The organism is Streptomyces sp. NPDC030798 (assembly GCF_055572275.1).
The window spans coordinates 1-57671 of sequence record NZ_JBVIDR010000024.1 but is presented as its reverse complement, the minus strand read 5'-3'; the positions used below and the strand labels follow the sequence as shown (position 1 = coordinate 57671).

The 57671-nt window shown below is 72.3% G+C and carries 40 protein-coding genes, 1 other RNA gene and 2 pseudogenes (1 of these 43 running past the window's edge); 19 read left to right on the top strand and 24 right to left on the bottom strand.

From position 1 onward, the window contains the following. On the top strand, positions 1-327 hold the 3' portion of the coding sequence (locus ACZ404_RS35750; protein WP_468447360.1) for a response regulator. 420 nt of this gene lie to the left of the window's left edge; the window shows 327 of its 747 coding nt (coding positions 421-747); its start codon lies beyond the left edge, outside the window; its stop codon occupies positions 325-327. Between the two features lie 3 nt (positions 328-330). On the opposite strand, the gene ACZ404_RS35745 is transcribed toward ACZ404_RS35750, so the two are convergent. Beyond that, positions 331-1506, bottom strand: coding sequence for a winged helix-turn-helix domain-containing protein (locus ACZ404_RS35745; protein ID WP_468447358.1), 1176 nt, complete (start codon positions 1504-1506; stop codon positions 331-333). Between the two features lie 50 nt (positions 1507-1556). Beyond that, positions 1557-2129, bottom strand: coding sequence for a GNAT family N-acetyltransferase (locus ACZ404_RS35740; RefSeq protein ID WP_468447356.1), 573 nt, complete (start codon positions 2127-2129; stop codon positions 1557-1559). 250 nt (positions 2130-2379) lie between these two features. On the opposite strand from ACZ404_RS35740, the gene secA reads away from it, so the two are divergent. Next, positions 2380-5190: a preprotein translocase subunit SecA gene (gene secA, locus ACZ404_RS35735; protein ID WP_468447354.1), complete on the top strand. Its 2811-nt coding sequence runs from the start codon at positions 2380-2382 to the stop codon at positions 5188-5190. Between the two features lie 143 nt (positions 5191-5333). On the opposite strand, the gene ACZ404_RS35730 is transcribed toward secA, so the two are convergent. After that, a complete protein-coding gene (locus ACZ404_RS35730) occupies positions 5334-5813 on the bottom strand; it encodes an Rv3235 family protein (RefSeq protein ID WP_468447352.1) in 480 nt (159 codons plus the stop codon). Between the two features lie 287 nt (positions 5814-6100). On the opposite strand from ACZ404_RS35730, the gene ACZ404_RS35725 reads away from it, so the two are divergent. Continuing rightward, positions 6101-6613 carry a DUF6912 family protein gene (locus ACZ404_RS35725; protein WP_468447350.1) on the top strand — a complete coding sequence of 171 codons (513 nt, stop codon included), beginning with the start codon at positions 6101-6103 and terminating at the stop codon, positions 6611-6613. 131 nt (positions 6614-6744) lie between these two features. Further along, on the top strand, positions 6745-7413 hold the full coding sequence (locus ACZ404_RS35720; RefSeq protein WP_468447348.1) for an HAD family hydrolase: 669 nt from the start codon (positions 6745-6747) through the stop codon (positions 7411-7413). 94 nt (positions 7414-7507) lie between these two features. Here ACZ404_RS35720 and ACZ404_RS35715 read toward each other — a convergent pair whose 3' ends face one another. Further along, positions 7508-8065 carry a DJ-1/PfpI family protein gene (locus ACZ404_RS35715; RefSeq protein WP_468447346.1) on the bottom strand — a complete coding sequence of 186 codons (558 nt, stop codon included), beginning with the start codon at positions 8063-8065 and terminating at the stop codon, positions 7508-7510. A gap of 716 nt (positions 8066-8781) precedes the next feature. Between ACZ404_RS35715 and ACZ404_RS35710 the strand changes: the two genes are divergently transcribed. The 3 genes from ACZ404_RS35710 to ACZ404_RS35700 all read left to right on the top strand — a co-directional run bounded on the left by ACZ404_RS35710 (position 8782) and on the right by ACZ404_RS35700 (position 15898). Further along, complete coding sequence (locus tag ACZ404_RS35710) at positions 8782-13719, top strand: NAD-glutamate dehydrogenase (RefSeq protein ID WP_468447344.1); 4938 nt, start codon at positions 8782-8784, stop codon at positions 13717-13719. Positions 13720-13917: 198 nt separating this feature from the next. Continuing rightward, positions 13918-14400: a GtrA family protein gene (locus ACZ404_RS35705; protein WP_468447342.1), complete on the top strand. Its 483-nt coding sequence runs from the start codon at positions 13918-13920 to the stop codon at positions 14398-14400. A gap of 100 nt (positions 14401-14500) precedes the next feature. Next, positions 14501-15898 carry a hypothetical protein gene (locus ACZ404_RS35700; RefSeq protein ID WP_468447384.1) on the top strand — a complete coding sequence of 466 codons (1398 nt, stop codon included), beginning with the start codon at positions 14501-14503 and terminating at the stop codon, positions 15896-15898. Between the two features lie 159 nt (positions 15899-16057). Here the strand turns inward: ACZ404_RS35700 and ACZ404_RS35695 are convergent, their stop codons facing one another. The 4 genes from ACZ404_RS35695 to ACZ404_RS35680 form a co-directional block, all read right to left on the bottom strand. Next, a complete protein-coding gene (locus tag ACZ404_RS35695; protein WP_468447340.1) occupies positions 16058-17728 on the bottom strand; it encodes a glycosyltransferase family 2 protein in 1671 nt (556 codons plus the stop codon). Continuing rightward, positions 17725-19920 (bottom strand): CDP-glycerol glycerophosphotransferase family protein, encoded by a 2196-nt coding sequence (locus ACZ404_RS35690; protein WP_468447338.1) that lies wholly within the window; start codon positions 19918-19920, stop codon positions 17725-17727. Before ACZ404_RS35690 ends, ACZ404_RS35695 begins: the two co-directional genes overlap by 4 nt. A gap of 101 nt (positions 19921-20021) precedes the next feature. Further along, entirely contained in the window at positions 20022-20894 is an 873-nt protein-coding gene (locus tag ACZ404_RS35685; protein WP_468447336.1) for an ABC transporter ATP-binding protein, read from the bottom strand. Continuing rightward, positions 20887-21801 (bottom strand): ABC transporter permease, encoded by a 915-nt coding sequence (locus ACZ404_RS35680; protein ID WP_468447334.1) that lies wholly within the window; start codon positions 21799-21801, stop codon positions 20887-20889. Before ACZ404_RS35680 ends, ACZ404_RS35685 begins: the two co-directional genes overlap by 8 nt. Positions 21802-22023: 222 nt before the next feature. Here ACZ404_RS35680 and ACZ404_RS35675 point away from each other — a divergent pair, with 222 nt between their 5' ends. Beyond that, the gene (locus ACZ404_RS35675; RefSeq protein ID WP_468447332.1) at positions 22024-22650 is read left to right on the top strand and encodes a TetR/AcrR family transcriptional regulator; all 627 of its coding nucleotides are present in this window, start codon (positions 22024-22026) and stop codon (positions 22648-22650) included. 30 nt (positions 22651-22680) lie between these two features. Here ACZ404_RS35675 and galE read toward each other — a convergent pair whose 3' ends face one another. The 3 genes from galE to ACZ404_RS35660 form a co-directional block, all read right to left on the bottom strand. Next, positions 22681-23661, bottom strand: coding sequence for a UDP-glucose 4-epimerase GalE (galE, locus tag ACZ404_RS35670; RefSeq protein ID WP_468447330.1), 981 nt, complete (start codon positions 23659-23661; stop codon positions 22681-22683). Between the two features lie 86 nt (positions 23662-23747). Beyond that, entirely contained in the window at positions 23748-25358 is a 1611-nt protein-coding gene (locus ACZ404_RS35665) for a glycosyltransferase family 2 protein (protein WP_468447382.1), read from the bottom strand. A 43-nt stretch (positions 25359-25401) separates the two neighbouring features. Further along, complete coding sequence (locus tag ACZ404_RS35660; protein ID WP_468447328.1) at positions 25402-26673, bottom strand: glycosyltransferase 87 family protein; 1272 nt, start codon at positions 26671-26673, stop codon at positions 25402-25404. 94 nt (positions 26674-26767) lie between these two features. Between ACZ404_RS35660 and ACZ404_RS35655 the strand changes: the two genes are divergently transcribed. Then, on the top strand, positions 26768-28399 hold the full coding sequence (locus tag ACZ404_RS35655) for a glycosyltransferase family 39 protein (protein WP_468447326.1): 1632 nt from the start codon (positions 26768-26770) through the stop codon (positions 28397-28399). A 259-nt stretch (positions 28400-28658) separates the two neighbouring features. Here the strand turns inward: ACZ404_RS35655 and ACZ404_RS35650 are convergent, their stop codons facing one another. Then, positions 28659-29153, bottom strand: coding sequence for a MarR family winged helix-turn-helix transcriptional regulator (locus ACZ404_RS35650; RefSeq protein WP_468447324.1), 495 nt, complete (start codon positions 29151-29153; stop codon positions 28659-28661). 125 nt (positions 29154-29278) lie between these two features. On the opposite strand from ACZ404_RS35650, the gene ACZ404_RS35645 reads away from it, so the two are divergent. Next, positions 29279-29692, top strand: a complete 414-nt coding sequence (locus ACZ404_RS35645; protein WP_468447322.1) for an organic hydroperoxide resistance protein — start codon at positions 29279-29281, stop codon at positions 29690-29692. A 29-nt stretch (positions 29693-29721) separates the two neighbouring features. Here ACZ404_RS35645 and ACZ404_RS35640 read toward each other — a convergent pair whose 3' ends face one another. The 8 genes from ACZ404_RS35640 to ACZ404_RS35605 all read right to left on the bottom strand — a co-directional run bounded on the left by ACZ404_RS35640 (position 29722) and on the right by ACZ404_RS35605 (position 46392). Next, positions 29722-31953 carry a bifunctional glycosyltransferase/CDP-glycerol:glycerophosphate glycerophosphotransferase gene (locus ACZ404_RS35640; RefSeq protein WP_468447320.1) on the bottom strand — a complete coding sequence of 744 codons (2232 nt, stop codon included), beginning with the start codon at positions 31951-31953 and terminating at the stop codon, positions 29722-29724. A gap of 8 nt (positions 31954-31961) precedes the next feature. Beyond that, complete coding sequence (locus ACZ404_RS35635; RefSeq protein ID WP_468447318.1) at positions 31962-34160, bottom strand: bifunctional glycosyltransferase/CDP-glycerol:glycerophosphate glycerophosphotransferase; 2199 nt, start codon at positions 34158-34160, stop codon at positions 31962-31964. 125 nt (positions 34161-34285) lie between these two features. Next, complete coding sequence (locus ACZ404_RS35630; RefSeq protein ID WP_468447316.1) at positions 34286-36532, bottom strand: bifunctional glycosyltransferase/CDP-glycerol:glycerophosphate glycerophosphotransferase; 2247 nt, start codon at positions 36530-36532, stop codon at positions 34286-34288. 154 nt (positions 36533-36686) lie between these two features. Further along, a complete protein-coding gene (locus tag ACZ404_RS35625; RefSeq protein ID WP_468447314.1) occupies positions 36687-37598 on the bottom strand; it encodes a carbohydrate ABC transporter permease in 912 nt (303 codons plus the stop codon). Next, positions 37595-38938, bottom strand: coding sequence for a carbohydrate ABC transporter permease (locus ACZ404_RS35620; protein WP_468447312.1), 1344 nt, complete (start codon positions 38936-38938; stop codon positions 37595-37597). The genes ACZ404_RS35625 and ACZ404_RS35620 overlap by 4 nt, the downstream gene beginning before the upstream one ends. A 7-nt stretch (positions 38939-38945) precedes the next feature. Beyond that, on the bottom strand, positions 38946-40331 hold the full coding sequence (locus ACZ404_RS35615; RefSeq protein WP_468447310.1) for an ABC transporter substrate-binding protein: 1386 nt from the start codon (positions 40329-40331) through the stop codon (positions 38946-38948). Positions 40332-40501: 170 nt separating this feature from the next. Next, entirely contained in the window at positions 40502-42646 is a 2145-nt protein-coding gene (locus ACZ404_RS35610) for a SpoIIE family protein phosphatase (RefSeq protein WP_468447308.1), read from the bottom strand. 101 nt (positions 42647-42747) lie between these two features. Continuing rightward, positions 42748-46392 (bottom strand): FHA domain-containing protein, encoded by a 3645-nt coding sequence (locus ACZ404_RS35605; protein ID WP_468447380.1) that lies wholly within the window; start codon positions 46390-46392, stop codon positions 42748-42750. 388 nt (positions 46393-46780) lie between these two features. Here ACZ404_RS35605 and ACZ404_RS35600 point away from each other — a divergent pair, with 388 nt between their 5' ends. The 4 genes from ACZ404_RS35600 to ACZ404_RS35585 all read left to right on the top strand — a co-directional run bounded on the left by ACZ404_RS35600 (position 46781) and on the right by ACZ404_RS35585 (position 52173). Continuing rightward, positions 46781-48463: a serine/threonine-protein kinase gene (locus ACZ404_RS35600; protein ID WP_468447306.1), complete on the top strand. Its 1683-nt coding sequence runs from the start codon at positions 46781-46783 to the stop codon at positions 48461-48463. Positions 48464-48574: 111 nt separating this feature from the next. Beyond that, the gene (locus ACZ404_RS35595) at positions 48575-49801 is read left to right on the top strand and encodes a serine/threonine-protein kinase (protein ID WP_468447304.1); all 1227 of its coding nucleotides are present in this window, start codon (positions 48575-48577) and stop codon (positions 49799-49801) included. 76 nt (positions 49802-49877) lie between these two features. Next, positions 49878-50984 carry a peptide chain release factor 2 gene (gene prfB / locus ACZ404_RS35590; RefSeq protein WP_468447302.1) on the top strand — a complete coding sequence of 369 codons (1107 nt, stop codon included), beginning with the start codon at positions 49878-49880 and terminating at the stop codon, positions 50982-50984. 304 nt (positions 50985-51288) lie between these two features. Next, positions 51289-52173 carry a hypothetical protein gene (locus ACZ404_RS35585; protein ID WP_468447300.1) on the top strand — a complete coding sequence of 295 codons (885 nt, stop codon included), beginning with the start codon at positions 51289-51291 and terminating at the stop codon, positions 52171-52173. Between the two features lie 124 nt (positions 52174-52297). Here the strand turns inward: ACZ404_RS35585 and ACZ404_RS35580 are convergent, their stop codons facing one another. Then, positions 52298-52489 carry a hypothetical protein gene (locus tag ACZ404_RS35580; RefSeq protein WP_468447298.1) on the bottom strand — a complete coding sequence of 64 codons (192 nt, stop codon included), beginning with the start codon at positions 52487-52489 and terminating at the stop codon, positions 52298-52300. Between the two features lie 233 nt (positions 52490-52722). Here ACZ404_RS35580 and ftsE point away from each other — a divergent pair, with 233 nt between their 5' ends. The 5 genes from ftsE (at position 52723) to ssrA (ending at position 56633) form a co-directional block, all read left to right on the top strand. Continuing rightward, positions 52723-53412 carry a cell division ATP-binding protein FtsE gene (gene ftsE / locus ACZ404_RS35575; RefSeq protein ID WP_046729172.1) on the top strand — a complete coding sequence of 230 codons (690 nt, stop codon included), beginning with the start codon at positions 52723-52725 and terminating at the stop codon, positions 53410-53412. A 35-nt stretch (positions 53413-53447) separates the two neighbouring features. Next, the gene (gene ftsX, locus ACZ404_RS35570; RefSeq protein ID WP_468447295.1) at positions 53448-54365 is read left to right on the top strand and encodes a permease-like cell division protein FtsX; all 918 of its coding nucleotides are present in this window, start codon (positions 53448-53450) and stop codon (positions 54363-54365) included. A 67-nt stretch (positions 54366-54432) separates the two neighbouring features. After that, the gene (locus ACZ404_RS35565) at positions 54433-55611 is read left to right on the top strand and encodes a S41 family peptidase (protein WP_468447293.1); all 1179 of its coding nucleotides are present in this window, start codon (positions 54433-54435) and stop codon (positions 55609-55611) included. Between the two features lie 57 nt (positions 55612-55668). Then, on the top strand, positions 55669-56148 hold the full coding sequence (gene smpB / locus ACZ404_RS35560; RefSeq protein WP_468447291.1) for an SsrA-binding protein SmpB: 480 nt from the start codon (positions 55669-55671) through the stop codon (positions 56146-56148). Positions 56149-56246: 98 nt separating this feature from the next. Then, positions 56247-56633: a transfer-messenger RNA gene (gene ssrA, locus ACZ404_RS35555) on the top strand. A gap of 77 nt (positions 56634-56710) precedes the next feature. Here the strand turns inward: ssrA and ACZ404_RS35550 are convergent. The 3 genes and pseudogenes from ACZ404_RS35550 to ACZ404_RS35540 all read right to left on the bottom strand — a co-directional run. Then, a complete protein-coding gene (locus ACZ404_RS35550; RefSeq protein ID WP_468447289.1) occupies positions 56711-57262 on the bottom strand; it encodes a GOLPH3/VPS74 family protein in 552 nt (183 codons plus the stop codon). Between the two features lie 11 nt (positions 57263-57273). Next, positions 57274-57477, bottom strand: a pseudogene (gene fdxA / locus ACZ404_RS35545) (ferredoxin); the annotation flags it as partial. Next, positions 57474-57671, bottom strand: a pseudogene (locus tag ACZ404_RS35540) (hypothetical protein); the annotation flags it as partial. The pseudogenes fdxA and ACZ404_RS35540, both read right to left, overlap by 4 nt.

Below are 57671 nucleotides of genomic sequence, written 5' to 3'. Positions count from 1 at the left end.
GTGGCGACCGCGATCCGCGCGGTGGCCGACGGGCAGTCGCAGATCAGTCCGTCCATGGCGTCCAAGCTCCTCACCGAGTTCAAGTCGATGATCCAGCGCACCGACGAGCGCCGGCTGGTGCCCGCGCCCCGGCTCACCGACCGCGAGCTGGAGGTCCTCAAGCTCGTCGCCACCGGGATGAACAACCGGGACATCGCCAAGGAGCTGTTCATCTCCGAGAACACCGTGAAGAACCACGTGCGCAACATCCTGGAGAAGCTGCAGCTGCACTCCAGGATGGAGGCGGTGGTCTACGCGATGCGGGAGAAGATCCTCGAGATCCGCTAGCCGTCAGGCGAGGGCCCGGGCGAGTTCCCTGGCGAGGGGCTCGCGCAGCTCGGGGGCGTCCACCCGTTCGACGCGGACGTCCGTGCACGACACCCAGCTCGCCGCCTCGATCAGGGCCTGGGCGACCGCCGGGACCGCCTTCGGGCCGTCCAGGGTGATCTGCTTGGCCACCAGCGTGCGGCCCTCCCGGGCCGGGTCGACGCGCCCGACCAGCCGGCCACCGGCGAGGACGGGCATCGCGAAGTAGCCGTGGACCCGCTTGGGCTTGGGGACGTAGGCCTCCAGGCGGTGGGTGAAGCCGAAGATCCGCTCCGTGCGCGCCCGCTCCCAGATCAGGGAGTCGAAGGGGGACAGCAGCGTGGTGCGGTGCCTGCCGCGCGGCGGGGCCGCGAGGGCCGCCGGGTCCGCCCAGGCCGGCTTGGACCAGCCCGCCACCTCCACCGGCACCAGACCCGAGTCGGCTATCACCGCGTCGACCTGCTCGCCCTTGAGGCGGTGGTAGTCGGCGATGTCCGCGCGCGTGCCGACGCCCAGCGACTCGCCCGCCAGCCGGACCAGCCGGCGCAGGCACTCGGTGTCGTCCAGCTCGTCGTGCAGCAGCGCTTCCGGGATCGCGCGCTCGGCGAGGTCGTACACCCGCTTCCAGCCGCGACGCTCGACGCACACCACCTCGCCGTACATCAGCGCGCGCTCCACCGCGACCTTGGTGCCGGACCAGTCCCACCAGTCGTTCGTCTTCTTGGCGCCGCCCAGCTCCGTGGCCGTCAGGGGGCCTTCCGTGCGCAGCTGCTTGATGACCTGGTCGTAGGCGCCGTCCGGGAGCTGGTGGTTCCAGTGCGGGCGGCTGCGGTAGGCGCGGCGGCGGAAGGCGAAATGGGGCCACTCCTCGACGGGGAGGATGCAGGCCGCGTGCGACCAGTACTCGAAGGCGTGCGTGCCCGTCCAGTAAGCGGACTCGACCGCCTTGCGGCCGACGGCGCCCAGGCGCGCGTACGGCACGAGTTCGTGGGAGCGGGCGAGGACCGAGATCGTGTCGAGCTGGACCGCCCCGAGGTGGCGCAGCACCCCTCGGACCCCGGCCCGGCGGTCGGGCGCGCCGATGAAGCCCTGGGCCCGCAGGGCGATACGGCGGGCGTCGTCCGCGGAGAGAGTGAGCGTGGGGTGCGGCAGGGTCGTCATGCCCCGGACGATAGAGGGTGGCACTGACAGTCCGGTACGACCTGCGGTTCTCACCCCCGCGCGGGCAGGTACGGAGCCGTGGATGGCAGGCCCAGGTCCGAGGGGAGCAGGGACCCCACCCAGCAGTCGCGGCGCACCCCCTTGTTGTTGACGCCCGAGCGCAGGGTGCCCTCGACGGTGAAGCCGGCGCGTTCGGCCACCGCGCGCGAGGGGAGGTTGCCGACCTCGGCGCGCCACTCCAGGCGGTCGACGGCCAGGGCGGTGAAGGCCCAGCGGGCGGCGGCGAGGGTGGCCTCGGTGATGTAGCCGCGGCCGCGGTGCTCCCGGACCGCCCAGAAGCCGACCTCGCCGACACCCAGCGCGCGCATCGTCACCCCCAGCATCCCCACGAGCGTCCCGTCGGGCAGGAGGACGCCGAAGGTGAACATCGAGTCACTGGCCCAGCCGTCGGGCACGATCTGGCCGGTGAACCCCTCCGCGTGCTCGCGCAGATAAGGGGACGGGAAGTGGGAGATCCAGCGCTGCATGCCGGGGTCCTGGGCGGCGGCGAGCACCGCCTCGGTGTCGTCCGGGCCGACGGCACGCAGCACGAGGCGGTCGGTGGTGAGGGTGACGGGTTCCATCGGCCGATTCTGTGCGCGGGGCCCGCATCGGGCCAGCATTTTTCGCTGTCGGTGAGCGGGTGATCACATTTCGCGCAATTCCTTGCCGCGGGCGGCACCATCCGCGCGGCCCGTCCGTTGTCGTGAGTGAAACAGCCGTCGGGCCGCCAGGCTCCCGGCGCAGCCGGGTCCTCGCATACGATGGCCGTTGCTCAGTACGTCAGAAGGAAACCGACCGTCCCAGGCCCGACCGGCAAGGAGACCAGCCCCCGTGTCCGTCCTCTCGAAGATCATGCGTGCAGGCGAAGGCAAGATCCTGCGCAAGCTGCACCGCATCGCGGACCAGGTCAACTCCATCGAAGAGGACTTCGTCGACCTCTCCGACGCCGAGCTGCGTGCCCTCACCGATGAGTACAAGCAGCGGTACGCCGATGGAGAGAGCCTGGACGACCTGCTCCCCGAGGCCTTCGCCACCGTCCGCGAGGCCGCCAAGCGCGTCCTCGGCCAGCGTCACTACGACGTGCAGCTGATGGGTGGCGCCGCCCTCCACCTCGGCTACGTGGCCGAGATGAAGACCGGTGAGGGCAAGACCCTCGTCGGCACGCTGCCCGCCTACCTGAACGCCCTGTCCGGCAACGGCGTCCACCTCATCACGGTCAACGACTACCTGGCCGAGCGCGACTCCGAGATGATGGGCCGCGTCCACAAGTTCCTGGGCCTGAGCGTCGGCTGCATCCTCGCCAACATGACCCCGGCCCAGCGCCGCGAGCAGTACAACTGCGACATCACCTACGGCACCAACAACGAGTTCGGCTTCGACTACCTGCGCGACAACATGGCGTGGTCGAAGGACGAGCTGGTCCAGCGCGGCCACAACTTCGCCATCGTCGACGAGGTCGACTCCATCCTCGTCGACGAGGCCCGCACGCCGCTGATCATCTCCGGCCCGGCCGACCAGGCCACGAAGTGGTACGGCGACTTCGCCAAGCTGGTCCTGCGCCTGAAGAAGGGCGAGGCGGGCAACCCGCTCAAGGGCATCGAGGAGACCGGCGACTACGACGTCGACGAGAAGAAGCGCACGGTCGCCATCCACGAGTCCGGAGTCTCCAAGGTCGAGGACTGGCTGGGCATCGACAACCTGTACGAGTCGGTGAACACCCCGCTCGTGGGATACCTCAACAACGCCATCAAGGCCAAGGAGCTCTTCAAGAAGGACAAGGACTACGTCGTCATCGACGGCGAAGTCATGATCGTCGACGAGCACACCGGCCGTATCCTCGCCGGCCGCCGCTACAACGAGGGCATGCACCAGGCGATCGAGGCGAAGGAAGGGGTGGACATCAAGGACGAGAACCAGACGCTCGCCACGATCACCCTGCAGAACTTCTTCCGCCTCTACAAGAAGCTCTCCGGCATGACCGGTACGGCGATGACCGAGGCCGCCGAGTTCCACCAGATCTACAAGCTCGGCGTGGTCCCGATCCCGACCAACAAGCCGATGATCCGCAAGGACCAGTCGGACCTGATCTACCGCACCGAGGTGGCCAAGTTCGAGGCGGTCGTCGACGACATCGCCGAGAAGCACGAGCTGGGCCAGCCGATCCTCGTCGGCACGACGTCCGTCGAGAAGTCGGAGTACCTGTCCCAGCAGCTCAGCAAGCGCGGTATCCAGCACGAGGTGCTGAACGCCAAGCACCACGAGCGAGAGGCGTCGATCGTCGCCCAGGCCGGCCGCAAGGGCGCCGTCACGGTGGCCACCAACATGGCCGGCCGTGGTACGGACATCAAGCTCGGCGGCAACCCCGAGGACCTCGCGGAGGCGGAGCTGCGCCAGCGCGGCCTCGACCCCGAGGAGCACATCGAGGAGTGGGCCGCGGCTCTGCCCGCCGCCCTGGAGAAGGCCGAGCAGGCGGTCAAGGCCGAGAAGGAAGAGGTCGAGGAGCTCGGCGGCCTGTACGTGCTGGGTACCGAGCGGCACGAGTCGCGCCGTATCGACAACCAGCTGCGCGGTCGTTCCGGCCGTCAGGGCGACCCCGGCGAGTCCCGGTTCTACCTCTCTCTCGGCGACGACCTGATGCGGCTGTTCAAGGCCCAGATGGTCGAGCGCGTGATGTCGATGGCGAACGTCCCGGACGACGTGCCGATCGAGAACAAGATGGTCACGCGCGCGATCGCGTCCGCGCAGTCGCAGGTCGAGCAGCAGAACTTCGAGACGCGTAAGAACGTCCTGAAGTACGACGAGGTGCTCAACCGGCAGCGCGAGGTCATCTACGGCGAGCGGCGCCGCGTCCTGGAGGGCGAGGACCTGCACGAGCAGGTGCAGCACTTCATGGACGACACGATCGACGCCTACATCGCCGCCGAGACCGCAGAGGGCTTCCCCGAGGACTGGGACCTGGACCGGCTGTGGGGCGCCTTCCGGCAGCTGTACCCGGTGAAGGTCACCATCGAGGAGCTGGAGGAGGCCGCCGGTGACCGGGCCGGTCTGACCGCCGAGTTCATCTCCGAGTCCATCAAGGACGACATCCACGAGCAGTACCAGGCGCGTGAGGCGCAGCTCGGCTCCGAGATCATGCGTGAGCTGGAGCGGCGGGTCGTGCTGTCGGTGCTGGACCGCAAGTGGCGTGAGCACCTCTATGAGATGGACTACCTCCAGGAGGGCATCGGCCTGCGCGCGATGGCGCAGAAGGACCCGCTGGTCGAGTACCAGCGCGAGGGCTTCGACATGTTCACCGCGATGATGGAGGGCATCAAGGAGGAGTCCGTCGGCTACCTGTTCAACCTGGAGGTCCAGGTCGAACAGCAGGTCGAGGAGGTGCCGGTCGAGGAGGCCGAGCCGGTCGCGGAGGGTGTCCAGGACACGGTGCCCGCGCAGGCGGGTGCGCGGCCGGAGATCCGGGCCAAGGGGCTGGATGTTCCGCAGCGGCGGGATCTGCACTTCTCGGCGCCGACCGTGGACGGTGAGGGCGGCATCCTGGAGCGGGACCTCGAGGACGACGAGCCCGTGCGGTCCGAGTCCGACGGGCTGACGCGGGCCGAGCGGCGGCGGCAGGCCAAGGGCGGGCGTCGGCGCAAGAAGTAGCCTGCGGCGCCTTGGCGTTGTCCTGGGGCCGGGTCTCCCTTCGGGGGCCCGGCCCTTCGGCTTGCCGGCTTGCGCGTGCCGCTGCGCCCACCCGTGCCGCCCCCAGCGGCACGACTGCCCGCAGCCGGGGCATTCGGGAAAGGCTAGTCCTTCGGGGTTTGGGGCCTGGGGCCCAGTTCTACCGCTGTGCAGCGCCAGCGGTGGTCGGGGCCCTGTTCCAGGCGGAAGGCCATGGCGCGGAGTTGGGTGCCGGCGGCGATGCGGGCGAAGACTTCGAGGGCGCCCGCGCGGGGGACGTAGTAGCCGATGTCGCGGACGACGGGCCGGGTGCCGCGGGTGCGCAGGGGGCCGAGTTCGGCGAGGCGGGCGAGCTCGTCGTAGGCGCGGCCCGCGGTGTACCGGAGCATCCAGTGGACGGGCCGCTGGCCGCTGAGGACCGCCAGCAGGCGGTCGGCGAAGAGATCGGTGGGGCGTGGCCGCGCGGCGGCCGTCTCCGGCGCTGTGACGGCCGTGCGGCGGACCGGGGTGCGGGGCGGGGCACTCCCCGGGCGCCGGGAGTCGTGGCGGGTCGGGGGACGGTGGCGCGGGCGGGGCTGGGAGGTGCGGCTCATGACCTTGTTCATGGGATCCCCGTTCGGCGGGCCGGAATGTACCGGGCGGTAACTCGCTGGTGGGGATCTTGTACGGGGGCGGGGGCCGGCAGAGCAAGGAAGGCGGCGCCGGTGGCGAGGGGCTGAAAAGTTCACCTATCCGAGGGACGGGCGGCCGCGGCAGCCCCGGGAGGACGGGGTGGGACCGGGTGAATCCGGGGCCGGGGGTGGACGCTGTCGCAGGTGCGGGCAGGGACCCGAAAGGGGACGGCCGCACGTATCCTGAAGGCCCGTCGGTGACCAGGAAAGAGCGGCCAGCCATGCGCGTCTACGTCCCCCTGACCCTCCCCGGTCTCGCCGAGGCGTACAAGACGGGCGAGCTGGGGAGCGGCCCCTTCGTCGCGTACGCCGTCACGCCCGCGCTGCGCGAGTGGTACCTCTCCGACGACATCGAGGAGCTGGAGTACGCCGCGCTCAGCCGTGCCGCGCTGGCCTCGCTGCGGCTGCTGGCGGCCGATCCCGAGGCGGTACGGCGCCGGGTCGTGGTCGCCGTCGACGTGGCCGACAAGGCCGCCACGGCGGACCCCGACCGGGGGCTGGACCCAGCCGCACTGGGCGAGGTGACGGTGGCCGGTGCGGTGCCGCTCGCCAAGGCGGCGGCGGTGCACGTGGACGCCGACGACGCCGAGGAGGACGTGGCCGCGGCGGCGCAGGCGCTGGAGGCGGCGGACGGCGGGGACGACGACGCGCAGTTCGTCGTGGACGGGGCCGAGGACCATGAGCTGCTGTGGTACGCCACGCAGGAGATCGCCAACCTCGTCGACGGAGTCTGACCCGTCGGTGCCGCTGCGGGTCCGTGCTCCGGCTGCCCCGCCCCGAACGTCCTGCTCCGGCTGCCCTGCCCCGACCGTCCTGCTCCGGCTGTCCGACGTGATTGTCAGTGGGGGCGGGTACGGTCTTGGACATGGGGATGCATGCAGGGGCGCACATCGTCTGGGACTGGAACGGGACCCTGTTCCACGACAATGACGCGATCGTCGGGGCCACGAACGCGGCCTTCGCCGAGCTGGGGCTGGCGCCGATCACGCTGGAGCAGTACCGGGCGCTGTACTGCGTGCCGGTGCCCAGGTTCTACGAGCGGCTGCTCGGGCGGCTGCCCACGGATGCCGAGTGGGAGCTGATGGACGAGGTCTTCCACCGGTACTACACGGAGCACCGGGTGCGGTGCGGGCTGACCGAGGGAGCGGCGGAACTGCTCGCGGGGTGGCGGTCGGCGGGGAACAGCCAGTCGCTGCTGAGCATGTACGGGCACGAGGATTTGGTGCCGTTGGTGCGGGGGCTCGGGATCGAGGCGCACTTCATACGGGTCGACGGGCGTACGGGGCCGTCGGGGGGCAGCAAGGCGGAGCACATGGTGCGGCATCTCGAGGCGCTGGGCGGTGTGGTGGAGGCCCGGCGGACCGTCGTGATCGGCGATGCGGCGGATGATGCGGTGGCCGCGGGACACGTGGGGGCGCGAGCCGTGCTGTACAGCGGAGGGTCGCACAGTCGGGCGAGTCTGGAGGGGGCGGGGGTGCCGGTGGTGGACACGCTGGCCGAGGCGGTGGCCGAGGCGCAGCGCATGGCGGCGTAGCCGCGGGCGGGGTGCCGGGGGAGGCACGGCCGCCCGCAGCTACGAGGGCGTACGCCGGCTCACATGCGAGCCCGCGGCCCCGTGGCCATGCCCTCTACGCCCTCTCTCGCAGCACCTTCAGGAACTCCCGCATCCAGCTCGGGTGGTCCGGCCAGGCCCGGGCGGAGACGAGGGTGCCGTCGGCCACCGTTTCGATGTCTTCGAAGTGGGCGCCGGCGGCCTGCATGTCGAGCTCCAGGGCGGGGTACGCGGTGACCCTGCGCCCCCGGAGGCTGTCGATGGCGGCGGTCAGCAGGGGTCCGTGGCAGATCTGGGCGACGGGCTTGTCGGCGTCGAAGAACGCCTTGAGGATCTTGCGCAGTTCCAGGTCGTTGCGCAGATACTCGGGAGCACGGCCGCCCGGGACGACCAGGGCCGCGTACTGACCGGGGTCGACCTCGGAGAAGGCGAGGTCGGCGGGCCAGGTGTAGCCGGGCTTCTCGGTGTAGGTGTCGTAGCCGGGCTCGAAGTCGTGGACGACGAAGCGGAGCGTCTTGCGGGTGGGGGCCGCGATGTGGACGTCGTAGCCCTCCTCGAGCAGGCGCTGGTAGGGATAGAGGACTTCCAGGGACTCCGCAGCGTCGCCGGTGATGATGAGGATCTTCGCGGGCATTGTCGGTTCCTCCTGGGCGGGCACGGCCCCTCCGCGGGGGACGGGCACTGTCCTGGGCAACGTGCCTGCGCAGGGCGCGCCTGCCAAGAGGGCCCGTCGTTTTCAGGGTGCGACCTGGGACGTCCGGACGCGACCGGATCCGCCCCCGGACCCGACCGCAGTCCGCGCGCCATCGGCACCGCCGTCACACAGCCGGCGCCGAACACCACCGGCACCCCCACCCGCATCGGACCCGAACGCCGCGCTTGACCCACCCCACCCCGAATACGCCACCGGCCCCCACACCGCCCCTGTGCAGAACGTCAAACTTCACCCCCCGGTTTTGTACACATACGGCTCATGACGACCCCCGGGTGAGGGGCGATAGCCTTGTGGCGTGATCAGCGCGATAGCTCGCGGGGGCGACGTTGCCCCTGCCCCGCGCCCGGGTCGTACGGAACACCTCCGTGGCCGGGCGGCGGTCGCTGGTCTTCGCGGGCGGGACGGGGGCACCGACGCCCCCAGGACGCCGAGGACGGCCCCGGACACGACGGTGCCGAGAGCAGCGTCACATCCGACAGGCCCGTCGAGAATGGCCGAATACCCCCCGCTCATCTCACCCCGCGGCATAGCGTCGGATCGGACCGGACACCCCGGGCCGTGGCGTCGGGCCGGGGGGAAGGGGACCGTACTTCCTTCTACGTCACGCAACGGCGCGCGACAGGAGCCAGAGGACAATGCAGACCAAGCTGGACGAAGCCAAGGCCGAGCTGCTCGAACGGGCCGCCCGGGTAGCTGAGAACAGCCCGGTCGGGGGGCACCTACCGACCGGGACGACGGGCGAGGGCACGGCCGGCACCCCCGACAGCGAGTCCGTGCTCGCGTTCCTCCAGCGCTACTACCTGCACACCGCCCCGGAAGACCTCACCGACCGCGACCCGGTCGACGTCTTCGGCGCCGCGGTCTCGCACTACCGTCTCGCCGAGAACCGGCCGCAGGGCACGGCCAACGTGCGGGTGCACACCCCGACCGTGGAGGAGAACGGGTGGACCTGCAGCCACTCCGTGGTGGAGGTCGTCACCGACGACATGCCCTTCCTGGTCGACTCGGTCACCAATGAGCTGACCCGCCAGGGCCGCGGCATCCACGTCGTCGTCCACCCGCAGTTCGTCGTCCGCCGGGACGTCACCGGCAAGCTGATCGAGGTGCTGCCGACCCCGCCCACCGGCGACCTGCCGCACGACGCGCACATCGAGTCCTGGATCCACGTCGAGATCGACCGGGAGACGGACCGCTCCGACCTGAAGCAGATCTCGGCCGACCTGCTGCGCGTGCTCTCCGACGTCCGCGAGGCCGTCGAGGACTGGGAGAAGATGCGGGACGCGGCGGTCCGGATCGCCGACGGCCTGACGAACGAGCCGACCCCCGCGGACCTGCCCCGGCCCGAGGTCGAGGAGGCCCGCGAGCTGCTGCGCTGGCTGTCCGACGACCACTTCACCTTCCTCGGCTACCGCGAGTACCAGCTGCGCGCGGACGACACCCTCGCCGCGGTGCCCGGCACCGGTCTCGGCATACTGCGCTCGGACCCGCACCACGCCGCGGACGACCAGCACCCGGTCAGCCCCTCCTTCGAGCGGCTCCCGGCCGACGCGCGCGCCAAGGCCCGCGAGCACAAGCTGCTCGTGCTGACCAAGGCCAACAGCCGGGCCACCGTGCACCGGCCGTCGTACCTGGACTACATCGGCGTCAAGAAGTTCGACGAGCAGGGCAATGTCGTCGGTGAGCGCCGCTTCCTGGGCCTGTTCTCCTCCGCCGCCTACACCGAGTCGGTCCGCCGGGTCCCGGTCATCCGGCGCAAGGTCGACGAGGTCCTGCAGCGGGCCGGCTTCTCGCCCGAGAGCCACGACGGCCGCGACCTGCTCCAGATCCTGGAGACCTACCCGCGCGACGAGCTGTTCCAGACCCCGGCCGCCGAGCTGCAGGCCATCGCGACGAGCGTCCTCTACCTGCAGGAGCGCCGCCGGCTGCGGCTGTACCTGCGCCAGGACGAGTACGGCCGCTACTACTCGGCCCTCGTCTACCTCCCGCGCGACCGCTACACCACCGGCGTCCGGCTGCGGATCATCGACATCCTCAAGGAGGAACTCGGCGGCATCAGCGTCGACTTCACCGCCTGGAACACCGAGTCGATCCTGTCCCGGCTGCACTTCGTCGTCCGCGTCCCGCCGGGCACCGAGCTGCCCGAGCTGTCCGACAGCGACAAGGAGCGGATCGAGGCCCGCCTGGTCGAGGCCGCCCGCTCCTGGGCCGACGCGTTCGCCGAGGCGCTGACCGCCGAGTGCGGCGAGGAGCACGCGGCCGAGGTGCTGCGCCGCTACAACAACGCCTTCCCCGAGGGCTACAAGGCGGACCACTCCCCGCGCGCCGCGGTCTCCGACCTCGCCCATCTCGAGCAGCTCAGCGAGGACAAGGCCTTCAGCCTGAGCCTGTACGAGCCGGTGGGCGCCGGGCCGGAGGAGCGCCGGTTCAAGATCTACCAGAAGGGCGGCTCGGTCTCCCTCTCCCACGTGCTGCCGGTGCTCAGCCGCCTCGGCGTCGAGGTCACCGACGAGCGGCCGTACGAGCTGCGCTGTGTGGACCGCACCACCGCCTGGATCTACGACTTCGGTCTGCGCATGCCCCGCGCGGCCGGTGTCGCCGGGGACCTCGGCGACGACGCGCGTGAGCGGTTCCAGGAGGCGTTCGCCGCGACCTGGACCGGCAAGGCGGAGAACGACGGCTTCAACGCCCTCGTGCTCAGCGCCGGGCTGAACTGGCGGCAGGCGATGGTGCTGCGCGCCTACGCCAAGTACCTGCGGCAGGCCGGCTCTACCTTCTCCCAGGACTACATGGAGGACACCCTCCGCAACAACGTCCACACCACCCGGCTGCTGGTGTCCCTCTTCGAGGCCCGGATGTCGCCGGAGCGGCAGAAGGCCGGCCTGGAGATCGTCGACGCGCTGCTGGAGGAGCTGGACGCGGCCCTGGACCAGGTGGCGAGCCTGGACGAGGACCGGATCCTCAGGTCCTTCCTCACCGTCATCAAGGCGACCCTGCGCACGAACTTCTTCCAGGAGACGGCCGACGGTACGCCGCACGCCTACGTGTCCATGAAGTTCGACCCGCAGGCCATCCCGGACCTGCCCGCGCCGCGCCCGGCGTACGAGATCTGGGTGTACTCGCCGCGCGTCGAGGGCGTGCACCTGCGCTTCGGCAAGGTCGCCCGAGGCGGCCTGCGCTGGTCGGACCGCCGTGAGGACTTCCGCACCGAGATCCTCGGCCTGGTCAAGGCGCAGATGGTGAAGAACACCGTCATCGTGCCGGTCGGCGCCAAGGGCGGCTTCGTCGCCAAGCAGCTGCCGGACCCGGCGGTGGACCGCGACGCCTGGCTCGCCGAGGGCGTCGCCAGCTACCGGACGTTCATCTCGGCGCTGCTCGACATCACCGACAACATGGTGGCCGGCGAGGTCGTGCCGCCGCAGGACGTCGTACGGCACGACGGGGACGACACCTACCTGGTGGTCGCGGCCGACAAGGGCACCGCGACGTTCTCCGACATCGCCAACGAGGTCGCCGACAAGTACAACTTCTGGCTCGGCGACGCCTTCGCCTCCGGCGGCTCGGCCGGCTACGACCACAAGGGCATGGGCATCACCGCGCGCGGCGCCTGGGAGTCCGTGAAGCGGCACTTCCGCGAGCTGGGCGTCGACACGCAGACCGAGGACTTCACGGTCGTCGGCATCGGCGACATGTCCGGTGACGTGTTCGGCAACGGCATGCTGCTCAGCGAGCACATCCGCCTGGTCGCCGCCTTCGACCACCGGCACATCGTCATCGACCCCGACCCGGACGCGGCCACGTCCTACGCCGAGCGCCGCCGCCTGTTCGAGCTGCCCCGCTCGAGCTGGGCCGACTACAACACCGAGCTGCTCTCCGCGGGCGGCGGGGTCTTCCCGCGCACGGCTAAGGCGATCACGCTCAACAGCCACATCCGGGAGGCCCTGGGCATCGAGGAGAAGATCTCCAAGATGACCCCGGCCGACCTGATGAAGGCGATCCTCAAGGCGCCGGTGGACCTGCTGTGGAACGGCGGCATCGGCACGTACGTGAAGTCGTCGGCGGAGTCCAACGCCGACGTCGGCGACAAGGCCAACGACGCCATCCGCGTCGACGGCGCCGACCTGCGTGTCAAGGTCGTCGGCGAGGGCGGCAACCTGGGCCTGACCCAGCTCGGCCGCATCGAGTTCGCGCTGCACGGCGGCCGGATCAACACCGACGCGATCGACAACAGCGCCGGTGTGGACACCTCCGACCACGAGGTGAACATCAAGATCCTGCTGAACGGCCTGGTCACGGACGGCGACATGACCGTCAAGCAGCGCAACAAGCTGCTCGCCGAGATGACCGACGAGGTCGGCAGCCTGGTCCTGCGCAACAACTACGCGCAGAACACGGCGATCGCCAACGCCCTCGCGCAGTCCAAGGACATGCTCCACGCCCAGCAGCGGTTCATCCGCCACCTGGTGCGCGAGGGCCACCTGGACCGGGCGCTGGAATTCCTGCCCACCGACCGCCAGATCCGCGAGCGCCTCGGGCAGGGGCAGGGCCTCACCGGCCCGGAGACGGCCGTCCTGCTGGCGTACACGAAGATCACGGTCGCCGAGGAGCTGCTGCACACCACGCTGCCGGACGACCCGTATCTGCGCGGCCTGCTGGACGCCTACTTCCCCTCGGCGCTGCGCGAGCGGTTCGCGGAGGCCATCGACGCCCACCCGCTGCGCCGCGAGATCACCACGACCGTGCTGGTCAACGACACGGTCAACACGGGCGGTACGACGTATCTGCACCGCCTGCGCGAGGAGACCGGCGCCTCGCTGGAGGAGATCGTCCGCGCCCAGACCGCGGCCCGCGCGATCTTCTGCTCGGCGCCGGTGTGGGACGCGGTGGAGGAGCTGGACAACAAGGTCGACGCGGCCGTCCAGACCCGGATCCGGCTGCACTCGCGCCGCCTGGTCGAGCGCGGCACGCGCTGGCTGCTCAACAACCGGCCGCAGCCGCTGCAGCTCGCCGAGACGGTCGAGTTCTTCGCCGAGCGGGTCGAGCACGTCTGGCAGGAGCTGCCGAAGCTGCTGCGCGGCGCGGACCTGGAGTGGTACCAGCACGTGTACGACGAGCTGTCCGCGGCCGGTGTCCCGGACGAACTCGCCACGCGCGTGGCCGGGTTCTCCTCCGCCTTCCCGACGCTGGACATCGTCTCGGTGGCCGACCGCATGGGCAAGGAGCCGCTGGACGTCGCCGAGGTCTACTACGACCTCGCCGACCGGCTCAGCATCACCCAGCTCATGGACCGCATCATCGAACTGCCCCGCGCCGACCGCTGGCAGTCCATGGCCCGCGCCTCCATCCGCGAGGACCTGTACGCGGCGCACGCGGCGCTCACCGCGGACGTCCTCGCGGTCGGCAACGGCAACTCGACGCCGGAGCAGCGCTTCAAGGCCTGGGAGCAGAAGAACGCGGCGATCCTGAGCCGGGCGCGCACCACCCTGGAGGAGATCCGCGGGTCGGACTCCTTCGACCTCGCCAACCTGTCGGTGGCGATGCGCACGATGCGGACGCTGCTGCGCACGCACTCGTAGTTCCACGGCGTACGACGGCGAGTCGTACGGCGTGCCAGCGCCGGGGGCGCCCCGGGACCGGTTCCGAAGCCGGTTCGGGGGCGCCCTCGTTCTTGCCCGCGACTTGCTCGCGGCTTGCCGACGCTTAGCGAAAAACCCGCGGTGAATTTACCGTTTCCTGCTAATCGTGCCCTTTCGGCTAGGGTCTGGACTGTGACAGTGAACCTCACCGAGATCCGTCCGGCGCCGGCCCCCGCCCCGGCCCCCGAGCCGGCTCCGGCCCGGCCGGTCACGCGCGTGGTGCTGGAGGCCGTGAAGTTCGGGGTCGTCGGCGGCAGCGGTGTCCTCGTCAATTTCCTGGTGTTCAATCTGCTGCTGCACGGCCTGCGTTGGCAGGCGATGACCGCGACGGTCCTGGCCAGCTGTATCGCGATGGCGACGAATTACCTGGGCTTCCGGTATTACGCCTATCGCGACCGCGCCTCGCGCACCCGGCGCCAGATCGTCCTCTTCTTCGTCTTCAGCGGGCTCGGTGTGGTGATGGAAAGCGGTCTGTTTGGGGCCGGATATCACGGGCTCGGGCTGCACGGCGCGTTCGAGTCGAACGTGGTGAAGGCGCTGTCGATCGTGCTCGCCTCCGCGTTCCGTTTCCTGGTCTACCGCACCTGGGTGTTCCAGCAGGATGCGCGCCGAATCGCCTAGCGCCGGGCTGCGTGCCGGAACGCCCGGCACGGGGTCGTCCCGGACGGTGAGCGCCGGCCGGGTGCTGCCCCAGGCCGCCGTGGCGCTGCTGCTGGTGCTGATGCTCTTCGTGATCGTCCGTCTGCCGTGGGCGGGCGATCTCGGCATGCACGCGGCGACCGTGCAGCGGCTGCGGCACAGTCTGCTGCACCCCGGGAACCCGCTGGTCGACGCCGACACGCCGAGCCCGTACTACTCGCCGTGGATGCTGCTGCTGGGCTGTGTCGCCCGGATCAGCAGCCTGTCGGTGTTCGACGTCCTGCGGATCGGCGCGATCGCCGGGCTGGCGCTGCTCGTCACCGGGGTGTGGCGGTACGTCCGCACGCTCAGCGCGCACCGGGCGGCGCCCGCGTTGGCCATCCTGAGCCTGGTGCTGCTGTGGGGTCCGCTGCTGTTCAACTGGAGCGGCTTCCTCGGGCTGGGCTCCCTGGCGCTGACGGTGTCGTATCCGAGCGTGTTCGCCCTCGGCCTGTCCTTCCACTTCTGGGCGTGGCTCACCAGGGTGCTGCGCGAGGGGGCCGGGTGGGTCGCGTGGCTGGGGCTGGGCGTGCTGTGGGCGCTGATCCTGCTGTGCCACCAGTTCACCGGGGTCGTGGCGTCGCTGGGCGCGCTGGCCGTGGTGATCGCCGCGCGACCGGGCCGGCCGGCGCTGCTGCGGCTCGGCGCCGCGCTCGCGCTGGGGGCGGCGCTGCTGTGGCTGTGGCCGTACTACGACTTCTTCTCGCTGTTCTCCGCCGGCGCGGATCTGGAGGCGATCCACCGGCCGCTGTACGAGCATCTGGCCGGGCGGTTCGGGCTGGTGCTGCTCGGGGTGGCGGCGCTGGGGCTGCGGTGGCGGCGGGACCGGTGGGATCCGCTGGTCCTCTTCTTTCTGCTGGGCGCGCTGGTGTTCGCGGCCGGTGGGCTGACCGGGCACTACTCCTGGGGCCGCGCCCTGCCGGCCGCGCTGATCCCGGCCCAGCTCGCGGCGGCGCTGGAGGCCGTGTCCGCGGGGCGGCGGGCGCTGCGGGTGGGGTGGGCGTGTGTGCTGGGCGCCGCGCTGGTGATGGGGGCGTGGACGCAGGCCGGGACGCTCGGGTACGTGGTCGGGCGGGACGCGCTGCCCGGTGCGGTGGCGGCGAAGTACCGGACCCCGTGGGTGGGGTATCAGTGGATCACGCCGTGGGTGAAGTACGGGGATGTGGTGATGGCGGGGACGTGGCCGTCGCGGCAGATTCCGGCGTACGGGCCGTACACGGTGGCTCCCGGGTACCCCGATGTGTTCCTGCCGGATGCGGCGGGGCGGGAGGCGGCGGTACGGCGGTTCTTCGCGGCGGGGACGTCGGGGGAGGTGCGGCGGGGCATCGTGCGGGAGTACCGGGTGCGGTGGGTCGTCGGCGGACGGGGCGCTGCGCAGCCGTGGCTCCGCCAGGTGGCGACGGGGCCTGGCGGGCAGGTGCTGTACGAGGTGAGGCGCTGACCGCCGCGCGACCGGTGCGGACAGGGTGCCCGGTGCTGCGGCAGGCCGGAGGTGGGTTCACCGGCCCGCGCCCGCGGGGTGCCTCCCCCACGCTCGGCTTCGCTCGCGCGGGGGACCCCCACCGCCCACCCGTGCCGCCCCACTTGGGGCAGTTGTCGGTTACCTCAGGGCGCTTGCCACCAGGCGGGCCGTGTTGTGGAGTTTGGGGTGGGCCAGCTTCTTGAGGGCCGGGCGGATCACGTGGGCCGTGACTCCCGTGGGGTGCCAGCGGACCTGGAGGCGGCCGGGGTTGCGGCCCTCCGGCTCGATGGTCACGCAGTGGGGTGTGGCGCCGGAGCGGTAGTCGATGCGGGCGGTGAGGGTCGGGAAGGCGAGGGGGGCCAGGAGCAGGCCGGTGTGGGCGAGGCCCTGTTGTTCCAGGCGGAGCAGGGGATGGCGTACGCCGTCGAAGCCCTGGACCGGAAGCGGCACCTGCGACAGGTCCACGCGGACCCGGCCCTCGAAGACGCCCGGGCTCACCGGGTCCAGGCGGAACGGCACCGTCAGACGGCGGCGGCCCGGCGCCAGTACCAGGCTCGCGCGCTGCGGGCCCACCGGAAGCCGCAGCCCGGGGTCGTAGGTGCGGATGCCGAGGGTCAGGGTGGTGCCCCGGCCCGGGGTCAGGTCGGTGATCTCGTGGCGGAACTGCGCGCTCGGGAACGGGCGGGTGTCCAGCTCGAGGTCGGAGACGTCGAGTTCGCGGCGGGACTGTTCGGATGCCGGGACGATGTCGCCCCAGTACGGGGTGCCGGCGTCGTCGGTCGTGACGTGGCGCGGAGCGACCCCGTGTCCCAGTCCCCGCGCCGCCAGCCGGGCGTCGGGGAGGCGGCCGTCGCGCAGAAGTTGCAGCACCACCCGTTCCGGGCGGGGCAGCCGCGTGAAGGCACCCGGGGACAGCGTGTCCAAGTAGGGGTTCATCAGGTCGGCGAAGGACCGCAGCCACTCCTCGTCCCGGTAGGGCAGATCACCCGCGTACATCCGGAAGTCGTGCTTGAGGAACTTGAAGTCCTTGTCCTCCCGCAGCCCCGCGTGCCCGCTCTCCACCAGGAACTCGTCGATCAGCCGCTGCACATGCACCCGGTCGCGCACGTTGGAGATCTTGTGCCGCTGGTTGGAGATGGAGGCGGAGGCGGCCGCCGCGAACGGTTCGATGTACCAGACGTACACCGGCTCCGGAATGATCGTGAACGCCTTGGCCAGGCAGTACGCCTGCGCCGAGAACAGCTGGTCCTCGTAGTGGATGCCCTCGGGGAACCGCAGCTCGTGCCGGTCGAGGAAGGCGCGCGCGTACATCTTGCTCGTCGACAGATGCTCGAAGAGCAGTCGCGGGTCGGCCTCGATGCCGTCCAGCGTGCGGCGCTCGGCGACCAGGTGCGGCATCCAGGTCGAGCGGCGCCCGTTGTCCACCCGTACCCGCCGTACCGCGCCCATGGCGAAGTCGATCTCGCGTTCGCGGTGGGCGGCCAGCAGCAGTTCGACCGCGCGGGGCGGGAGTTCGTCGTCGCTGTCGAGGAACATCAGGTACGGCGCCCGGGCGATCTCGATGGCCCGGTTGCGCGGCGCGCTGCAGCCACCGCTGTTCTCCGGCAGCCGCAGGTAGCGGATGCGGTGGTCCTGGGCGGCCAGTTGCCGCGCCACGGCGGGCGTGTCGTCGGTGGAGTGGTCGTCGCTGATGACGATCTCGATGTTGGGGTGCGTCTGGGCGCGCAACGAGGCGACCGCACGGGGGAGGCGGGCCGCGTCGTTGTAGACGATGACGGTGACCGTGACGTCGGGGGTCGTGGTCGTCATGCCGTGGCCTCCTCGGGGGTCGGGGCGGGGGTGCGTTCCTCGAGCGGGAGCACCGGGGGCAGCGCCTCCTCCGGTTCGCCCAGGAACACCCGCCGTACGACCCGCTCGGCGGCGCGGCCGTCGTCGTATTCGCAGAACCGGCGCCGGAACGCGGCCCGTGCCTTGGCCGCGGCCTCGTCGCGCCAGGCGCCCGAGGCGAAGATGTCCGCCAGTTGCTCCTGGGTGCGGGCGACCTGGCCCGGCGCCTCGGCCATCAGGTCGAAGTAGACGCCGCGGGTGGTCCGGTACGTCTCCCAGTCGTCGGCGTAGATCACGATCGGCCGGTCGAGGTTGGCGTAGTCGAACATGATCGACGAGTAGTCCGTGACCAGCGCGTCGGCGGCCAGGCACAGCTCCTCGACCGGGTCGTAGGTGGAGACGTCGATGATCCGGCCGGTGCGGCGCAGGCCGGTGAGGGGGCTCGCCGAGCCGCCGTAGAAGTAGTGGGCGCGCACCAGCAGGACCGTGTCGTCGCCCAGGCGGTCGGCGAGGGCGGCGAGGTCGAGGCGGGGGGTGAAGCCGGCCTCGTAGTCGCGGTGGGTGGGCGCGTACAGCACGGCCTTGCGGCCGGGGGCGATGCCCAGGCGGCGGCGGGCGGTCCGGACGTCGTCGGCGGTGGCGGTGTAGAAGACGTCGTTGCGCGGATAGCCGTGGTCGAGGGAGGTGTAGCGGGCCGGGTAGGCGCGTTCCCACATCCGGGTGGAGTGGCTGTTGGCGCTGACGCTGTAGTCCCACTTGTCGATGCGGGCGAGCAGGGCGTTGAAGTCCAGTCCCTTGGCGGCGGCCGGGTGGTCCATCTGGTCCAGGCCCATGCGTTTGAGGGGAGTGCCGTGGTGGGTCTGGAGGTGGACGGCGCCCGGGCGTTTGACGACCGCGTTGGGGAAGTTGACGTTGTTGGTCAGGTACTTGGCGGTGGCCAGCGTCTCCCAGTAGCGGCGGGTGCCGGGCACGACGTGGTCGGTGCCGGGCGGCAGCAGGGCCGCGTTCTCCTTGCTCACCACCCACACCCGGCGGATGTGCGGGGCGAGTTCGGCGAGCTTGGCGGCGATCGCGGCCGGGTTGCAGGACACCCCGCGCTCCCAGTAGGCCGCGAACACCGCGAGGTCGGGGTCGATCGGGCGGGTGAGCGCGCGGTGGTACTGCTGCTCGCGGAGCTTGGCGCCCACCTGGCGCTTGCGGGTCCGCACGGCCTTGCGCGCGGCACGGCGGGTGCGGTTGGCGGCCTGGAAGGCGCGGTACTTGGTGTACGCGCCCTCTTCGAGCAGGGCGTGCCGGACGCCTTCGAGGCCCGCCGGGCGCTGGTGGCCCTCGGGGCGCCAGCGGGCCGCGGCGAGGGAGGCGCGGCGGAAGAACTCGCGGGCCACCGGGTCGGGCAGGTTCTCCCGGGCGAAGGTGCGCACCAGGTCGCGCACCATCAGGTCGTACAGGACCGAGCGGGCCGCCCGGCGCTCCTTGGCGAGCGGGAGCAGGGACTCGTAGCGGTCGATGAGCGCGTAGCGGTCCTCGGGAACGAGGGCGGGGAGGCTCTCCGGGCGCAGTCTGCGGTCCTCGTACGCCACCTGGTTCAGGCAGGCGACGCGGCCGGCGTGCAGCAGGGCGGCGTGAGCGGCGTACGGCTCGTCGTCCGTGGCCAACTGCTCCTCGTGGGCGCGCCAGAAGGCGGCGCGCAGGACGCGGGTGCCGAGCAGCGGGGTCAGCCGGAGCAGGTCGGCCGCGTCGTCCAGGGGGACCGCGGCGCGGCCGGCGCCGGCCAGGAAGCGGCCGTCGCGGGAGGGGCGCGCGGCTGTCTGCCAGGTGGTGGTGACGTGGTCGAGGAGGAGCACGTCCGCCGTGTCGCCGAGCTCTGCGGTCCGCTCGGCGATCAGCCGGGGCGCTCCGGCGGGCAGGCCGTCCTTGGCGTGCACGAAGTGCAGCCAGCGGCCGGACGCCCGCGCGGCGCCCGCCGCCCGGGCCGCCGCGTCACCGGTACCGTCCGGCAGAGGCACCACGACCGTCTCGGGGGCGTGCGCCTCGGCGGTCTCCCGGGCCCAGTCGCCGACCGCCGCGACGATCACCTCGGCGTCCGCGAGCGGGCGGGCCTCCAGTGAGTCGAGCAGTTCGGTCAGATGCCCCTGGGTGTTCGGCCCGTAGACGATGACACTGAGGTGGGGCATCGCGGAGGACTCCTTCGGCTCGTCGTCTCAGGGGCACCCTTCCTAACATACTGTCACTAGATGGATGAAAAGGATAACCACGCCTGAGGTAAGAGCTGCTCTCACGAGGGAAGAGCGATTTTCGGCGACTTGGGTTCCGGTGTGTTCTTGACGGCTTTGGCCGGCTTCTTCGCCGTCTTGTCACTCTTGTCCCCGGTGAAGGCCTCGTACTCCTTCAGGACCTCCTCGGTCGGGCCGTCCATGCGCAGTTCGCCGCGTTCCAGCCACAGCACCCGTTCGCAGGTGTCGCGGATGGACTTGTTGTTGTGGCTGACCAGGAAGACCGTACCGGCGTGCCGGCGCAGCTCGCGGATCCGGTCCTCGGAGCGCTTCTGGAAGGCGCGGTCGCCGGTGGCCAGGGCCTCGTCGATGAGCAGCACGTCGTGGTCCTTGGCGGCGGCGATGGAGAAGCGCAGCCGGGCCGCCATTCCGGAGGAGTACGTGCGCATCGGCAGGGTGATGAAGTCACCCTTTTCGTTGATTCCGGAGAAGTCGACGATGTCCTGGTAGCGCTCCTTGATCTGCTCCCGGGACATGCCCATGGCGAGACCGCCGAGGTGGACGTTGCGCTCGCCGGTGAGGTCGTTCATCAGCGCCGCGTTGACGCCGAGGAGGGAGGGCTGGCCGTCGGTGTAGATGTGGCCGTTCTCCACCGGGAGCAGCCCGGCGACCGCCTTGAGCAGGGTCGACTTGCCTGAGCCGTTCGTCCCGATGAGGCCGATCGCCTCGCCCTTGTAGGCGACGAACGACACGTTCTTCACCGCGTGCACCCGGCGTACACCGGCGGCCTTCTCGGCCTGCTTGCGGCGCAGGATGCGGTTCAGGGCGGCGGTGGCGGTGCCGCGGCCGGCGCCGGTGCCGTTGACGCGGTAGACGATGTCGACGCCGTCGGCGATGACGGTGGGGATGTTCTCGTGCGGGATCTGCTCAGCCACGGCCGTACGTCTCCTCAGCCTTCCAGAAGTAGATGAAGCCGCCGATGCCGGCGAGCAGGGCCCAGCCCGTGGCCGCCGCCCACACGTGCGGGGGCAGCTGCTTGCCGTGGAAGCTGTGGATCAGCGCGTACCGCATGAGGTCGATGTAGACCGCGGCCGGGTTGGTCTCCAGCAGCACCGTGACGATGTGCGGCAGGTGGTCCTTCTTGGTGAGCTTGTCGATGCTCCACATGACGCCGGACACGTACATCCAGGTCCGCAGGACGAACGGCATGAGCTGGGCGATGTCCGGGGTCTTGGCGCCCCACCGGGCCATGACCATCGACACGCCCGCGTTGAAGACGGACTGCAGGACCAGCGCGGGGAGCGCGAGCAGCCAGCGCGGGGTGACCGGGATGCCGAAGGACAGGATGATCACGACCAGCGCGGTCATCGAGAACAGCAGCTGCTGCAGCTGCTGGAGGCAGAAGGAGATCGGCAGGGCGGCGCGCGGGAAGTGCAGGGCGCGGACCAGGCCGAGGTTGCCGGAGATCGCGCGGGTGCCCGCCATGATCGAACTCTGCGTGAACGTCCAGATGAACACGCCCGTGACCAGGAACGGGATGTAGTCCGGGACACCGCGGCTGGTGCCCAGCAGCACGCCGAAGATGAAGTAGTAGACCGCCGCGTTCAGCAGCGGGGTCATGACCTGCCAGACCTGGCCGAGCTTCGCCTGGCTGTACTGGGCGGTGAGCTTGGCGGTGGCGAAGGCGGTGATGAAGTGACGGCGGGCCCACAGGTGGCGCACGTACTGGGGCAGGGAGGGGCGGGCGCCGCTGACCGACAGGCCGTGCCGGGCGGCCAGCGCCGCGAGGTCGTCGTCGGCCGTTGCCCGGATCGGGGGCGGTGTGTGGAGGACCTGGCTCACATCCGGTGCTTTCGCTCGGGGGGAGGGGGGTGGGGGCGGGCGTCCGGCTGTCGCCGGGGTGCGTCGCCCGTCGTCCGTCGTCCCGGTCCGTCGTCCTGCGTTTCCTTACGCTTCTCTTCACGTTCTCTTACGTCGGGACGGGACCGTATCGTCGCAACGTGAGCGTAGAACCATCCACCGTCGGAACGCAACCGTTTCGTCGTAACGGCCTATGCTGTTCGTATGACGACCAACGCCGACGAGGCCCCGAAGCGCACACGGCGACGGGCTCCCGCCGGGGCCGCCGTGCTCCGCGAGGACGTGACCGAGGCGATCCGGGCGGCCGTCTTCGAGGAACTGGCGGCCGTCGGGTACGCCCGCATGTCCATCGAGGGGATCGCGCGGCGGGCGGGCGTCGGCAAGACCGCGGTGTACCGGCGGTGGCGGTCCAAGCTGCACCTGGTGCTCGACGTGGTGTCCGCGATGGCGGTGCTGGGACTGCCGGTGCCGGACACGGGGTCCCTGGAGGCGGACCTGCGGCTGCTGTACGAGGTGACGTCCCGCGCCCTGCGCCACCCCGTCGCCTCGCAGATCATCCCCGACCTCCAGGCGGAGGCGGCGCGCAATCCCGACATCGCGGAGGCGATGCAGAAGGCGCTGCGGGACGGGCAGGAAGGGGTGGCCAGCAAGATCGTCGCAGCGGCGGAGCAGCGGGGCGAAGTCCGCGCAGACCTCGACCCCGACCTCGCCCTCGACCTGATCTCCGGCCCCCTGTACTGGCGCTCGGTCGTCATCCGCTCCCCGAAGCTGCCGAAGGGCTACCTGGAGAACCTGGCCCGCGCGACAGCGGGCGCACTCAAGGCACTGTGAGGCCGCCGCCAGCCGCGCGCACGCGACTGGCTACGAGCGGGCTGCGTTCGGGTGGTGGCGGAGCCAGCCCTCCCAGGCCGTGGTGATCATGTCCTCGATGTCGTACTTGGCCTGCCAGCCCAGTTCGGTGGCGATGCGGTCGGCGGAGGCGACGACGCGGGCCGGGTCGCCGGGGCGGCGGGGGGTGACGGTCGGAGGGCGGTCGTAGCCGGTGACCGCGTTGATCCGGTCGATCATCTCGCGCACGGAGACGCCCTCGCCGCGGCCGATGTTGAGGGTCAGGTCGTGGCCGGGGGCGGAGCGCAGGGCACGGGCCACCGTCACATGGGCCTCGGCCAGGTCGGCCACGTGGATGTAGTCGCGGACGCAGGTGCCGTCGGGCGTCGGGTAGTCGTCGCCGAAGATGCGCGGGGAGGCGCCCTCGGTGAGCTTCTCGAAGACCATCGGCACCAGGTTGGACACGCCCGTGTCGGCGAGGGCGGGGGTGGCCGCGCCGGCCACGTTGAAGTAGCGCAGGGACGCGGTCGCCAGACCGGTCGCGCGGCCGGTGGCACGGACCAGCCACTCGCCGGCCAGCTTCGTCTCGCCGTAGGGGGACAGCGGCAGGCAGGGCGTCTCCTCGGTCACGAGGTCCACGTCCGGCATGCCGTAGACCGCCGCCGAGGAGGAGAACACGAACGACGGGACCTCCGCCGCCGTCACCGCCTCCAGCAGCACCCGCAGGCCCTCCACGTTCTGGTGGAAGTAGTGCAGCGGCCGCTCCACCGACTCGCCCACCTGCTTCTTCGCCGCCAGGTGGACGATCCCGGTGACCTCGTGCTCCGCGAGCGTGCGGGCCACCTTCTCCGCGTCCAGGGTCGAGCCCGCCACCAGCGGCACCTCGTCCGGCACCCGCTCGCGGACCCCGGTGGACAGGTCGTCGTAGACCACCGTCCGCTCGCCCGCCTCCGTCATCGCGCGTACGACGTGCGCCCCGATGTAACCGGCGCCGCCGGTGATCAGCCAGGTCATGTACGGCCGTCCCCTCGTCGGCCCGGCCTGTGGCGGCCGGTGCCCTCGTCCCGTGCTGTCGCGTCCGTCGCCCGAACCCCCTGCTCTCAGTGAAGCAGGCGGCGCAGCCTTCCGCGGACCACCGTCAGCACACCGTGCAGCCCGGTCGCCACGCGCAGGGCCAGTGCGCCGGAGTGCGTGGCGTACGGCTGGACCAGCAGCACGCCGTGCCGGGCGCTCGGAACGGCGTGGCGGCGCAGACGGCCGCCGCCCGTGAGGGCGTGCGCCGTGCAGTCCCGGGACGCGCCGTCGGCGAGGCGCAGGGTCAGCCGCAGGTCCCAGGTGCCCGCGCCGAGCCCCGCCAGGTCGACCGGCAGCTCCGCCGTCCAGCTCTCCGGGCCGCAGGGCGCGAGGGCGGCCGTGGCCCGCTGGGCGGTGCTCCCGTCCTTCCGGGCCCGCCACTCCACCTCCACCTCGCGCGGCCCGGCCTCGGCCAGCCGCCCGTACAGCTCGTGCAGCCGCAGGCGCAGCCGGGCGCCCCGCGCGCGCGGGTGCAGCTCCGCGTCCACCGCGAGCGGCAGCAGACGGGTGGGGCGGGTCAGCAACGGGGCGAGGGAGACCTGGGGCAGGTCCGCGGACCAGACGGGGGTGCCGTCGGCGGCGCGGGCGTAGGGCGGCAGCAGACGGGCCGGGCGCGCGGCGAATTCCCTGAGGCGCGGCAGGTCGCGCGGCTCGGGGGACTCCAGGACGATCCGGGCGAGCAGCCGGCCGGGCGCCGACGGGTTCCGCTCCCAGTCGGCCGCGTCGTAGCGCGCGAGGTACTCCCGGGTGTGCGTCCACCACGCGCGCCGGTAGTCCGCGTCGCGCAATCCCAGTTCGCGCGCGTACATGCGCACCTCGTGGTCGAGGAACTTGCCCCGCGCGGCCCGCGCCAGCTCCTTCTGCCCGGCGCTCAGCAGAATGTCGTACGCCAGCGCGCACGCCTCCGTACGCGCCTTCCAGTTGTCGATGCGCGCCCGGTCCAGCGAGAGCGACAACTGCTCGGCCGACCGGCGCACGTGCCACACGTACACACGGTCGGGTACGAGCGCCATGCGCGGCGCGGCGGCCAGTACGCGCGCGGTGAAGACGAAGTCCTCGTAGAGGAAGCGCCCTTCCGGGAAGCGGATGCCGTGCGCCTTCAGGAAGCCGGTCCGGTACAGCTTGTTGACGCACAGCGTGTCGTGCACCAGCCGGGGACGCTGGGAGGGGCGCGCGAGAACCGCGGGCGCCGTGTAGAGCCGCCCCTGCCAGGGCTGTTCCCGCCCCGAGGGCAGCTCCCGGCGCACGCACAGCCCGCTCGCCACGTCCGCGCGCGCCCCGGTCGCCGCCGCCAGCAGCGCGTCCACCGCGCCGGGCGGCAGGAGGTCGTCGCTGTCGAGGAACATCACGTACGGCATCGTCACCGCGTCGATCCCGGTGTTGCGCGGACTGCCGCAGCCGCCGCTGTTGACGCTCCGGCGCACCACCCGAAGCCGGGGCTCGCCGGCCGCCAGCCGGTCCAGCAACTCGGCGCTGCCGTCCGTGGAGCAGTCGTCCACGGCGACGACCTCACCCACCGCCGGCCCCTGGCCGAGCGCGGAGCGCACGGCATCGGCCACATGGGCGGCGTCGTTGTAGCCGATGACGACGACACCGACCTGAGGCGGCGGATGAGGGTCTCGCGAGTCTCGATGCATGGAGTCCACGGCCGGGAGCCTAGATTTGTTCGGTAATACCCCGTTAAGAGACGCTTAGCGCTCTATCCGGAAGACGGTCGGAATCGGGTCGGGGTTCCGTCGTCGGCACGGCCTTTCCGGCCGGCGGCAGCGCCGAGCGCCAGAGCCGGACGAAGGACAGCACCGCAGCCGCCCCCAGCAGGCCGTTGCGGGCCAGCATCAGAAGGCAGCCCGCCCAGGTGCCCTCGACCACCTCGCGGTAGAACACCGGGTACGCCAGGGAGCTGACCGCGCTCGCCGCGAGCACCAGCACCGCCACCGGGCGCTGACCGGTGTACCGCGAGGTCAGGCAGACCGCGGCCAGCCCCAGCAGCCAGATCATGTACTGCGGGCTGATCACCCGGCTGGTGACGGTGAACAGCAGCACGGCGGCCAGCGCCGCGTCGTACGGCGTCGCCGGAGTCCAGTGCCGAGCCCGCAGCCGCCACAGCACCAGCAGCCCGAACGCGGCCGCCGTGAGCGCCAGCGAGAGCGCGGCGACGCCGTGCACATAGGGGCCGACCAGCTCGATCGCGCCGTACTGGTACCGGACCCGGCCCGGCCAGCCGGCGTGCCGCGCCAGGTTCAGCGCCGTACCCCCGAACGACTCGATCTGTACGCCCCGGCCGCCCTGCTCCCGCAGGAACGCCAGGGAATTGTTGAACGAAACGGCGAGGAGCGCGAGGCAGGCGCCACCGGCGGTCACCGCCCACCCCCACGCCCGGCGTGTCGCCGCTCCCCGAGGCGTGCCCAGCAGCACCAGCACCGGCCACACCTTCACCAGCGCGCCCAGCGCCGCCAGCACACCGCCCGCGCGCGAGGAGCGCGTCACCGTCAGCAGCGAGACGACGGCGAGCGCGGTGACCTGCACGTCGTAGCGCGCGAGCGGCAGCTGCAGCAGCAGCGGCAGCCCGCAGGTCCACACGGCCGCGCCACGCAGGCTCCGCCCGGGGCTCCCGCCCGCGCGGACCAGCGCGACCGTGATCAGGGCGTCCGCGGCGAGCGTCAGCGCCACGAACGCCTGAAAGTACGTCAACCCGGGCAGCAGCCCCGGCGCGAGGAGCACCGCACCGGCGCCCGGGGGGTACTGCCAGGTGCTGTCGTGCGCCGGGAACGCGCCGTGCGCGAGGACGCCGTACCAGTGGTGGTACAGCCGCCACACCTCGCGCGGCACCGCGCCCCCGCCGAGCAGGGGCGAACGGTCGTGCGTGAGCAGCCAGGCCATCAGGGCACGGGTGGCGAGCCAGACGGCGGTGAGGGGGAGGACCGGGCCGGGGGTGACACGGAGACGGTTCATCACGTGGGAGGGTAATCCGCGCGGATGGTGTATCCCTGCCGATACGCCGTCATTGACCGGCAAAGGTTGGCTAATCGCAAAAGATCGGGCCGTGATGAGCGTCGGGCCTCAGGTGGAACAGCAGTCGCACCGGGCGGCTGGAGCAACGGCTGTCGTACCGACCGGTGCAACGAGCGGCGGGGCGGCCCGGATGCGGCCGGCCGCCGTCGTCGCGGTGCCCGCGGCGGTGATGGGCGCGCTCGGGCTGTGGGGGCTCGACCGCGGCGGGATGTGGCGCGACGAGGCGGTCACCTTCCAGGTGGCGCGGCGCACGGTGCCGCAGATCTGGCGGCTGCTGCACGGGGTGGACGCGGTACACGGCCTGTACTACTTCCTGCTGCACGCCGTGCTCGCCGTCCACCCCGGCGAGGTCGTGCTCCGGCTGCCGTCCGTGGGCGCGGCGATGGTGACCGCGGGGCTGGTGGCCGCGCTCGGTGCCCGGCTGCTGCGGCCGCGGGCCGGGCTGGTGGCCGGGCTGCTGTACGCGATCTCGCCGATGGCCGGGCACTACGCGCAGGAGGGCCGCTCGTACGCGCTGGTCGCCGCCGGCGCGGCCGCGGCCACGCTGCTGTTCGTGCGCACCGTCCAGGACGGCGGCTCCTGGCGGGCGTACGGCGCCGTCCTGGGCCTGACCTGCTGGTTGCACGAGTTCGCGGTGCTGCTGCTGCTCGCCCACGCGGGGTCGCTGGCGCTGGCCCGGGCGAGGGCGCGGGTGTGGCGGGGCTGGGGGTGCGCGGCGGCCGCGGTGTCGCTGGGGCTGCTGCCGATGGTCCTCGTGTCCCGCGCCCAGTCGGCCCAGGTGGCCTGGCTGCGGCCGCCGACGTGCGAGACGGCACTCGGCCTGCTGCGGGCGTTCCTCGGCCCGGCCCCCGTCGTGTACGGGGGGTGCCTGGCCCTGGCGCTGCTCGGCCTCGCGGGCCTCACCGGCGCGGGCGGGCTGACCTGCGCCCGCGTCGCCCTGCCGCTGGCCGTGGTACCCCCGGCCACGCTGATGCTGCTGTCCCGGTCCACTCCGCTGTACGTCGACCGGTATGTGCTGTACGCCCTGGCGGGGGCGCCGCTGCTGGTGGCGGCGGGGGTGGAGCGGGCGGCGGGGGCGGTGCGCCGCCTGGGCCTCACCGGCGACGGGGGGCCCGTTCGACCCCTCCTCCGGCTGACCGGTGTCCTGGTGCTCGCCCTCGCGCTGGCGGCTCAGCTCCCCTGCCTCCGGGACGACCGGGACCCGGCGCACCGTCCCGACGATCTGGCCGCCGTCTCCCGGGCCGCCGCACGGCAGGTCGGGCCGGGGGACGCCGTGCTGTTCGTCCCGGCGCGGTTGCGGAACGCGGCCCTGGCCTACCCGGGGGCCTTCCGGGGAGTGCGGGACGTGGCGCTGGCCGAGTCGGCGGCCCGGTCCGGGACCCTGTACGGGCGCGAGGCGGGCGGGGAGGCGCTGCGGCAGCGGGTCGCCGGGCTGCGGCGAGTCTGGGTCGTCGGTGACCGGGGGCTGCTCGACGGGCGCTGGGGAGCCGCGAGCCGCGTCGAGCGGGCGAAACTCGCGGTGCTCGCGCAGGGGTTCGTGGCCGGGACGGAATCCGTGCAGGACGGAGTGACGGTGCGGCTCTACGTCCGCCGTCCCCAGACCCCCGCGGTGAACAGCGCCCGGCACGCGCGGGACCCCGCGCCGGCGGGCGGTCGGCACGCGTAAGAACCCGCAGTCGGGCGGCCCTGTACGTGCAAGAGCCCGCGCTGTCGGGCGGCCGGCAGGCAAGAACCTGCGCCCTCGCGCGCCCGGCTCTCCCAGGCGCCGTCACTGTTCCACGCCCGGCACGCGGAAGCCCGTCACGGTCGGGCGCGCGGCACGCGGCACTCGCCGAAGCACCGGCACTGTCGCACGCCCGGCACGCCCGAGTGCCCTCACCCTCGCGCGCCCGGCGGGCCACTGCGCCCGTCGCAGTCCGCAGTGCTCAGCCGCAGTTCTGCGCCTCGTGCAGTGCTGCCGCGTCCAGGGTGCCCGTGAGCTGGTCCAGGCGGTCGCGCAGCTCGGTGATCTCCGACAGCTCGAAGCCCGTCGCCGCCACGATGCGGCGCGGCACCTCCAGCGCCCGCTCGCGCAGCGCCGCCCCCTCCTCGGTCAGCCGCACCCGCACCGACCGCTCGTCCTGCGCGCTGCGCTCGCGCCGTACCAGACCGGCCCCCTCCAGCCGCTTGACCAGCGGCGAGAGCGTCCCGGAGTCCAGGCGCAGATGCTCGCCCAGCTTCTTGACCGGCAGGTCACCCTGCTCCCACAGCACCAGCATCACCAGGTACTGCGGGTAGGTGAGCCCGAGGTCCTTGAGGATCACGCGGTAGACGCCGTTGAAGGCGCGGGACGCCGCGTGCAGGGAGAAGCAGATCTGGCGGTCCAGGCGGAGCCAGTCCGCGTCGGAGGCGGCGGGGGCGGGAGTCGGCGTGGCGGTCATGCGTCCAGGATAGCCCTGGCGAACCATATAGTTGTGCACAACTTAATTGTGTGCTCTACTTGTGGTCGTGAGGCGGCCGGACCAGGGCCGCCGGACACACCGACTTCCGAGAGGGATGGTCTTCCATGGACGCGCTCTACACCGCTGTCGCCACCGCCACCCACGGCCGCGACGGTCGTGCCGTCTCCTCCGACGGCAAGATCGACCTGAAGCTGGCCCCGCCGGTGGAGCTGGGCGGCAACGGCCAGGGCACCAACCCGGAGCAGCTCTTCGCCGCGGGCTACGCGGCCTGCTTCGGCAGCGCCCTCGGCCTCGTCGGCCGGCAGGCGAAGGTGGACGTGAGCGAGGCCGCGGTGACCGCCGAGGTCGGCATAGGCAAGCAGGGCGAGGGCTTCGGCCTGAAGGTGACGCTGCGCGTCGAGCTGCCCGACACGGTGGACGAGGCGACCGGCCGCAAGCTGGTCGACACCGCCCACCAGGTCTGCCCGTACTCCAACGCCACCCGCGGCAACATCGAGGTCGACCTCGTCATCGAGTAAGGCCCGGACACCCTCGTGACCTGCCGGCCTCACGTCGGGGCCAGCAGGTCACCCCCCACGGCCTGGCCCGGGATCCGCACGCCGGCGCCCTCGGGCATCGACTCGCCGAGCAGCAGCGTGCGGACGACCCGCTCGGCGGCCCGCCCGTCGTCGAACTCGCAGAACCGGCTGCGGAAGTCCGCCCGCAGCCGCGCCGACTCCTCGTCCCGCCAGGCCCCGGAGGCGAACAGCCAGGCCAGCTCCCGGTAGGAGCGCGAGACATGCCCCGGGGCCTCGGCGGTGATGTCCAGATAGGCGCCCCGGCTCGCGGTGAACGCGGCCCAGTCGTCGGCGTGGACCACGATCGGCCGGTCCAGGTTGGCGTAGTCGAACATGATCGACGAATAGTCGGTGACCAGCGCGTCGGAGGCCAGCATCACCTCCTCCGGGCGCGGCTCGTCCGTCGCGTCGACGACGATCCCGCGCCGGTCCAGATCCGCCAGGCCCAGCCCGCGCGCGGGACCGCTCGCCAGGGTCGGGTGCAGCCGGACGACGAGGGTGTGCCCCTCGCCGAGGTCGGCGGCGAACCGGGCCAGGTCGATCCGGTCCACGTGCCCGCCCCGGCGGTAGTCCCGGCGCGTCGGCGCGTACAGCACCACGGTGTGGTCGTCCGGGATGCCGTGCCGCCGCCGGAAGTCCCGGCCGGCCCCCTCGCCGGGTCGCACCAGCACGTCGTTGCGCGGGCTGCCGGTGCGCACCGAGGTGAAGTGGCAGGGGTAGGCCCGCTCCCATACCAGCTCGGAGTGGCGGTTGGCGACCAGGCTGTAGTCCCAGCGGTCGGCCCGGCGCAGCATCTGCGGCACGCTGAAGCCGTGCCGGGCGCCGGGCTTGCTCAGCAGATCGGCGCCCATGTACTTCAGCGGGGTGCCCTGGTGGGTGTGGACGTGGACGCTGCCCGGCCGCTTCACCAGACTGCCCGGCCAGTTGACGTCGTTCACCCAGTACGTGGCCCGTGCCATCACCGCGTGGAAGCGGGCCGAGCCCGGCGTCACATGGTCGATGCCGGGCGGCAGCGTGTCCACCGCGTCCTCCCGGACCACCCACACCCCGCGCAACTGCGGGGCGATCTCGCGTGCCTTGGCGTGGATGGCGGCCGGGTCGCCGCCCACGCCTGCGTGGTGGGCGGACGAGTAGACCACCAGGTGCGGATCGAGCGGCAGCCTCGACCGGGCCGCGTACCAGGCGCCCTGGGAGCGCGCCGCCACCGCCCGCGCCGTCCGCTGCCCGCCCCTGGCCGCGAGCGTGCGCACTCCGCGCAGGCCCCGCAGCGCCGCGTACGACGCGTAGGGCGCCGACGCCAGCAGCCGCATCTCGGTGCCGCGCGGGCCGTCGGGCGGGGTGAAGCCCTCCGGGAGGTGGCGGCGGTGGAAGGCGCGGATCTCGCGGTAGAAGTCCGGGCGGTCCGCGGGCGTCACCCGGTCCGGGCGGGCGAGCACGAACAGCATGTGGTCCAGCGCCCGTTCGAACAGCAGCGGACGCGCCCACGCCAGGTCCGGACGCTCCTCCAGGAACGCGAACAGGCCCTCGTACTGCCGGAAGATCTCGAAGTGGCGGCGCCCCGGCGTCTTGGTGATCGCGCCCTGCCGGCGCTGCCGGTACTCCACACCGATCCGGTTCAGGCAGACGATCCGGTCCGCGAGGACCATCGACCGGTAGGTCACCGGCGCGTCCTCGTACAGCCCCGGGCCGTAGCCCAGCCCGTGCTCCTGGAAGAAGGAGCGCCGGTAGGCCTTGTTCCAGGCGACCAGGAACAGACGGACGTACTCGGGCCGCTCGCGCAGATTGAAGACGTCCAGGCCCGCCGAGGCCAGCAGGGCGGAGGCATCGCTGCGCCCGCCCCGGCCCCACCAGTGGGTGCGCACATGGTCGAAGACCAGGATGTCCGGGTCGCCGGCCCCCTCCAGCCGGCCGGCGACGGCGGCCAGCAGGCCCGGGGTGTAGGCGTCGTCACTGTCGAGGAAGAGGACGTAGTCGCCCTTCGCCTGCTCCAGGCCGGCGTTGCGGGCCCGGCCGAGGCCGACGTTCTCGGGCAGGTGCAGCACCCGCACCCGCGGGTCGCGGTCGGCGTACTCGTCGAGGATCGCACCGCAGCCGTCGGGCGAGCGGTCGTCCACGGCGACCACCTCGAAGTCGCCGTACGACTGCCCGAGCACCGAGTCGAGACACTCGCGCAGGTAGCCCTGCACCTTGAAGACGGGGACGATGATGCTGAAGCGGGGCACTGCTGAGGTCAGCTCCTTACGAGGGTGGCGGCGGGGGCCGGGATGCGCTCCGCGAGCGGGATCACGGGCGGGATCGACTCGGGCGGCTCACCGAGCAGCACCCGGCGTACGACGCGTTCGGCGGCGCGTCCGTCGTCGAACTGGCAGAAGCGCGCCCGGAACGCGGCCCGGGCCGCCGTCGCCTCCCGGCCCCGGTGGGCGCCGTCCCGGAAGACCCGCGCCAGCTCCTCCGGCGTCCGGGCCACCACGCCCGGCGGGGTCTCCATCAGGTCGAAGTAGACGCCCCGGGTCTCCCGGTAGACGTCCCAGTCGTCGGCGTACACGACGATCGGCCGGTCCAGGTTGGCGTAGTCGAACATGATCGACGAGTAGTCGGTGATCAGCGCGTCGGCGGCCAGGCACACGTCCTCGGAGGAGCGGTGCGCGGTGACGTCGATGATCCGGTCGCTGCTCCGCCTGCCGCCCCGGTCGTAGAAGTAGTGGGCGCGCAGCAGCACGACGACGTCCTCGCCGGCCTGCTCGCAGAACGCCTCCAGGTCCAGGCCGGTCTCGAACCCGGTCCGGTAGTCGCGGTGCGTGGGCGCGTACAGGACGGCCGTCCTGCCCTCCGGCACGCCCAGCTCCCGGCGGACGCGGGCCACGTCGTCCGCCGTCGCCGTGTAGTACACGTCGTTGCGCGGATAGCCGTACTCGAGGATCTCGTGGGCGCTGGGGAAGGCCCGCTCCCACATCTCGGTGGAGTGCCGGTTGGAGGCGAGGTTGTAGTCCCAGCGGTCCACCCGGGCCAGCAGCCTGGCGAAGCTGCCGGTCGCCGCCGCCACCACCGGGTACGAGGCCTGGTCGACGCCCATCTTCTTCAGCGGGGTGCCGTGCTGGGTCTGCAGGTGCACGCTGCCGGGCCGCTTGACCACGGCGTCCGCGAAGTTGGCGTTGTTGATCAGGTACCGGGCGCGGGCCAGCACCTCCCAGGCGCGGCGCGAGCCGATCACCGCGTAGTCGACGTCCTTGGGCATCGCATGCGCCTGGTCGGCCTCGACCAGGAACACGGAGCGGATGTGGGGGGCGAGTTCGCGGGCCTTGGCGTGGATCGCGGCCGGGTTGCAGGCGTAGCCGCGGCCCCAGTAGGCGCAGAACACCGCCAGGTCGGGGTCCAGCGGGCGGCGAAGCTGCCGGGCGTAGTGCAGCCGGGTGCGCAGCGCGCGGGGACGCGGCACGAGGGCCGTCGCCCCGGTGGAGACCTGGTTGGCGCCGCGCAGCGCCCGGAACGCCGTGTAGGCGCCCGTCGCCAGGAGCCGGTGCTGCACGCCCAGGCTGCCGGCCGGGGCGCGGTACCCGGTGGGCCGGTGCGCGCGGTACAGCCGCCCGGCACGGCGGAAGAACGCCCGGTGCCCGGAGGGCAGCCGCTCCGGCCGGGACGCCGTCTTCAGCACCTGCGCGAAGAGCTGCTCGAACAGCGCCCGGGTCCGGTCGGCCGCGAGGCCCTCATCGGCGGCCCGGGTCAGCACCAGCTCCACCTGGTCCAGCAGTCCCTGCTGGTGCGGTCCGGGCAGGTTGAGCCGGCTGCCCTGGCGGCGCAGCCGGTGCCGTACGACGACCTGGCGCAGCACCGCGATCCGCTCGGCGGCCAGCGTGGTCAGCCCGCCCCAGCCGACGTCCGTGAAGTGGCCGTCGGGGAAGGCGAGTCGATGCCCGGTGAGGAAGGTGCGGCGGTAGACGGCGCTCCACGCGGGGAACGGCACACCGGTCAGCTCCGGACACCGCTCCGGGGAGAAGGCGCCCTTGGGCGCGTTCGCCAGCAGGGGGGCCGCCGGGTTGCTCGCCTCGCCCTCCCACCAGGGAGTCCGCTCGTGCTCGGCGTAGAGCACGTCGACGCCGGCGGTCTCGGCCAGCCGGGCGTCCAGCGCCGCCAGCGCGCCCGGCAGCAGCAGGTCGTCGCCGTCGAGGAACAGCACGTACGCTCCGGTCGCCGCCCGCAGCCCGGCGTTGCGCGCCCCGCTCAGCCCGGCGGACGGCGGCGAGTCGACCGGGACCACCCGGGAGTCCCGCTCGGCGTATCCGGCGGCCACCGCCGCGGCCGGGGCGTCGGGGCCGTCGCAGACCGGGATCAGCTCGAGGTCGCCGAAGGACTGGCCGAGGACGGAGTCCAGCGCCTGGGACAGCCGGCCGGCGACCCCGTGGGACGGGACGATGATGGTGAAGCGGGGCATTCTGCTCTTTCTGTTGTCGTGCGGACGCGGTGGGGCCGTCCGGCGGGACGCCAGGTGGACGGCCGGACCGGAGTGGGCCGCGTCGTGCCGAGGGGCATGGGAACTCCCGGAAGGTCCAACGGTGTTCAGCGGTCCTCGGTGACGGGGAGAGGACCGGAAGGTTGCGGCACGGTGGCGAGCGGCGTGCGGGCGGCCGCCGCCGACGGCACCGGGTGGCGGGCGGCGAGGGGCACGAACTCCGGCAGCCCCGCCGGCTCCCCCAGCACGACATGCCGGACGACCCGCTCGGCGGCGCGGCCGTCGTCGTACGGGCAGAACCGCTCGCGGAACGCGGCCCGCAGCTGGGCGGAGCGGGAGCCGCGCCAGTGGCCGCCGGCGAAGATGTCGATCAGGTCGTCCTCGCTGCGCGCCACCGCACCCGGCGGGCAGGCGCGCAGGTCGACGTAGAGCCCGCGGGCGGCCTCGTAGGCCTCCCAGTCCTCGGTGTGCACGACGATCGGCCGGTCCAGGTTGGCGTAGTCGACCATCAGCGAGGAGTAGTCCGTCACCAGCGCGTCCGAGGCCAGGCACAGCGACTCCACGTCCGGGTGGCCGCTCACGTCGATGACGCGGGCCCCCGGCCCCGGGGGGAGGCCCTCGGCACGGGCCAGGACCACGAAGCGCGGACCCAGGCGGCGCAGGATCCGCTCCAGGTCGAGCAGCGGGCGCTGGGTGCGGCGGTAGTCGCGGGGGGCGGGCGCGTACAGGATCGCCACCGCACCCTCCGGGACGCCCAGCGCCGCGCGCAGCCGGGCCACGTCCGCCGACGTGGCCCGCTGGAACACGTCGTTGCGCGGGCTGCCGTACTCCAGGGTGGTGTAGCGGCCCGGGAAGACCCGCTCCCAGGTCAGGGTGGAGTGCCGGTTGCCGGACACGACGAAGTCCCACTGGTCGACGCCGCGCAGCAACTCCTCGAAGTCGGTGTCCCGGGCCGCCGCCGGGCGCTCCTGCAGGTCCAGGCCCAGGTGCCCCAGCGGGGTCCCCTGCTGGGTCTGCACGAACACCTGGCCGGGCCGCTTGCGCAGCCGGCGGTCGAAGGCGGTGTTGTTCACCAGGTACTTGGAGCGGGCCAGCGCCGTCCAGTACGCGGCCGTGCCCGGGCGCACCCGGCGCGGCCCCGGCGGCACCGCCTGCTGGTGCTCGGGGCGGGTGATCCAGGCGGTGCGGATGTGCGGGGCGTGCGTCCGGAACGCCTCCTCCAGCGCCCCCGGGCCGCAGCCGTGGCCCTCGCCGTCGTACGCGGAGAACACCGCACGGTCGGCGCGCAGGGGCAGCCGCAGCTGAACGCGGTAGTGCAGCCGCAGCGCGGCCGTCCTGAGGGCGCGGGCGAGCTTGACCGCCGCCTTCAGCGTGCGCCGGCGCGCGGCCGAGGCCAGCCGCAGGGCGCGGAAGGTGCGGTGCAGGCCGAAGCGGACCAGCCCGTGCCGCAGCCGGGAGCGCAGCGGCGCCCGGGTGCCGGGCACCCGGTAGCGGCGGTGGTGGGCGCGGGCCCGGCGCAGGAACTCGGCGCGGCTGCCGCGCGGCAGGCGGTCCCGCCGGGTGAAGATCACGAGGTAGTGGTCGATCATCCGGCGGAACAGGTCCGGCCGCCAGCGCGCCAGTTCCGGCCGCTGCTCGACGTAGGCGAACACCCGCTCGTACTGGTCGAAGATGTCGAAGTGGCGGCGGCTGGTGGTGCCCAGGATGTTGCCCTGCCGGCGCTGCCGGTAGTGCACGCAGACCCGGTCCAGCGTGGCGATCGACTCCGCCGCCATCAGGGCCGGGAAGGTCCACGGGGTGTCCTCGTAGTAGCCGGGCGGGAACGCGAAGCCCTGCTCCTCGACGAACTCCCGCCGGTACGCCTTGTTCCAGGCCACCATCAGCACGCGCAGCAGCCCCGGCCGGTCCTCCAGCCGGAACGGCGCCGGGCCCTCCTCGGTCAGCGGGGCGGCGGTCCGGTTGCGGATCACCTCGCCGTTCCAGAACGTGCGCGCGTAGTCGTGGACCAGCACGTCCGGCTCGCCGGTCTCCTTGATCCGGTCGGCGATCGCGCGCAGCGCGTGCGGGGTGAGGGTGTCGTCGCCGTCCAGGAAGATCAGGTAGTCGCCCGTAGCCTCGGCCATCCCCGCGTTGCGGGCGCGGCCCAGACCCTGGTTCTCGGCGAGGTGGACGGCCTTCACGCGCGCGTCGCGCGCCGCGTACTCGTCGATCAGCGCGCCGCAGGCGTCCGGGGAGCGGTCGTCCACGGCGATCAGTTCGAGGTCCGGGTACGACTGGGAGAGCACCGAGTCCAGGCACTCGGGGAGGTACGCCTGGACCTTGTACGCGGGGACAATGACACTGAACCTGGGCAAGGGGCATCCATGGGTCGGTCGGCGCGGGCGTTCTGCCCGGGAACGGCCAATGGAGTGAATTGGTTACGGTTCCTGCGCCATTCGGGGGATGTCGCGCATGCGGAGGGGCGGGCCCGCGCGGACCCGCCCCCAGGGAACTGCCCTTCGGCCAGGGCTACTTGACCGCGCCCGCCATCACCCCGGACACGAACTGCCGCTGGAAGGCGAAGAACACGGCCAGCGGGATCACCATCGAGATGAACGCGCCGGGCGCGAGCACGTCGATGTTGTTGCCGAACTGCCGTACCTGCGTCTGCAGCGCCACCGTGATCGGCTGCGAGCCGGACTTGGTGAACACCAGGGCGACCAGCATGTCGTTCCACACCCACAGGAACTGGAAGATGCCGAGGCTCGCGATCGCGGGCCCGCCGAGCGGCATCACCACCCGGGCGAACAGCCGCAGTTCACCGGCGCCGTCCAGCCGGGCCGCCTCCAGCAGCTCGCGGGGGATCTCCGCGAAGAAGTTCCGCAGCAGGAACACCGCGAACGGCAGACCGAAGCCGACGTGGAAGAGGATCACTCCGAGGATGGTCCCGAACAGGCCGATCCTGCCGAACAGTTCGGCGATCGGGATCAGCGCCACCTGCACGGGCACCACCAGCAGGCTGACCACGCCGAGGAACCACCAGTCGCGGCCCGGGAACTCCATCCACGCGAACGCGTAGCCGGCCAGCGAGCCGATCACCACGACCAGGACCGTCGCCGGGACCGTGATCAGTACCGTGTTCACCAGGGAGTGGGTGATGTCGCCGTTCTCCAGCAGGTTCCGGTAGCTGTCGAAGGTCAGCTCGGACGGCTTGCTGAACACCGTCCACCAGCCGCTCGCGCTCACGTCCTCCGGGGCGCGCAGCGAGGAGATGAGCAGGCCGATGGTCGGCACCAGCCAGAACAGCCCCACCACCAGCAAAAAGGCGCGGACCAGTCCGCCGCTGAGCTTCTCGGCGATGCGCGCCCCGAGCGACCGCCGGGCCTTCACCGTCGTCCCGGCGGGCGTCACCTTCCCTATGCTTCCCGTGGCCGCCGTCATCGCCGCACCTCCCGCCGCAGCCTACGGATGTTGAACAGCATCACCGGGATCACCAGGAGCAGCAGGAACACCGCGATCGCGCTCGCGATGCCCGGCTGGCCCTCCGCGAAGCCCTTGCGGTACAGCTCCAGGGCCAGCACATTGGCGTCGTCCTGGGAGGAGCCGGGGGCGATGATGTAGACGAGGTCGAACACCTTCAGCACGTTGATCATCAGTGTGACGACCACCACCGCGAGCACCGGCGCCAGCAGCGGCACGGTGACCTTGCGGAACACCTGCCACTCGTTGGCCCCGTCCACCCGCGCGGCCTCGAGCAGCTCCCGGGGCACGCCCGCGAGCCCGGCCGCGATCAGCACCATCGCGAAGCCTGCCCACATCCAGACGTACGACCCGATGATGGCCGGGGTGACCAGCGCCGGGCCGAGCCAGTCGACGCCGTTGTACGGCTCCTTGAAGTTGCTCGCGGGCAGTCGGAGCTGCGCCCCGTCGGCCGTCGCGGGCAGCGTGAAGGTGCCGTCGGCGGCGGCCTCGGTGGAGGCCACCACCTTGCCGTCCTTCACCGCCTCGATCCGCATCCCGGCGTAGCCCAGCTCGGACGGGTCGGGCGCGCCCGGCTTCCCGACGCCCTTGCCGCGCGTGAAGTCCTGCCAGGTGGTGCCGGTGATCTTCCCCGGCTCGGCCCTGGCGGCCACGGCCTTCTTCGCGTCACCGGGCATCTGGTCGGGGGCGACCCCGACGAGCGGCAGGGTGACGGTCTGCCCGGTGTGCACGGTGGCCGAGGTGATGAACCCGCCCGCCTCCGGCTTCAGGGGCGAGTCACGGCCCGGGTGCGCCTTGGGGAACGCCGACGACGGGGCGAAGGTGTCGTGCACACCCACCCACACGGCGTTGGCGACGCCCTTGTCCGGGTCCTGGTCGTACACCAGCCGGAAGATGATCCCGGCCGCCAGCATCGAGATCGCCATCGGCATGAAGACGACCAGCTTGAACGCCGTGCCCCAGCGGATCCGTTCGGTCAGCACCGCGAAGACCAGGCCGAGCGCGGTGGAGACCGTGGGCGCGAACACCACCCAGATGATGTTGTTCTTCAGGGCGGTGCGGATGCCGTCGTCGGTGAAGATCGCCTTGTAGTTGTCGATCCCGGCGAACCCGTCGCCGTTCGCGTTGTAGAAGCTGCGGACGATCGAGTACCCGATCGGGTAGACCACGAGCGCGCCCAGCAGCACCAGGGCCGGCAGCAGGAACAGGGCTGCCACGGCCTTGCGGGTGCCGGTCACGCTCTTGCGGCTCCTGGGTGCGGCCGGGCCCGGTGGGGCCCCGGCCGCGGCTGCCGACGCCATGGCCGGATCAGCCCCCGTTCCCGTACGCGGCCGCCGCGTCCTTCTCCAGCTTCGCCTGCGTGCCCGCGACGTCCTTCGGATTCTTCAGGAAGTCCTGCAGGTCCTTCCACTCGCCCTTGCCCGGGGTGCCGCCGAAGGCCTGCGGGGCCTGGTCGGACATGTCGAAGCGGAAGTCGTCGCCGGACGCGATGAGCGCCTTGGCGATCGTGCGCTGCACCTCGTTCGGGTACGCCGAGTCCGGCACGTTCTTGTTCGGCGAGAGGTAGCCGCCGAGCTTGGCCTGGATCGTCGCCGCGTCCGGGGAGGCCAGGAAGGTGGCCAGCGCCTGCGCCGCCTTGGAGTCCTTCAGGATGACCGCCGCGTCACCGCCGGAGACCACCGGGGCGCTGGAACCCACCGCCGGGAACGGGAACACCTTCGCGTCCGTGCCCACCTTCGCCTTGGTGTCACCGATGTTGACCTGTGCGAAGTCGCCCTCGTAGACCATCGCCGCCTTCGGCTGGTCGCCCCCGGTGAAGGTCTGGGTGACGGAGGCCGGGAACTCGGTCTGCAGCGCGCCGTCCGCGCCGCCCGCCACATAGTCCTTCTTGCCCCAGATCTGGGCGAGCGTGGTGAGCGCCTGCTTCACTGACGGGTCGGTCCACTTGATCTTGTGCTGGGCGAGCTGGTCGTACTTCTCGGGGCCCGCCTGGGACAGATAGACGTTCTCGAACCAGTCCGTCAGCGTCCAGCCGTCCGCGCCGCCGACCGAGAACGGGGTGACCCCGGAGTCGTACACCGCCTGCGCGGCGGTCAGCAGTTCCTGCCAGGTCTTGGGCTCCTTGGCGCCCGCGTTCTCGAAGGCCTTGGCGTTGTACCAGATCAGCGACTTGTTGGCGGCCTTGTAGTAGACGCCGTACTGCTTGCCGTCGACCTTGCCGATGTCCTGCCAGCCCTGCGAGTAGTTCTTCTGCAGCTCCTTGATCGCGTCCGGGCCGAGCGGTTTGGCCCACTTCTTCTGCACGGCCTGCTTGATCGCGCCCGGCTGCGGCAGCAGGGCCACGTCCGGCGGCTGCCCACCCGCGATCTTGGAGCCGAGGAAGTTGATGATCGGGTCCTGCGCGGGCACGAACGTCACCTTCGCGCCGGTGCGCTTCTCGAACTCGGCCAGCACCTGCTTGAAGTTCTTCTGCTCGGTGCCGGTCCAGACGGCGGCCACCTCCAGGCTCGCGCCGTTCAGCTTCGGCAGGGAGAGGGTGGAGCCGGACGGGGTGGCCCCGCCGGCGGTGCCGCCGCTGTCCGTGGACTTGTCGCCGCCGCCGGAGCAGGCGGTGAGCGCGAGGGCTCCCGCGAGCAGGGCGGCGCATGTGGTGACGGCCCTGTGTGTCCGGATGGTGCTGCTGTTACTCCGCATCACTTCCCCGTTCGTCGTTCTTCGTTGAACGTCAGAACTCTGTCCCGTGCGCTCCGGTCTACGCCGGGCCGCACACGGGCGGCAAGAGCGCCTGCGCCGTCCGGCGGCGCATCGTGACCGGCTCGTGATCGGGGAGGGGTGCGTGGCGGTCGGGCCGCCGGCCGGAGCGCTCACCCAAGGGGGAGATCCTGCTCGGTCCAGATGCACTTGCCGTCATGGAGATAGCGCGCGCCCCAGCGTCGGGAGAGGGCGGCCACCAGCTGCAGACCGCGGCCGCCCTCGTCGGTGAACGTGGCACGGCGGATACGGGGGGTGGTGAGGCTGCCGTCGTAGACCTCGCAGATCAGCGAGCGGCTGCGCATCAGACGCAGGCGTACCGGACCCCTGCCGTGCCGGACGACATTGCCGACGAGCTCACTGACCATCAGCTCGGTGGTCGTCACCAGGTCGTCCAGGTCCCAGACGGCGAGCTGTTTGCGCACGTACTCGCGTGCCTGCCCGGCCGCGCGTGGATGCTCCGGAAGGCTCCAGGACGCGATGTCCCCAGGGGCCGTCGACCACGTGTGGGCGATCAGCAGCGCCGCATCGTCGCTGGTCTGTTCCGCGTCGGGCAGCAGGGCCGAGACGACGAGGTCGCACAGGCGGTCCAGCCGCCGCTCCGCGGCATCGTGGCGACGTCCGGCCTCCTCGGCCGGGAAGTACGGCCTACGGGACACCTCGTGGGCCAGGGTCTGCCGGAGTTGGCTCAGGCCGTGGTCGCTGTCGCGCGTGGCGGATTCGACGAGGCCGTCGGTGTAGAACACCAGAAGGCACTCCTCCGGCAGGTGCAGCTCATGGATGTCGAACGGGGGCTCGGCCGCGCCCAGCGGCGGGTCGGCCGCCGGCTCGGGGCACTGCACCGTGCCTCCGGGGTGAACGACGACCGGCGGGGGATGGCCGGCCAGGGAGAACGAGCACGTACGGGCGACCGGGTCGAACACGGCGTACAGGCACGTGGCGAAGCAGTCCTCGCCGAGGTCGCTCATCAGGTCGTTGAGGTGGTGAAGCAGCTCGTCCGGAGCCATGTCCAGGTCGGCGAGGGTGCGTACCGCGGTGCGCAGGCGGCCCATGACGGCGGCTTCGGTGATGCCGTGTCCCATGACGTCGCCGATCACCATGGCGACGCGGTCGGCGGACAGCGGGATCACGTCGTACCAGTCGCCGCCCACCTCCTCGCTCGTGCCGGCGGGCAGGTACCGGGCGGCGGCGCTGACGGCGCGCAGCCGGGGCAGCGCCCTGGGCAGCAGGCCGCGTTGGAGTCCCTGGGCGCGGGCGTGCTCCACGTCGTACAGGCGGGCCCGCTCCAGGGACTGGGCGAGCAGCCCGCTCAGCGCGATGATCAGGTTCCGCTCCTCGTCGCCGAAGGAGCGTGGCCGGGAGAACGACAGGATGCAGCAGCCGATGGGCCGCCCGGAAGCGATCAGGGGCGCGAAGACCCAGGCGTTCTTCGGCGACGCGTCCGCGAGGAAGTTCGCCTCCGGGTAGAGCCTGCGGTACTCGGCCTGGGATTCGACGAAGCGGTGCGTGCCCGTGCGGAGCACTTCGTCGACCGCGGGGCTGGCGGACAGGGGGGACAGCCGGGTGCCGATCAGGTCGACAAAGCTCTGCGGGTAGCCGACGCAGCCGATCAGGCGCAGCCGGTCCTTGTCCAGCCCCTGCACCAGCAGACCGTCGGCACCCAGAACGGGCAGCACGCGCTCCTCGACGACCCGTACCACGTCGGCGGCGGTGACGGCTTCGGCCAGTGCGGCGCTGACCTCGTTCATCCGGACGGGCCGTTCGGCCGTGCGCCTCCCGTCGGGCTCGGCGGGCGTCCCGTGGGCGTCCCCGGCCGTGCCGGCCGTGCGGCCCGCGGCGGGCCCCACGGCCCATGCCGCAAGCGCCTGAAGGAGGGAGCGCTGCACCGGGTCCGGTTCCCCGGGCCCGGCCGTGAGGACGGACAGCGCCCCGACCGGTCCGTCGACACCGGGCAGCGGCACCGCCACCGTGCCGCGGGCCCCGGTGACCGTGTCGCACCCGGCTGCCCAGACGTACGCGTCGCCCCGCACCGCGCGCGCGGGTGCCGCCTGCTCGTCCAGTCCCAGATCCGCCCACGCCTCGACGTCCGGAGCCTCGAGCCCGCTGACCGCCACCAGCCGCAGCCGGTCCCCGTCACGCCGGTGCGCCAGCGCGCCCAAGCCGTCCACGCACGCCGCCGCGTGCCGCAGGGCCAGCGTCAGCCGAAGCAGCTCCGGGGAGTCGGCGCTGCTCGCGGGCTCACTCCTCCCAGCGGGCACCTTGCCTCCTGCTGGTCGCGGGTCAGGCTGCTCTCTGTGCCACGGGTACCGTTCAATGAAACGCTTTTTCCGTCCGGCGTGCTCCCGCGGGGCGAAAACGGTCAGAGGAGCGAGGGCACCTCTGCCGCCGAGACCTCGCGGGCCGCTCGCTCCACCGCGCTTGCCAGGAGGGCCAGGTCCGTGGGGCCGTTGCCGAGTTCGCGTACCGGGCGGCGGGCCGGCGGGTCGCCCATGCGCTGCCACTCCAGCGGGACCACGGTCGGCCGCTGGGTCGCCGTGCGCGGGATGCGGCCCGTGACCCGGCCGCCCTGGAAGCCGACGGTGCGTCCGTCCGCGTAACGGAGCCTGCCCCGCCCCGGTGCCGGCTCGTCCGGCCCGGCCGACGGCGCGTCCAGGGCTATGCGCAGGGTGGCCCGCTGCGCCGGCTCCGTCTCCGCCGTACGACCGCCCGTCCCGGCCGCCGCCACCAGATGCACGCCGAGCCGCTCGCCCTCCCGGGCCACCGCCTCCAGCGCCCGCATCACCGACCCGGCGGCCGGCCGGCCCGGCGAACCGAGCGCGGGGGAGACCAGGGCGTCCAGATCGTCGACGACCACCACCAGCCGGGGCAGCGCGGGCGCGGCCTCGGTGCGCTGCCGGGCCGCGGCGCCGGGCCGCAGCCGCAGCGTGGAGCTGGGCGGCGTTTCTATGTCGCCGGTTCCGCTTCCGGCTCCGGGTGCGGGGGCGGCCGTACGGCCGGCCGGGGTGCGCTGGGCGACGATACGGCCCGACACCTCGCGCCCGGTGTGCCACTGGGCGAAGTCCGTCCGCCCCACCAGCTCGGCCCGCCGCTTCAGCTCGGCGCTCAGCGACTGGGCGAACTCCCGCATCCGCACGGGGTCGTTGGCGATGAGGTGGGTCGTCACGTGCGGTATGTCGGTGCAGACCCGGAGCCCCTCGCCGCGCCCCGGGCCCGCCCCGACGCCGTCCCGGCCGTCGATCAGCACCAGGCCCAGCCGGTCGGGCCGCTCCGCGGCGGCCAGCGAGGCCACCACGGCCCGCAGCAGCTCGGTACGGCCACTGCCGGCCGGACCCTCGATGAGCAGATGCGGCCCGTCGGCCACCAGGTCGGCGGTGAGCGGGCCGCGCGGCCCGGCGCCGAGCACCGCACGGGCCCGGCCGCCCAGCGACTCCGTGTCGTCGGCCGCGTCCGCCCAGCGGGCCATCAGCGAGGCCGGGGTGGCCCGGGCCAGGCCCAGCTCGTCCAGCAGCCGCGCCGACTGCGGCAGCGGCACGGCCACGCGCGCGTGGCGCTCACCACCGGGGCCGTCCGGCCGCAGCGGGGCCAGCGCCCGCGCGAACCGCTCCGCCCAGGCGAGCGAGACGGCGTCGACGGCGGCGAGGGCACCCGGGCCGACGGGACCGGTGGGCGCGACCCGCATCAGATGCAGCGCGCCGGCGACATCACCGCTGAGCAGGGCCACGGCCCCGCAGTGCCGGAAGGTGGGCACACCGGCACAGGCCGCCTCGTACGTCTGCGCCACCGGCGAGGCGGGGGTCGCCGCCGCGGTCTCCGCGAGGCAGAGCACATGGACCCCGGCCCGCGGCCCGGCCACGGCCAGCCGCGCCAGGGCGTCCTGCAGGGAGTTTCCCCCGGGGTCGCCGTCCACCACGACCACGGTGTACGGCCCCGGGAAGCCGCCGACGCCGTCCAGTTCGCCGTCTTCCCTGGCCCAGGAGGGACGACGACCGGGGGTGCGGGGGCGGGCCGCGGCGCCGAGGTCCGGTGCGGGGGTGCCGGTGGGGTGCGCCGGGGTGGTCCCGGGGGCCGGGGCAGTCGCCGGCGCGGAGCCGCGTGCGGAAGCGGCCGCTGCCGTGGCCGGCTGGGCCGTGCCGCGGCCCGTCGCCGCGTAGTCATCGACGCGCCGCAGGAGTTCCTCCGTGCGGGCCGCCGCCTGCTCGCGGTCGTAGGCCAGCAGCAGGCGGCAGTCCTGGCCGCGGCCCGGGCGGACGTGCGGGAGCCAGCCGAGCCAGGACCACTCGGCCGTGCGCTCCTCCACCGGGCGCGTGCGGTCCGCGCTGATCAGCACGATCTCGAGCAGGTCGGGGGAGTGCAGCGCGGCCAGCTGGGCCAGCACCGCGCGGGCGAGACCGGACAGCCGGGGGCGCGGACCGGCCAGGCCCAGCGCACCCGCCTCGCGCAGCGCCGCCGTCACCGGCACGGCCGGCAGCACGCCCGAGCCGTCCGGCGCGCTCCGGTCGGCCGTGCCGAGCCGGACCGTCAGCGCCTCCGGGTGCCCGAGGCCCCGCTCCCACAGCCGGGGGCCGGGTCCGAGCGCCGTCAGCAGCAGGGCGGCGGGGTCGGGCCAGGTCTCCGGCTGCTGCGGGGCACCGGCGAGCGCCGGGGCATCCTCGGCACGGGCCGTCCGGGCGGCCTCGTACGCCTGCGCTCCGGCTGCCGTCGACTCCGCGCGTCCGCCGGCCAGCCGTCGCGCCCACGCACCGAGGCCCCCTCGCCGCCGCCCGGACTGCGGCGCGTCGGTGCCCCGCAGGGGCGTGTCCTTGCGGGTGCCGCCGGCCCGGGAGCCGGCACCGGACGACGCGTCGTCGGGCGCCGTGCCGTGAGCCGCCGTACCGGCGGGGTGCGCGGCGCCGGGGCCGCCCACGCCGTAGCGCCCCGCGTGGGTGTCCCCACCGCTGGGAGAGGGCGCGGATGCGGACGCCGTGTGCGGTGTCCCGTGCGGTGCCGACCCGGATGCCCCGGGCACCGGCCCGCCGACGTCGTAGCGGCGCGCGTCCGTGTCGGCCGCGCCCGGCCCTCCCGCGCGTTCGCCCCGGCTCTCGATGCCCGGTGCCCCGGACTGGCCGGGCACCGAGGGCGGCTCGCCGCGCCGGTGCTCCTGTGCCGACGCGCCCGCGCCGGAGGCGCCCCAGCCCGCCGAGCCGTACGCGTGGTGCGCCCGCACGGAAGGCTCCGACTGCCCCCCGACACCGGCCGATCCGCCGTCCCCCGCCCGCGCGCCGGCGCCACTGTCCGCGCCCACCGGGCCGGCACCGGCGCCCGCGCTCTCGGCCGTCCCCTCGCCGGGATCGCCGGGAACGACCCGCACGCACCCCTCCCCGTCCGGCACCACCCGCACGCGGGCCCCCGGCCCCCCGGACGGCGTAACCCTGAGGGCGGACTCGCCGAGGCGGAGGAGGGCGCCCGCGGGGAAGCGGACGGGGTGGTCGGTGAGGCGGGTGCCGTCGAGGGAGGTGCCGTTGGTGGAGCCCAGGTCGGCCACCGAGATGGTGCCGTCGGCGGCGACCGTGACCGCGCAGTGCAGGCGGGAGACGTCCGGGTCGTCGAGCGGGACGTCGGCGTCGGCGGAGCGGCCGACGGTGATCCGGCCGCCGTGCAGCAGATGGACCCCGCCCGCGTCCGGCCCCGCGACCACGTGCAGCTGGGTCGGGGCGTCGTCCAGCTCGGGGTGCGGCTCCGGGGCCGCCGGGGCGCCCAGCGACAGCACGGCGCCGTCGACCAGCGGGGGCTCGCCGAGGACGCTGCGGCGCGGGTCCAGCCGGTCCGTGCCCGCGTACAGCACCACCGGGGCGCCGCCGGCGTCGCGGCCGGCGCCGCTCTCTCCCGTGACCGCCGCGGCCAGCGCCGACGCCACCGCGGCCAGGTCCGTGCCCGCGGGCGCCGTCACCAGCACGTCGCGGCTCGCGGCGCGGCCCCGCTGCGGGGACGGGCCCAGCGGGTCTACGACGGTCAGCCGGATCTGCATCGCCGTCAGCGGTCCCTTCTGCCCGGGCGCGGACTTCCCCCACCCCCGCACGGGCACGTCGGCCAGTACTGCACGCATCCTCGCACCTGCGACTGACAACACGCCCACGTCCCGGCGCCAAGTGATCTTGATTGGTCGGCTCTGCCCCCAAAAGTGCCTGACCAGTTGCGCGCCGATGATCAGTTGAGATCGGTCACGTCCGGTATCCGGCAACCAGGAGACCGAGGGAAGCGTCTTTCCTTCGAACCGGAGCGCCGGATTCGCCGGGCAGGGCCCGGCCCGGGCGGCGAACATCGCCGGGAACGCTTACGTAGTGCCCTGTGCACCGGCACTACAGTGGTTCGGAACGAACGGAACACAGGCAAGCAAGCAGCAGGGAGCGCGTGACGTGCGGCCAGTCGGCAGCAAGTACCTGCTCGAGGAGCCGCTCGGACGCGGCGCCACGGGCACCGTCTGGCGTGCCCGCCAGCGCGAGACCGCCGGTGCGGAGGCGGCCGTGCCGGGCCAGCCCGGCGAGACGGTCGCCATCAAGGTCCTCAAGGAGGAGCTGGCGAGCGACCCGGACATCGTGATGCGCTTCCTGCGGGAGCGCTCCGTACTGCTCCGGCTCACCCACCCGAACATCGTGCGGGTGCGCGACCTGGTCGTCGAGGGCGATCTGCTGGCGCTGGTCATGGACCTCGTCGACGGCCCCGACCTGCACCGCTACCTGCGCGAGAACGGCCCCTTCACACCGGTCGCCGCCGCCCTGATGACCGCGCAGATCGCCGACGCGCTCGCGGCCAGCCACGCCGACGGCGTCGTCCACCGCGACCTGAAGCCCGCCAACGTGCTGCTCCAGCAGTACGACGGCCGGATGCACCCGATGCTGACCGACTTCGGCATCGCCCGCCTCGCCGACTCCCCGGGCCTGACCCGCACCCACGAGTTCGTCGGCACGCCCGCGTACGTGGCGCCGGAGTCCGCCGAGGGCCGCCCGCAGACCTCCGCCGTCGACATCTACGGCGCCGGCATCCTGCTGTACGAGCTGGTCACCGGCCGCCCGCCGTTCTCCGGCGGCACGGCCCTGGAGGTGCTGCACCAGCATCTGAGCGCCGAGCCGCGCCGGCCCTCCACCGTGCCGGACCCGCTGTGGACGGTCATAGAGCGCTGCCTGCGCAAGAACCCCGCCGAGCGGCCCAGCGCCGAGAACCTCGCGCGCGGCCTGCGCGTCGTCGCCGAGGGCATCGGCGTGCACGCGAACGCCGCGCAGATCGCCGCCGCCGAGGGCGTCGGCGCCCTGCTCGCTCCCGACCCGGCTCCGGCCGCCGTCCCGGGCGTGCCCGGCGCCGCCGACCCCACCCAGGTGCTGCCCACCAACGCGCCCCAGGGTGCCTACGACCCGAACGCCGCGACCAGCGTCCTGCCGCACACCGGCGGCCCGGCCGGCGCGGCCGACCCCACCGCCGTCCTGCCGAACACCGGCGCGGCCGACCCGACGGCCGTCCTGCCGCCCCTGCCGCAGGGCCCCCCGGGGCAGCAGCAGCCCGAGCAGCCGCACCCCTGGCAGACCCAGCTCCGTGCCGCCCGGGACCGCAACGAGCAGACCCAGATCCAGTACCTCGCCCCCGACGAGGACCCGCTGCGCCGCCGCCCCCAGCGGCAGGTCGCCCGGCCGCAGCAGCAGCCGCGCCAGGCCCCGCAGGCACGCCCGCAGCAGCCGCAGCCGCGCGGCTGGCAGCGGCCGCCCGCCGGGTACGGCCAGCCGCAGCAGCACCAGCCGCGGTACGCCACGCCGCAGCCGCAGCAGTACGCGCCGCCCGCGCAGCCCGAGCCGCGGCCCGCGCGCGAGCCCCGGGCGCCGCGGCAGCGCAGCGCCAACCCGATGAAGATCCCCGGGCTCGGCTGTCTGAAGGGCTGTCTGTTCACGATCGTCATCCTGATCGTGGCGGGCTGGCTGGTCTGGGAGCTGACCCCGCTGCACACCTGGGTCGGCCAGGGCCGCGGTTATTGGCATCAGCTGAGCGACTGGGCCGGGAAGGTGGGCCACTGGGTCAAGGACCTGGGGGGCTCCTCCGGCAGCGGCAACTGATCGCGAGTCTGTGGATTTGTCGACATCTGGCGGGTGATTTCCGTCTCCGCGGTGAAGGTTGGCTCCCCGGACGCGTAGTTTTAGCGACAACACGCGTCTGTAGGAGCAGCCTTGGCACGGAAGATCGGCAGCAGGTACACCGCCAACCAGATCCTGGGGCGGGGCAGCGCCGGCACGGTGTGGCTGGGCGAGGGGCCGGAGGGGCCCGTCGCGGTCAAGCTGCTGCGCGAGGACCTCGCCTCCGACCAGGAGCTCGTCGGGCGCTTCGTGCAGGAGCGCACGGCGCTGCTCGGCCTGGAGCACCCGCACATCGTCTCCGTGCGCGACCTGGTGGTCGACGGCAACGACCTGGCGCTGGTGATGGACCTCGTCCGGGGCACGGACCTGCGCACCCGGCTGGAGCGGGAGCGGCGGCTCGCGCCCGAGGCGGCGGTGGCGATCGTCGCGGACGTCGCCGACGGGCTCGCGGCGGCCCACGCGGCCGGAGTGGTGCACCGGGACGTCAAGCCGGAGAACATCCTCCTGGACATGCAGGGGCCGCTGGGCCCCGGCGGAGCGCACCCGGCGCTGCTCACCGACTTCGGCGTGGCCAAGCTGATCGACTCGCCGAAGCGGACGCGGGCCACGAAGATCATCGGGACCCCGGACTATCTGGCGCCGGAGATCGTCGAGGGGCTGCCGCCGCGGGCCGCCGTGGACATCTACGCGCTGGCGACGGTGCTGTACGAGCTGCTCGCCGGCTTCACGCCGTTCGGCGGCGGGCATCCGGGCGCGGTGCTGCGCCGGCACGTCACCGAGACCGTCGTACCGCTGCCCGGGATCCCCGAGGAGCTGTGGCAGCTCATCGTGCAGTGCCTGGCGAAGGCGCCGGCGTCCCGGCTGCGGGCCTCGGAGCTGGCCTTGCGGCTGCGGGAGCAGTTGCCGCTGCTGGCGGGGATGCCGCCGCTGGACGTGGACGAGCCCGACCTCTCCGAGGAGGCGGAACAGGAGCCGGCCGCGGTACCGGCGCCGCCGGGGGGCGAACCGGTGCGGCGGCGGGGGGCCGTGTCGCTGGTGCCCGGGGCCAAGCCGGACTCCAACCGGGACACCCACACCTCGATGCGGGTGCCGGGTCCGGACGAGCTGGCGGGCGGGGCGCGGGGCACGGCACGGGCACCCCGGGCGGCGGGGGCGCCCCGGCCGGGATCGGCACGGCACCGCGCGGTGACCCGGCGGCGCCGGATCACCCTGACCGTGGCGGGAGTGGTCCTGGCGGCGGCCCTCGGGGTCGGCGCCTGGCTGGCCACCTCCGGCGACGACCAGCCCCCGCAGGACACCCACAGCACATCGACCCCGTGACCCTTGGGCTCCCTGCCGTCGCGGGCGGCTCCACCGCCCGGCTCTCGTCGGTCGGTGGAGCCGTTACGCTGGAGGCGTGGCAGTCGTCGATGTATCCGAAGAGCTGAAGTCCCTCTCCTCGACCATGGAGTCGATCGAGGCCGTTCTGGACCTGGACCGGATGAGGGCAGACATCGCCGTGCTCGAGGAGCAGGCGGCCGCGCCGTCCCTGTGGGACAACCCGGACGAGGCGCAGAAGATCACCAGCAAGCTCTCCCACCTCCAGGCCGAGGTCAGGAAGGCGGAGGCGCTGCGCGGCCGGATCGACGATCTCGCGGTCCTCTTCGAGATGGCCGAGGAGGAGAACGACCCGGACACCCGCGCCGAGGCCGAGTCCGAGCTGGTCTCGGTCCGCAAGGCGCTGGACGAGATGGAGGTCCGGACGCTGCTCAGCGGTGAGTACGACTCCCGTGAGGCGCTCGTCAACATCCGCGCCGAGGCCGGCGGCGTCGACGCCGCCGACTTCGCCGAGAAGCTGCAGCGCATGTACCTGCGCTGGGCCGAGCAGCGGGGCTACAAGACCGAGCTCATCGAGACGTCGTACGCCGAAGAGGCCGGCATCAAGTCGACCACCTTCTCCGTGCAGGCCCCGTACGCCTACGGCACCCTCTCCGTCGAGCAGGGCACGCACCGCCTCGTGCGCATCTCGCCCTTCGACAACCAGGGCCGCCGGCAGACCTCCTTCGCCGGTGTCGAGGTGCTGCCCGTCGTCGAGCAGTCCGACCACGTCGAGATCGACGAGAGCGATCTGCGCATCGACGTCTACCGCTCCTCCGGCCCCGGTGGCCAGGGTGTCAACACGACCGACTCCGCGGTCCGCATCACCCACCTGCCCACCGGCATCGTCGTCTCCTGCCAGAACGAGCGGTCGCAGATCCAGAACAAGGCCACCGCGATGAACGTCCTGCAGGCCAAGCTGCTCGAGCGGCGCCGGCAGGAGGAGCAGGCCAAGATGGACGCCCTCAAGGGCGACGGCGGCAACTCCTGGGGCAACCAGATGCGTTCGTACGTCCTGCACCCGTACCAGATGGTCAAGGACCTGCGCACCGAGTACGAAGTCGGCAACCCCGAGGCCGTGTTCAACGGGGAGATCGACGGTTTCCTGGAGGCCGGCATTCGCTGGCGCAAGCAGCAGGAGAAGTAACTTTGTCGACATGACAACTGCCGCCCCCGAGGCGGCAGTTGTCATTTGTCTGGGTTTTACATCACACTCACAGGCTCCAACTCCCGGCAAACGCCACACCCTTGGACATTGCGCGCGCAACGGCCTTGACGTTGCTTTGAAAAATGGGAAGGGTGAAGCGTGGCATGCGTATCTCTGGGGCGCATGTGAACCGGGGGAATGGGATCGCTCGAGCCTGACTCGGGCTTCGTCAGCTGCCTCCGTCGATCACGGCAAGCCCCGCACGCCGCCTCATTGACGAAGAGCTACTGGGGGTAGCAACCATATGACGAAGAAGACGCGGGTCCGGGTCGCGCGGATAGCCGCCGGCGCCGTGATCGCGGCCGGAGCCTCGCTGACCGCCGCGGGCGCGGCCTCGGCCCTGGACCTCGGTCCGATCAGCATCGGCGTGAGCGCGGACGGCAGCGACGACGGTGGCACCACCGACGGGGGCGGCGGCTGCGACCCGGTCGGCGTGTGCGAGGACGCGGGCGGCCAGAGCGCCGCCGGTGGCGAGAGTGCTGCCGGTGGTGAGGCCGCTGCAGGCGGTGAGAGCGCTGCCGGTGGTTCTGCTGCCGCCGGTGGCGAGAGTGCTGCCGGTGGTGAGGCCGCTGCCGGCGGCTCCGCCGCTGCCGGTGGCGAGGCGAGCATCGGCGGCTCGGCCAGCATCGGCGGGTCCGCGAGCATCGGTGGCTCGGCCAGCATCGGCGGGTCCAGCTCCGCCGGCGGCTCCAGCAGCACCGGCGGCAGCAGCTCGGGCGGTTCCAGCTCCACGGGCGGCTCCAGCAGCTCCGGTGGCTCCAGCTCCACGGGTGGCAGCAGCTCGGGCGGTTCCAGCTCCACGGGCGGCTCCAGCAGCTCCGGTGGCTCCAGCAGCACCGGCGGCAGCAGCACGGGTGGTTCCGGCAGCACCGGCGGCAGCACCTCCGGTGGCAACGACCACACCACCCCCGACGGCGGCAACAACAACACCGCCCAGGAGGAGGGCTCCTCGGCCCTCACCGACACGGGTTCGGACACCACGGCGCAGGGCGGTGACAAGCAGCTCGCCGAGACCGGTGCCGGTCAGACCGCGTTCCTGCTCGTCGGCGCCGCCACGATGATCGCCGGCGGCATCGGCTTCCGCGTGCTGCCGCGCCTCGTGGGCGGCCGGGGCGGCGCGGCCGCCTGAGGGTAGCCCCACGGCCACCCTGCGCGCACGGCGTACGCAGTGAAGGGCCCGGAGCGTGATGAAACGGTCACGCTCCGGGCCCTTACGGTTTGTCGATCATCTGCCGTGGATCAACGGGGACTTCTCACGCCGTCTGGTGCGCCAGCAGCGCCACGGCCGCGATCAGCACCGCGAGCAGCGCGATCAGCGCCATCGGGTTCAGGCCCCCGAAGAAGCCCTCCTGCTGCAGTCGCTCGCGGTTGGCACGGCACACCGGGCACCGGCCCTCACTCACAGGCGACGCGCAGTTCGCGCACACCAACCGGTCGTACGTCATGCGCTCGCCCTCCTTGCACCGGTCATCACCCATACAACGCGCACGGGAACCAGAACGTTCCCCCCTCCACTCTGCCAGGTTCCCCCCAAAAGAGCCCGGGCGCTCGGAGAAGCCCGAAATCAGGGCCGTACAAAAGTGCACAAGTCTCGCCCAACCGCCACCGGGCCCTGCGCTTCCACACCCGGTTCGCGTATGGTCACGCTCATCTACCCCCGGCGACCCGTGGTGCATCCGTGATCCGATTCGACAACGTCTCCAAGGTCTACCCCAAGCAGACCCGCCCAGCCCTCCGGGATGTGTCCCTGGAGGTGGAGAAGGGCGAGTTCGTCTTCCTCGTGGGGTCCTCCGGCTCCGGAAAGTCCACCTTCCTGCGGCTCGTCCTCCGCGAGGAGCGGTGCAGCCACGGCCAGGTGCACGTCCTGGGCAAGGACCTCGCGCGCCTGTCCAACTGGAAGGTGCCGCAGATGCGCCGCCAGCTCGGGACGGTCTTCCAGGACTTCCGGCTCCTGCCGAACAAGACGGTCGCCGAGAACGTGGCCTTCGCGCAGGAGGTCATCGGCAAGTCCAAGGGCGAGATCCGCAAGTCCGTGCCGCAGGTGCTCGACCTCGTCGGGCTCGGCGGCAAGGAGGACCGGATGCCGGGCGAGTTGTCCGGCGGTGAGCAGCAGCGCGTGGCCATCGCGCGGGCCTTCGTCAACCGGCCCAAGCTGCTGATCGCCGACGAGCCCACCGGCAACCTCGACCCGCAGACCTCCGTCGGCATCATGAAGCTGCTCGACCGGATCAACCGGACGGGTACCACCGTCATCATGGCGACGCACGACCAGAACATCGTGGACCAGATGCGCAAGCGCGTCATCGAGCTGGAGAAGGGCCGCCTCGTGCGTGACCAGGCCCGCGGCGTCTACGGCTACCAGCACTGAAGCAAGTTCACGACGGAAAGGCTTGACCAGACGCCATGCGCGCCCAGTTCGTCCTGTCGGAGATCCGCGTCGGTCTCCGCCGCAACCTGACGATGACCTTCGCCGTCATCGTCTCCGTGGCCCTGTCCCTGGCCCTGTTCGGCGGCTCCCTGCTGATGAGCGACCAGGTGAGCACCATGAAGGGCTACTGGTACGACAAGGTCAACGTCTCGATCTTCCTGTGCAACAAGAGCGATGCCACGTCCGACCCGAACTGCGCCAAGGGCGCGGTGACCGAGGACCAGAAGAAGCAGATCCTCGCCGACCTGCACAAGATGTCCGTCGTCGAGGAGGTCCTCTACGAGTCGCAGGACCAGGCGTACAAGCACTACAAGGAACAGTTCGGCAACTCCCCGCTGGCCAGTTCCCTGACGCCGGACCAGATGCAGGAGTCGTACCGGATCAAGCTGAAGGACCCGGAGAAGTACCAGGTCATCGCGAGCGCCTTCAACGGACGTGACGGCGTGCAGTCCGTGCAGGACCAGAAGGGCATCCTGGACAACCTCTTCACCCTCCTCGGATACCTGAACTGGGGCGCGCGGGGCGTGATGGCGGTGATGCTGACGGTCGCGATGCTGCTGATCGTCAACACCGTGCGCGTCTCGGCGTTCAGCCGGCGCCGGGAGACCGGGATCATGCGCCTGGTCGGCGCGTCCGGCTTCTACATCCAGGCGCCGTTCATCATGGAGGCCGCCGTCGCCGGGCTCATCGGCGGGATGCTCGCCTGCTCCTTCCTCGTGATCGTGCAGTACTTCGTGATCGACCACGGAGTGGCGCTGTCCGAGAAGCTGCAACTCATCAACTTCGTCGGCTGGGACGCGGTCGCCGCCAAGCTGCCGCTCATCCTGGCCACGAGTTTCCTGTTCCCCGCGCTGGCCGCGTTCTTCGCGCTGCGCAAGTACCTGAAGGTGTGACGCATGCCAAGGGGGCCGTACGGTCAACCGGACGTACGGCCCTTCGCGTTGTCCTAGACTCACCGCCATGTCAGGCCGTGACCCGTTCTGTCAGCCCCGCCGTCTCGGCCGTGGGGCCGCCCTGACATTGGTCTTCGCCGGCGTGCTGGTCGCCGGCGCCGCCACCGGCTCCTTCCCGGACACCGGCCAGCCGGGCTCCACCGGGCGCCGCAGCGCGGTCGGGCCGGCCCGACCGGGCACCCGGCACGAGGACGTGCGGCGGGCCGCCGCCGAGGCCATGGCCGACGGCAAGTCGCCGATGGAGGCCGCCGAGCGGGCCGTCAGCCGCAGCGGGGACCGCTGGGGCGCCGTCTACTCCGAGGGCGAGTACCAGGAGTTCCAGGAGGCCCTCGACGGCCAGTACACCGGCGTGGGCCTGTGGGCGCGACGCGAGCGGGACGGCCGGATCGAGGTGACCCGCGTCCAGCCCGGCTCGCCCGCAGCCGACGCCGGCATCCGCAAGGGCGACCGGCTGCGCAGCATCGACGGCAGCGACGTCGCCGGGCGCCCCGTCACCGAGGTCGTCTCCTTACTGCGCGGGGACGCCGAGGACGCCGCCGCGGGCACCACGGTCACCCTCGGACTCCAGCGCGGCACGCGCGCGTGGACCCGGACCCTGCACCGGGCCCGCCTGTCCACGCACTCGGTGACCGTCCGCAAGCTGCCCGGCGGGGTCACCCTCATCCGGATCAGCGCCTTCACCAAGGGCAGCGGGAAGGCGGTGCGCGCCGCCCTGCGCCGGGTCCCGGCCGACGCCGGCGTCGTGCTCGACCTGCGGGGCAACTCCGGCGGCCTGGTCACCGAGGCCGTGGACACCGCCTCCGCCTTCCTCGACGGCGGCCTGGTCGCCACCTACGACGTCGACGGCGCCCAGCGCGCGCTGCACGCGGCCTCCGGCGGCGACACCAGCCGGCCCCTCGTCGCCCTGGTGGACGGCGGCACCATGAGCGCGGCCGAGATGCTCACCGGCGCCCTCCAGGACCGGGGCCGCGCGGTCGTGATCGGCTCGCGGACCTTCGGCAAGGGCTCCATCCAGATGCCGACCTCGCTGCCCGACGGCTCGGTGGCCGAGCTGACCGTCGGCCACTACCGCACCCCCTCCGGCCACGCCGTCGACGGCCGGGGTATCACACCCGACCTGGAGGCGGGCGCCACGGCGCTGCAGCGGGCGGAGACCGTCCTCACCGGACTGGGCGACCCGTCGTAGCGCACCCGTAATGCGCTTCCCTCCCACCCCCTCCATGGTGCGAAAATGGTCGGCACTATGGCTAAGGAAAAAGGGCGCAAGCTGATCGCGCAGAACAAGAAGGCGCGGCACGACTACCACATCCTCGACACCTACGAGGCCGGTCTGGTCCTCATGGGCACCGAGGTGAAGTCACTGCGCCAGGGGCGGGCCTCGCTGGTCGACGGCTTCGTGCAGCTCGACGGGCACGAGGCGTGGCTGTACAACGTGCACGTGCCCGAGTACAGCCAGGGCACCTGGACCAACCACAGCGCCCGCCGCAAGCGGAAGCTGCTGCTGCACCGCGCGGAGATCGAGAAGCTGGAGTCCAAGTCCCAGGAGACGGGTCACACGATCGTGCCCCTCGCCCTGTACTTCAAGGACGGCCGCGCCAAGGTGGAGATCGCGCTCGCCAAGGGCAAGAAGGAGTACGACAAGCGCCAGACCCTGCGCGAGAAGCAGGACCGGCGCGAGGCGGACCGCGCGATGGCCGCCGTCCGGCGCAAGCAGCGGGGCTAGCGCCCGCCCGGCGGGAATGCGCTGGCATCGACCCGCGTTGGTCACGTACGATGGCACCTGCACCGCACAGCAGGTGCACTGATTTGAAAAATCAACATGGGGATGATCGGTTTCGACAGCGGATGTCGAAGCAGGGGAAGCGTGTCGAGGAAGCGGCCATGATCTCGTAAACCACAGGCCGAAAAAAATAATCGCCAACACCAAGCGCGATTCCTCCCACTTCGCTCTCGCTGCCTGATAAGCAGCTAGCGAAGCTCTCACGGGAGTGTCAGCCCGGGGCTGTTCCCGACCCGGATCCTGGCATCAGCTAGGGAACTAAACCTCGATCCCGGTCACGGGGTGAAGAGGGAAACCACACAGTGACTGAGCCCGTCGGCGACTTGTTCGCGTGATCGCCGGGGCCGAGAAAAGCACAGCGAACTGCACACGGAGAAGCCCTGGTTCCGCACCGTTGGACGCGGGTTCGATTCCCGCCATCTCCACGGTACAGACCCCCTTTCGACCTGCGGAAACGCAGAGTCGGGAGGGGGTTTTCCATGTTCCGGCGGCTGTCGCCGCGGCCCTAGTAGCCGCACATCAGCCGCCGGGCGGCGGCCAGCACGCAGGACGCGACCGCCGTGCACACCTCGCCGACCGCCTCCGGCTCGCCCGGCCGCGCGGCCCGGCCCGCCGGCGCCCAGTTCCGGTGGGCCGCGTACAGCAGCCGGGCCAGGATCTCCGCCCGCGCCGGATCCAGCGGCTCCCGCTCGACACGGGGATGCAGGCGTACGGTCCGCCGGCCGGGCTCGGGAAACAGCAGCCCCCGGGCCACCAGCTCCTCCTGGACCCGGTCGTGCACGAGCGGCGCGAGACGCTCGATCCACTCCTCCGCCGAGCCGGCTCGCCACCGTGCGGCCAGCCGGCGCAGCACCTCGTCCTGCACCGGGTCCGTCAGCGGCCCGGGTCGGTTGATCAGCAACTGCCCGGGGCGTACGACGACCCGGTCGGCTAGCGCCAGCTCGACCAGCACGGCCCCCGCCAGCGCGATGCCGAGCTCCACCCGCCAGGACGCCGTACGGCCCCGGGTCGCGGCGGCGACGTGCAGCGCGACCTCGTCGGCCAGGGACGTCCTCACGCCGGCACGCGGAAGGACGCCCACTCCTCGGGCAGCTCCTCCTCGTAGAAGATCGCCTCGACCGGGCAGACCGGCTCGCACGCCCCGCAGTCCACGCACTCGTCCGGCTGGATGTACAGGGAGCGCGCGCCTTCGTAGATGCAGTCGACGGGGCACTCCTCCAGGCACGCCTTGTCCTTGACGTCGACACAGGGCGCGGCGATCACGTACGTCATCGGTGGTTCCTCGGACTCGGGACCGTCCAGGTGTCGCTGCCGGCGAGCAGTGCGGCGAGGTCGCCCTTGCCGTGTTGTTCGATGGCGGTGTCGAGTTGGTCGGTCATTTTGGTGTCGTAGACGGGGCGTTGGACGGAGCGGAAGACGCCGATGGGGGTGTGGTGCAGGGTGTCGGGGTCGGCGAGGCGGGAGAG

Coding starts and splice junctions, on each gene's coding strand:
- ACZ404_RS35740 (WP_468447356.1), bottom strand. CDS start 2,129: ATGGAACCCGTCACCCTCACCACCGACCGCCTCGTGCTGCGTGCCGTC.
- ACZ404_RS35605 (WP_468447380.1), bottom strand. CDS start 46,392: ATGCAGATCCGGCTGACCGTCGTAGACCCGCTGGGCCCGTCCCCGCAG.
- ACZ404_RS35745 (WP_468447358.1), bottom strand. CDS start 1,506: ATGACGACCCTGCCGCACCCCACGCTCACTCTCTCCGCGGACGACGCC.
- ACZ404_RS35715 (WP_468447346.1), bottom strand. CDS start 8,065: ATGCCCGCGAAGATCCTCATCATCACCGGCGACGCTGCGGAGTCCCTG.
- ACZ404_RS35585 (WP_468447300.1), top strand. CDS start 51,289: ATGACGAAGAAGACGCGGGTCCGGGTCGCGCGGATAGCCGCCGGCGCC.
- ACZ404_RS35625 (WP_468447314.1), bottom strand. CDS start 37,598: ATGACGGCGGCCACGGGAAGCATAGGGAAGGTGACGCCCGCCGGGACG.
- ACZ404_RS35700 (WP_468447384.1), top strand. CDS start 14,501: ATGCTCTTCGTGATCGTCCGTCTGCCGTGGGCGGGCGATCTCGGCATG.
- ACZ404_RS35675 (WP_468447332.1), top strand. CDS start 22,024: ATGACGACCAACGCCGACGAGGCCCCGAAGCGCACACGGCGACGGGCT.
- ACZ404_RS35635 (WP_468447318.1), bottom strand. CDS start 34,160: ATGCCCCGCTTCACCATCATCGTCCCGTCCCACGGGGTCGCCGGCCGG.
- ACZ404_RS35730 (WP_468447352.1), bottom strand. CDS start 5,813: ATGAACAAGGTCATGAGCCGCACCTCCCAGCCCCGCCCGCGCCACCGT.
- ACZ404_RS35615 (WP_468447310.1), bottom strand. CDS start 40,331: ATGCGGAGTAACAGCAGCACCATCCGGACACACAGGGCCGTCACCACA.
- ACZ404_RS35665 (WP_468447382.1), bottom strand. CDS start 25,358: ATGCATCGAGACTCGCGAGACCCTCATCCGCCGCCTCAGGTCGGTGTC.
- ACZ404_RS35655 (WP_468447326.1), top strand. CDS start 26,768: ATGAGCGTCGGGCCTCAGGTGGAACAGCAGTCGCACCGGGCGGCTGGA.
- ACZ404_RS35580 (WP_468447298.1), bottom strand. CDS start 52,489: ATGACGTACGACCGGTTGGTGTGCGCGAACTGCGCGTCGCCTGTGAGT.
- ACZ404_RS35725 (WP_468447350.1), top strand. CDS start 6,101: ATGCGCGTCTACGTCCCCCTGACCCTCCCCGGTCTCGCCGAGGCGTAC.
- ACZ404_RS35620 (WP_468447312.1), bottom strand. CDS start 38,938: ATGGCGTCGGCAGCCGCGGCCGGGGCCCCACCGGGCCCGGCCGCACCC.
- smpB (WP_468447291.1), top strand. CDS start 55,669: ATGGCTAAGGAAAAAGGGCGCAAGCTGATCGCGCAGAACAAGAAGGCG.
- ACZ404_RS35660 (WP_468447328.1), bottom strand. CDS start 26,673: ATGAACCGTCTCCGTGTCACCCCCGGCCCGGTCCTCCCCCTCACCGCC.
- ftsX (WP_468447295.1), top strand. CDS start 53,448: ATGCGCGCCCAGTTCGTCCTGTCGGAGATCCGCGTCGGTCTCCGCCGC.
- ACZ404_RS35720 (WP_468447348.1), top strand. CDS start 6,745: ATGGGGATGCATGCAGGGGCGCACATCGTCTGGGACTGGAACGGGACC.
- ACZ404_RS35565 (WP_468447293.1), top strand. CDS start 54,433: ATGTCAGGCCGTGACCCGTTCTGTCAGCCCCGCCGTCTCGGCCGTGGG.
- ACZ404_RS35695 (WP_468447340.1), bottom strand. CDS start 17,728: ATGACGACCACGACCCCCGACGTCACGGTCACCGTCATCGTCTACAAC.
- ACZ404_RS35645 (WP_468447322.1), top strand. CDS start 29,279: ATGGACGCGCTCTACACCGCTGTCGCCACCGCCACCCACGGCCGCGAC.
- galE (WP_468447330.1), bottom strand. CDS start 23,661: ATGACCTGGCTGATCACCGGCGGCGCCGGTTACATCGGGGCGCACGTC.
- ACZ404_RS35650 (WP_468447324.1), bottom strand. CDS start 29,153: ATGACCGCCACGCCGACTCCCGCCCCCGCCGCCTCCGACGCGGACTGG.
- ACZ404_RS35710 (WP_468447344.1), top strand. CDS start 8,782: ATGCAGACCAAGCTGGACGAAGCCAAGGCCGAGCTGCTCGAACGGGCC.
- ACZ404_RS35690 (WP_468447338.1), bottom strand. CDS start 19,920: ATGCCCCACCTCAGTGTCATCGTCTACGGGCCGAACACCCAGGGGCAT.